Below are 57,671 nucleotides of genomic sequence, written 5' to 3'. Positions count from 1 at the left end.
AAAGGGTGCTCTGTGGCGCCACAAACAAGACAGGGCTCGTTGGGTGCAAGTTGGCTACGTAAGTGCTCTACACTTTCACTTGCGCGAAGTCGTGCTTTATTAAGGGCATCTTCAGTGTGTTTTAATGTTTGCTGTGAATTGAGCAATTGCTGCTTTAGAGCCGCTTCGCTCTGCTCGCTTTCTTTGAGCTTTATTGCGGTATCGCTTTGCTGCTGAGCACTGTGTTTGATTTCAATATTAAATTGCTTGTAGTGCCCACGTTGTTCTCTTAAATAATCAATATTTTTAATTTGCGCGTCACAGTGTGCCTCATTCAATTGGTCTTGCTGCGTATTGAGTTGAGTTAATGTGGAGTGCTCATTTTGCAGTAACTGCTGGCTATCTGCTACTTTGGCCGTTTGTACTGCGAGTTGCTCAGTATAATTTGCCAGTTCTGCAGCTATTTTTTTCTGTTGCTCTTTGCCGGTATTTAATTGCTGGGTAATGCTTATAAAGTGTTTAAAATTGTGTTGGTAATATGTCCAGTCACTGGCTAGTGGTTTTAGCTGGTGATGCTGAGTTAACCAGCTCTGCAGTTCTTTTTTAAGCTTTTCTGCATCATTATAACTGGTTTGACTCTGTTTTAGTTGTTGCTGTGTATCTGTTAATTGGCTTTGTTCTTTGGTTATTTGTTGGCTGGTACTCGTTTTACTTTGGCTAAACATAGCTATTTGATTATCGAGCTCGCGGGCTTTAGCAATGACTGGTTCAGCTGTTTGCTTGTTTTGCTTAGCGTTGTGTAGAGCATCACTATATTTTTGTAGCGCCTGGTTTAGGTCAATTATAATAGCAGTGTGATCGGTACCGTTTAAATCACGGATTTTATTTTCCAAGTCATCATTTTGGCTGATTATATTAGCAACTCGGTTGCGGTTGTCTTTGATCTCTAACGCGCTTTGCGCTTGTTTTGCTTGTTCGCTCTGCTGTGCAATGGCGCTAACTGCATCACTGGCCTGTTTTTGTTGTTGCACTGCTTGCTGTAAGTTTTGCGCTAAGGTATTCGCCTGTTTAAACCAATTAACGCCTTGCTCAGCTAAAGTAAGGTCTTTTTTATTTTGCTCTATTTGTTGATGTATCTCTGCCAATTGCGTGGTTTTATCCGCCAACGCTTCGTCACTGAGCAATGTATAGCTGGCAAGGCTGGCTTTTAATAACTCTAGTTTATCTTTTTGTTCTTTATGGCGCTCAAATACACGCTTACCGATAAGGCTAAATTTATCAGTCCCTGTCAAGCACTCTAGTAGCTGGGCACGTTCATCGCCGGTGGCTTTTAAAAAGGCGGCAAACTCATGTTGAGCTAATAATACGGCACGCGAGAACTGCTCAAAGCTCAGCCCTATTTTTCTTTCTACTTCTTTTATTGCTTGGCTTTTATCTGCAATTAAAGTTTCATCAGGTAATGTGTATAAGCTGTGTTCGGCGGTTTTTAATTTACCGGTTAGTTTTTTATGTGCTCGTTGAATGGCATATCGTGCGCGATAAGCCTGTTTATCTTGGCCAATAAAGTCAACTTCAGCAAAACCTTGCCATTTACCTCTGCGCAATAAATTACGTGGGTCATTTAGTTTTATACTGTCGCCATTAAAATCGATTAAATTTCCTTTGTCGCCTCTCAACCTAGCTGTTTTAGTGTAAAGCGCTAAACAAATTGCATCTAAAATTGTACTCTTGCCGGCGCCTGTGTCGCCCGTTATGGCAAACAAGCCTGCGTCTTTTAAAGGTGCTTTTGTAAAGTCTATTTCAGCATCAACAATTGAGGCTAAGTTATTTATGCGTACTGCGGTTATTTTCATAGTTGTTCTTGCTCCGTCAGCTCGCTTATTACTTCGTTTAATAAACTTTTTAGCTCTTTAGGTACGTTTTGACCCGCCATGTCTTTATCGTTTGCAAATGCTTGCTCTAATAAATTAATAGGGTTGAGCATTTCTACTTGATTTAAATCGTCAAAGACTCTCTCATTTGAGTGAGTAGGACTGTTCTCACGCACCCGCTCAATGCCGCAAAAGCGTATATTTTTACCTTCTAGTGCTTGTTCAATTTGTTCTCTAAAGGTGGTATCAGTGTCACTTGATTTAAGCTTTACCCTTAAATAAGGAGCAACGGTATGAGTTGTGGTGTCTAAATCTTTAATTTGCTCACATAGTTGAGCTAATGGTACGCATTCTCCTTTTGGCAAAACGATGACCTCAGCAGAACGTGGAATGTAAAGGGGCTTTACAGTCGTTGAGATAGGTTGCTTTTGTGTATGCGCAAATTCAATGATATTTACTTGGTGAGTGTAATTACGCTCTGAGAAAGACATTGGCATTGGCGTACCACTGTAGCGTATTGCATCAGATTTAGCGACTATTTGTGCTTTGTGCAAATGACCAAGTGCCACGTAATCAGCCTGTTCGCTAAATACCTTTGCTGTAATGGCTTCTTCACCACCTATCACTAAGTTGCGTTCAGAGTCACTTGAAATATCGCCGCCCTTGGCATGCAAGTGCCCCATTACAATCAGAGGCGTGGTATCAGGTTTATCAATTAAGGCAAGCTCAGTGCTAAGTTTATATGCCTGTGCGACGCCTTGAGCGTAACTAGCGCCATCATTTGTGCCACTTAGCGTGCTAACGTCACTGGTGCGTAAAAATGGCATAGCGACAATATGGGCGCAGGTATCTTGATGGTTAATCTTAATCACCACATTTTCAGGTTGCTGCGCATCGAAGCGCCCTACTACATGGGTATCAAATTGTGCCAGCAGTGGCTGCGCCGCTAAAATACGATTAGCTGAGTCATGATTGCCCGCAATCAGCACGACTTGTAATGTTGGGCAGCGTTTTTTTACATCTTTGATGAACTGATAAAGTTGGTTCTCAGCGCTTGCTGCGGGTGTGGCGGTATGATAAATATCACCAGCAACGAGCAATAAATCGATTTTTTCAGTAACGAGCGTGTCAATCAGCCAAGCAAAAAATGCTTGATGTTCGCTGAACCTAGAATGTTCGTAGAATTGTTGGCCAAGGTGCCAATCTGAAGTATGTAAGACTTTCATGTCACGCTCTTAAAAAAGGTTAAGAGCGCCAATATACCCAAGCTAAAACAAGATGCAAGAGCTGGGCTTAAATCTTTATGAGCTTAAACTGTACCAAGCAAAAATAACAATTGGCAGAGCAAGCAAAGCCATCGTTAAAGGCACTTTTAAAGCACGAGTTTGTTTTGCATGAAGTGCTTTTAATGCGTTAGTTTCATTACACGCAGCTACCTTATCAATATAAAAGTAGCCTGAATCTAGGTACTGCTTACAACTTTGTTCGTTCGCTGGTATAGCAATTAGTTCTTGTTGTTTTTTTAGGATATAAAAATCCATACGCCCACCGTGTTTTTTTGCTTCGATTTAGAACACTTTTGAGAGAAATGCAGCGCGTTTGCTGTCTCTCAAATCAAAAAAGTGGGCGATTTTAAATACAAATGACAGTAAAGATCAACTAAAAAATTCACTATTTATCAATTAAAGAGTAAATACTTAAAATTATCGCTAAAAGTAGTAAACTTGTGCATAAAGCACGCCACTTTTTGCTGTTTTTCTGCTTTGTTGGGTGACGATTTAATGCGTCATTTTCGTCTCGCGCAGCAATCACTTCGACAAATTTGAAACCTTTATTTTTATACTCATTCAGGAGTGATTCTTTTGCTGGGATCGCAGCAATGCATTGATCTTTTTTTACGATGTAAAACTTCATGCTCGACTCCTTTTATAAAGCTAACTTTACTTTAGAATATGTTGATGAATTAAGCCTGAACTAGGTTGTAAACCCCCTTTACATTAAGAGCTGACGAATAACATATTCTTTACCTTATAAAATCGGTGCTTGGTCGCTATTTTATTGAATTTAGTCATCTGTTTTGCCAAAGTATTATCACGTAAATCTAACAGGATTAATTATGAAAAAGGCAGTTGTTACTTTAGGTGCTTTATTAGTGCCTTTGGCAATGTCGAGCGCGGTACTTGCTTCTTCGGTAGAGCAAACAAAAGGGTCATTCGTCGATAAGTTTCGCCAACTTGATGAAGCCTTACCAACACCAAATGTGTATCGAAGCGCGGCTGGTGAGCCCGGTGAAAAATATTGGCAGCAGCAAGTAAATTATGAAATTGATGCCAAACTCGATGAAAAAAACCGTCGTCTTAGCGCTAGTCAAATAATTGAATATAAAAATAATTCACCTCACACGTTGAAGTATTTATGGTTACAACTGGATCAAAATATTTTTAAAAGTGATTCAATAGCTGAGCGTACAGCAACATTTAATGCTGGTAAATTACAAGGTCGCCCTGATGCTAAGCCAACCAAGCTTAGTTTAGGACAATTGCGCCGCCAACAATTTATGAGTGATAACGAACTAGGTTTCACTATTGCTAATGTCAAAGACGACAGTGGCGATGAACTCAAAGTTACAATTGTAGATACCTTAATGCGTATCGACTTAAATGACCCTCTTAAACCTGGTCAAGACGTTGAGTTCAGTATGGACTTTGCCTTTAATATTGTTGAAGAAGATGCTGTAGGCGCTCGCTCTGGTTATGAGCATTTTGAAGAAGATGGAAACGATATCTTTTTGCTTGCACAGTGGTTTCCTCGTTTAGCGGCGTATACTGATTATGAAGCATGGACAAATAAAGCCTTTTTAGGCAGTGGTGAGTTTACACTCGAATTTGGTGATTACGATGTTGAATTAACAGTGCCTGCCGATCATATCGTATCGGCGACCGGCAAGCTTGATAACCCACGCTCTGTTCTAACTAGCACTCAGCGCAGTCGTTTAAAGGACGCTGAAAATGCTAAGCGCCCAGTTTTCATTGTGACTGAAGAAGAAGCGCTCGAGAACGAAAAAGAAGGCACGGATAAAACCAAAACATGGCACTTTAAAGCAGAAAATGTGCGTGATTTTGCATGGGCATCATCGCGTAAGTTTATGTGGGATGCAAAAGGTTATAACCAAGGTGGTGATGAGCAGCCATTAGTAATGGCTATGTCATTCTTCCCTAAAGAAGGTGGCGACTTATGGAAAAAATATTCAACTGAATCTGTGGTTCATACCATGGAAGTGTATTCACGTTTTTCATTTGATTACCCATATCCGGTAGCGCAATCAGTTAATGGCCCTGTCGGTGGCATGGAGTACCCGATGATCACGTTTAACGGCCCACGTACTGAGCTACAAGATGACGGAACTCGCACTTACTCGCAAGCTGAAAAGCGCTTTTTGATCGGTGTAGTAATCCATGAAGTAGGGCATATCTACTTCCCTATGATTGTTAACTCTGATGAACGTCAATGGACGTGGATGGATGAAGGTTTAAATAGCTTTTTAGATGGTGTTGCAGGACGCGAATGGGATCACACAATCCCATGGGGCGTTGAGCCACGTGACATTGTCGCTTATATGAAATCAGAAAACCAAGTGCCAGTAATGACCCAATCAGACAGCGTATTACGCTTAGGTCCTAATGCCTACACTAAGCCTGCAGCTGCACTTAATATTCTACGTGAAGTGATTTTAGGGCGTGATTTATTTGATTTTGCATTTAAAGAGTATGCCCAGCGTTGGAAGTATAAACGCCCTACTCCAGCAGACTTTTTCCGTACTATGGAAGAAGCATCAGGTGTTGATTTAGACTGGTTTTGGCGCGGGTGGTTCTACACGACAGACCATGTAGATATCTCATTAGATAAAGTTTATCAATTACAGCTAGATACTAAAAACCCTGATATCGACTTTAACCGTTTACGTGACATTGAAGCGGATAAACCAATGCCACTATTTGTTGAGCGCAACAGAGCTGAAGGTAAAAAGTTATGGGTTGAAGAAAACCCTGACGTCACAGACTTTTATGATGCGAATGATCGCTTTACAGTAACGAACAAAGAGCGTAACTCCTATAATAAGTTCTTAAAAGGCTTAGAGCCATGGGAACGAAAAGTGTTGGATCGTGCTTTAGAAGAAGATAAAAATTACTACGTGCTTGAGTTTTCAAACGTGGGCGGCTTAGTAATGCCTATTTTACTTGAACTGACTTACGAAGATGGCAGCAAAGAAGAGCAATATATTCCTGCTGAAATTTGGCGTCGTAATCATAAGCATGTGCAAAAGCTGATTATTACCGATAAAAATAAGCCTGTTGTGTCTGTATCTGTGGATCCTCGTTGGGAAACAGCAGACGTAGACGTTGAAAATAACAACTACCCTCGTCGTATTATTCCTTCACGTATTGAAGTTTACAAGCGTGAGAAGAGTAAAGCGAAAGTAAGTCGCGATATCATGCAAGATATTAAAACTGAGCTTAAAACAGACGATGATAAAGACGCTAAGGAGCAAAATTAATGCGCTTTTTGCTCATTTTTTTAGCTCTAATAATTGCTGCGCCTACTATGGCGCATCAATTAAAAGCATCGGTTACAACGGTTTTATTTAATAAGCGCACAAATAATATTGAGCTAATGCATAGGTTTTATTTGCACGACACAGAGCATGCGGTTGAGCATTTATTTCCTGGTGGCGCAGATATTATTAGTAATAAACAAGACCAACAACGGTTTGCGAATTACATAGAATCACATGTGGCATTGCAAACCTTAACTGGCGAGCCGCTTACGCTAAGTGAGGTTGGCGCGCAGGTTGATGGTAAGTTTTTTTGGGTTTACCAAGAAGCCCCTATTCCTAAAGGTATACAAGGAATAAGAATGAGTCATGGTGCACTTCGTGATCTTTGGCCTGCACAAGTCAATATGGTGAACGTTGAAGGTAAAGGCAAAGTTAAAACTTTGCACTTTACTCAAGATGACACCTGGCTAGAAGCACGCTTCGAACCAAAACAAGGGCAGGGCGCTCAGTAAGTATTTCTGTTCCCAACCAACGCGTACTGTAATTTTGTGCGCGTTTTTTTACAAAAAAAACATTCGCTGATCCTTTGCATATTTAGGCACGTAAACTATCTTAAAGTAAAGCGGGTGTAGCTATGAAAAAACAATCATATACAAGGAATGGTATGAACAGTCATCATGATAGCATAAAAGGTGTGATCTTTGATTTAGACGGTACTTTAGTTTCGTCTGAATTAGACTTTACCTTGATTAAAGCCCAGTTAGGTTGTCCTGACGAGCAGGATTTACTAAGCCATATTGCAGGATTACCCTCGCCGTACATGCGCGAGGAAGCAATGAATATAGTGCATCAGCATGAGCTAATAGATGCTCAACATGCAAGCTTACTACCTGGTGTAGCTAACACCGTTGCCCATTTAAAAAAGATAGGCATTCCAATGGCAATAGTGACCCGAAATTATGACCGTGCAGCTGCACTTAAGCTTAAAAATAATCCGTTACCCATTCAAACCGTTTTAACTCGCAGCGATGCACCACCAAAACCCGATCCAAGTGCTTTAAATGCAATTGCCACTTTATGGCAGTTAGAGCAGAGCAATTTGCTGTATGTAGGTGATTATCTTTATGATATTCAAGCGGCCCAAAATGCTAACATGCGTTCTTGTTTATATGCGCCGGATAAAGTTCCTGAATATGCAGAGCAAGCTGACTATATTTTGCATCATTTTAATGAACTTGCATTACTCGTTGACGAACTTGTCGACCAGAATACAGTGATACATAATTAGATATAATTATATTATGTTAAATTGGTTGTTTTTTGTTTTCCACTAATCCTTATCTTATTTACAGTCGTTTTATTATTCTAAGCTAGCTACTAGCTCAACTGTGTTGGAATTGGTAAAATATCACCTATACCGATTTTACAATAGAGGCACAAGATGGGCAGAGCATTTGAAGTCCGCAAAAGTTCTATGGCAAAAACTGCCAATGCGAAAACAAAAGTTAATTCTAAATACGGTAAAGAAATTTACGTTGTTGCTAAAAATGGTGAACCCGACCCAGAGGTTAACCAAGCTCTAAAGCGCATTATTGAGCGCGCTAAACGCGATCAAGTTCCAGCCCACGTTATTGACAACGCGATTAAAAAAGCCGCCGGTGGCGCAGGGGAAGACTATTCACCGGCTCGTTATGAAGGTTATGGCCCTGGTAACTGTATGGTTATTGTTGACTGTTTAACAGATAACCCAAATCGTACTATCAAAGATGTCCGCTTACCGTTTACTAAAACTGATTCAAAAATTGGTACTCCAGGTTGTGTAGCTCATATGTTTGATCACCTAGCTGTTCTTGGTTTTAGTGGTGATGATGACGAAGTGGTACTTGAAGCGCTGATGATGGCTGACGTGGATGTAACCGATGTAGAGGTTGAAGATGGAAAAGTATCTGTTTTTGCACCGCATACAGAGTATTACAAAGCTAAAACGGCACTAGAAGAAGCTTTTGAAGGCATTAATTTTGAAGTTGATGAAATTACCTTTGTACCGCAAGTACATGTAGATATAACTGATGAAGATGATATCGCTAATTTTGATAAGTTTATCAATATGCTAGAAGACTGCGATGATGTACAAAACGTTTATCACAACGCCACGGTTGTGAACGAAGGGTAGCAGCGAGAGTAAAGCTAGCGAGAGTAAAGTTAGCAAGAGTAAAGTTAGCGAGAGTAAAGTTAGCGAGAGCAAAGTTAGCTAGAATAAGTCTTGCGTAAGATTACGCCGTTGTTTTGAAAGCGCATTATTTTTAATGCACTTTTTTGGTTGCTGAATGTTAACCATTCATTGTAGTTATGAATAGGTAATAAAAAAGCCAGCCCTAAGGCTGGCTATGACACAAACAATCTTTATTATCGCTAACTCGCTAACTCGCTAACTCGCTAACTCGCTAACTCGCTAACTCGCTTTTATATTTAATACGAAACGCGTGAAGTAGTGGCTCTGTGTAGCCACTTGGTTGTGTAGTCCCTTCTAATACGAGTGCCAATGCTGCTTGATATGCAACACTATTTGCTAAGCTCTGCGGGGAATCGGCCATGTTTTTATAAGCCGGATCGTGGGCATTTTGACCATCAACCACCTTGGCCATTTTTGCCATTGTATTTTCAATTTGGGCTTGTGTACATACTCCGTGATGTAACCAGTTGGCCATATGTTGGCTCGATATCCGTAGTGTTGCCCGGTCTTCCATCAGACCTATGTGGTTAATATCAGGCACTTTTGAACACCCAATACCTTGGTCTATCCAGCGAACAACGTAGCCTAGAATCCCTTGTGCATTATTATCAAGCTCTGCTTGAATGTCTTCTTTAGTTAGTGTGCTAGGGTTTGCCATTAATGGCGGTGTAAGTAAATCACTTAAACTTGCCTGCATTCTTTCTGCAATAGCTTTTTGGCAGGCAAACACATCAATATCATGATAATGCATAGCATGTAAGGTTGCAGCGGTAGGGGAGGGCACCCAAGCAGTATTTGCACCTGATTGTGGATGTGCGATTTTTTGTTCCATCATTAATGCCATTTTGTCTGGCATCGGCCACATACCTTTACCTATTTGTGCGCGGCCACTTAACCCCGTTTGTAACCCAATATCTACGTTTCTATCTTCATAGGCACTGATCCAAGGCTGTTGTTTGATTGCAGCTTTAGGCAGTACAACGCCAGCTTGCATTGATGTATGTATTTCATCACCAGTACGGTCTAAAAAGCCTGTATTAATAAATACTACGCGCTCTTTAGCTGCTTCAATACATGCTTTTAAGTTTACTGAGGTACGGCGCTCTTCATCCATAATCCCCATTTTTATGGTGTTTTTAGGTAGATTTAATACTTCTTCAACACGTGTAAATAATGTATTTGTAAAAGTAACTTCTTCAGGACCATGCATTTTGGGTTTAACGATATTGATACTCGCCGCAGATGAATTTTTGATTGCACTTTTACCATTTAAATCATGTAATGCTGCCGTTGCGGTGATCATCGCATCCATTATACCTTCATAAACGTCCTGGCCATTGCTATCTTGCATTGCTGGGTTTGTCATCAAATGACCCACGTTACGCACAAACATCATACTACGGCCTTTTAAGGTTAGCTGCTCTCCACTGACAGTTGTAAAGCACCTATCAGGGTTAAGCGCACGCTCAACAAGCTTGCCGTCTTTCTCAAAAGACTCTACTAGATTGCCTTTCATCAGGCCTAACCAATTTTGGTAAACCAGCACTTTATCTTCAGCGTCTACAGCAGCAACGGAATCTTCGCAGTCCATAATGGTGGTCAATGCGGCTTCAAGTACGACGTCTTTTAATCCCGCTTTATCAGCCTTACCAATAGGGTGTTGATGATCTATTTGCAGTTCGATATGTAATCCATTATTTTTTAGTAAAATAGCGGTAGGATTTTGTGCTTCTCCAGTAAAACCAACAAGTTGCTCAGGCTGTTTTAGGCAGGTTTGTGAGCTGTCTCTTAGCGTTATAAGTAATTGACCATTAACTATTGAGTAATTGGTGCTTTCGATATGCGAGCCACTTACAAGCGGCAGCGATTTATCTAAAAACTGCCTTGCGAAAGCCATTACTTTAAAGCCACGAACAGGGTTGTACACTGCTCCTTTCTCTGCGCCATCTTCTTGTGATAATACATCGGTGCCATACAAGGCATCATAAAGCGAGCCCCAGCGTGCGTTTGCTGCATTAAGAGCAAAGCGTGCATTACTTACAGGCACAACGAGTTGCGGGCCTGCAGATTGGGCAATTTCGGGCTCAACGTTTTGGGTTTCAATTGTAAAATCATCTGGCGGCGACACTAAGTAACCAATATCTATGAGAAATTCCTGATATTGCTGAGCATTCCACTGCGTTTGAGTTTGATGATAATCATCAATTTTTTGCTGTAATACATCACGTTTGGCCAACAGCGCTTGGTTAGTTGGCGTTAAATCCTCAACGATTTTTGCAAAGCCTTGCCAGAATTGCTGTTCACTAACACCTGTGTCAGGTAGAAGCTGTTGATTAATAAAGTTGGCTAACTGCGCATCGACAGTTAAGCCAAATAAGCTGTGAGAAGAAGTTGTCATAGTTGCTATCCTTTAAACGGTCACGGTGCATAAAATTCTTATGTGTTAACCATAACGTAAAAAAACAAAGATGGATGCCTTTTACTCATTCATAAAATATATACCCAGCATAACAACTATAAATTTACTAAATCATAAAAATCCGCCTAATGTTGAATTAAGCGCTACGGAGCATAAGCCCCATAGTCTCTCTCACAACAAAATAAATATTTGCTTTAACCGTTCAAAGGATTTTTTATTATGAGTACTTATCAACATCACACAGACACATTAGCAACACTTTGCCAAACTCAAGGTAAAACGTGGCAAGCAATTAATCCTGAATATGCAAGCCGTATGCGTTTGCAAAATCGCTTTCGTACAGGGTTAGATATTGCCCAGTTTACTGCCGACACAATGCGTGAAGACATGGCCGCTTATGATGCAGATACGAGCCAATACACTCAATCACTTGGTTGTTGGCATGGTTTTACTGCACAACAAATGATGATGGCTATTAAGCGTCATCAAAAAACTACAAAGCGCAGTTATGTTTATTTAAGTGGTTGGATGGTGGCAGCACTTCGCTCTGAGTTCGGCCCATTACCTGACCAAAGTATGCACGAAAAAACCTCAGTACCAGCCTTAATTGAAGAAATTTATACTTTCTTAAAACAAGCCGATGCCCGTGAACTTGACCATTTATTTAAAGACTTAGATGCAGCTAAAGCAACTGGCGGTGATGTACAAGCGGTACTTGATAAAATAGATAATTTTGAAAGTCATGTGGTGCCGATCATCGCAGATATAGATGCTGGTTTTGGTAATGAAGAAGCAACATATTTACTGGCTAAAAAGATGATTGAAGCGGGTGCTTGTGCTATTCAAATCGAAAACCAGGTATCTGATGCTAAGCAGTGTGGTCACCAAGCAGGTAAGGTGACTGTGCCGCATGAAGATTTCTTAGCAAAAATAAATGCGGTGCGTTACGCGTTTTTAGAGTTGGGCATTGATAACGGGATTATTGTAGCGCGTACAGACTCCCTAGGCGCGAGCTTGACACAAAAAGTGCCTGTATCACAAACGCCTGGTGATTTGGCAAGTCAGTACAATGCATTTTTAGAAACTACGCCTATCAATGGTGTAGAGGACTTAAATGAAGGCGACACAGCTATGAAGCTGAACGGCCAATTATGTAAACCAACTCGTTTAGAAAATGGTCTTTACCAATTCCGTGAAGGCACTGAGAAAGACCGTGTAGTACTCGATTGTATTACCAGCTTGCAGTCGGGCGCTGACTTGCTATGGATAGAAACTGAAAAACCACATGTTAAACAAATTGCAGAGCTGGTAAATCGTGTTAAAGAGCAAGTACCAGACGCTAAGTTGGTTTATAACAACTCACCTTCATTTAACTGGACACTGAAGTTCCGTGAGCAAGTGTATCAAGAATGGCAAGAAGCAGGACGTGACCTATCAGCGTACCCGAGCCTTGACGATAATAAAGCTCTAATGGCACCTGAAATGGATGGTACTGAACTTGCTAAAGCAGCTGATCTTCTGGTGCAGAATTTCCAACGAGATGGCGCAAGAGAAGCGGGTATTTTCCATCACTTAATTACATTACCAACGTACCATACAGCTGCATTAAGCACGGATATCTTATCTGAGGGTTACTTTGGTGATTTAGGCATGCTGGCTTATGTACGAGACGTTCAACGTCAAGAAATTCGTCGCGAGCAGGCCTCGGTTAAGCACCAAGATCTAGCAGGGTCAAATATTGGTGATACGCACAAAGAATACTTCTCTGGTGAGAACGCTCTTAAAGCCGGTGGTGAAGCAAACACCATGAATCAATTTTAATATGATGTAGCAGCGATTAGATTCCTATCAACAATGTTACCAGGGCCGCAAGGCCCTTTTTTAATATGTCCGGATCAGTATTTAACTAAGTAACCTGAACTCTGGATAATAAATCTATCTCCAGCGGCTACTTTCAACGCTAACTGCGTTGAATTTACTTGCAATAGGCTAGCTATTGACGCGTAAATTCGCCTTGTTATCGCTAAAGGTCTCCGGCTGGAGACTAATAAGTATATTTGTGATTTAATATCAATACATTAGTACATCTCTTAACCAGAGTTCAGGTTAAGTGCAGATCAGTATTTAACTAGCCGCTACTTTTTAGCATTATTATAGATCAGAGTTTTATCAACTAAAGGCAGAAAGCCTATTTACACGTAAAATAGGGTTGTTATTTGATGTTATAGGTACGAAAAGTGATATTTAGTAGCGCTTTTAAGCATTGAGACAAAAATATAAACCGATTTTTTACTAACTCAAAGTTGTTACAAACCATTTTTTTACTAACTGAAACGCCATAAACATTGACTCAAACCGATTTTTTACTAACTCAACTAGCTGAAATTGCTATAAACCGAAATTTTACTAACTCAGCTTACCTACTAAGTCCGATATAAATATTGCTCAATGTGAATAAGCACTCACTTTTTGTAAAGGGGGTTTACAGTATATTGGCTACGAGCTACGAGCTACGAGCTACGAGTATCAGCAGAGTGCCTGTAGCCCGAAACTCGTAGCTTAAGCGTTATTTACTATGCTTATCAAACCACCACTGAATATAAGCAACTTTAGTCATTAAGTTTGAAGGGCGTTTGGTTATGCCATGTGATGCACCAGGGATACGCACCATTGCAGTATCGACACCTTGTAGTTTCAAAGCTTGATAGTATTGTTCAGTCTCTGAAATTGGCGTACGGTAATCGGCTTCACCTGTTAATAGCATGGTCGGGGTTTTTACGTTACCCACATAGCTTATTGGAGAACGTTTCATATAATGCTCAATGTGATCCCATGGTTTGCCAGGGAACCAGTAATCAGCAAAAAATGGGTAGTAATCAGCAGTTAGTACAAAACTGATCCAATTGATAACTGGTTTTGCCACAACCGCAGCAGCAAAGCGGTCAGTATGACCTACAACCCAAGCTGTTAATGTGCCACCGCCAGAGCCACCGGTAACAAATAACTTCGATTCATCAATAAAGCCTTTTGCTATTAATGCATCTACACCAGTCATTAAGTCATCAAAGTCATTGCTTGGGTAATTGTGATGAATTGTTTGTGCAAACTCCTTACCATACGAATCACTCCCACGCGGGTTCATATAAAGCACTACATTGCCCTTGGCGGCAAATAGTTGTACTTCAGGGCTAAAATGAGGGCCGTAATTGGCCACCGGTCCACCATGGATTTCAAGCACTAGTGGGTATTTTTTGGACTTATCAAAACCCGGTGGGTATGCAACCCAACCTTGTACAGCCAAACCATCATGACTTGATTTAACCCAAATCTCTTCAACTTTGGCTAGGCTCTTGTTAGCTAGTGCATCTTCATTTAACTGAGTTAATTGTTGAGTTTTACCGCGCTTTAAAAATGCGACATCGGCAGGGCGCTGAGTATTTGCCTGAGTAAATGCCACTTCGCCATCTTCGCTAACATCAAAATCACCACCCGAATATGGGCGGCCAAAGGCCACACTTCCTATGTTTTTAGTTAGAATCTTACGCTTACCGTTTCGTGGTTGATAGGCAAGCGTGGTTTGCCCCTCACTATCAAAAGCAAAGTAAAGGCCTTTTGAATCATCTGCCCATTTTATTTGTGAAACACTACGGTCTAAGTCGTCTGTCAGACTTTGTGTTTTCCCTGTTTTTAAGTCGCGAATATATAATTGCGCATTTTCATAATTGGTTTTTTTATCATCATACCCGGTATACGCCAAATAACGACCGTTGGGTGACACCATAGGTTGGCCATCTGGGCCTAGTCTATCGGTTATTTGAATGATCTCAGCAGATTGTAAATCCAGCTTGTAGATTTCAGAGTTGGTTTGCTTAAATAAGTAATCAGTATGACGATTGGCAGAAAAATATAAGCTGTCACCGTCTTTGCTAAAGCTGACAGGACCACCATGATCAAAGTCGCCAGAGCTCAGCTGATTAGCATTGCCGCCAGTGGCACTAATTTCAAATAGATGACGAAAACCCTTTTTAGTGTAGCCGCCACCATCAGCGCGGTAATAAACATCATCAATATACTTAGCAGGCTCAGCCCAATTAGCACCTTTTGGCTTGCCAGGTAAAGACACTGGGCTTGCGCTGGCAGCAGGGACAAACTGACTAAATACAAGTTTTTTACTATTCGGTGACCAAGTTAAATTACCAGGGCTTTGGGTTAAATTACTTATCTTAGCAACAGCGCCGGTATTCAACCATTTTACATAAATTTGGCTGCTACCGTCGCGAGTAGATATAAACGCTAAGCGAGTTTCATCGGGTGAAAGCACTGGCGAGTAATCCATGTGCACACCAGAGGTAAGCGGTTGCAGTTGTTTTGAACTACTATTTACCGACCAAATATTACTTACTTTACGGTCGCTTTTAATATCCATGCGGTTACGAACAAAATAAACCACATCACCATCAGCGGTCATTTCAATTTGGTTAGCATATTCAAGATCAAAAACATCTTCTAACTTTAAAGCATTATCAGCTTGAGCCGCGACGCCACAGAAGCTCACCGTAGCCAGCAGCGCAAGAGGAGAGAGTAATTTCATTTTTATTCCTTGTATTAAACAGCATTAATACTGTTATAAAGTAACAAAGATTAAAAATACAGCTGATTGCGATGAAAAGCAGGGCTAAAGCTCCTAGATGCTTTTAGTTAAGTTGATTTTGTGATGGATTATTTGATTAATAAAGGCGCTACCTTGGCTTTAATGCAAATGAAAACTATTATCCATTATAGGTGTTGTGATATAGTTTCAAATAAATATAGCCACACTCAAAGCTCTTTGCAATGAGCGCAGTTAGGATTGATAAGGTTTTCAAATGACTTTGTGCAGTGACATTGAAATAGACAAAACGAATGAACCGCAAAAAATTGCAAGTGCTCATAACTTTGTCCAGTTGTTACCCGGCTTATCAATAAGCTTATCTACTGCAGATGAAATGGGCCCTGCTGATACCAAACATGTGTTTCCTAGTGATGCACAATATATTCATTTAAACAGCATTCTTGCGGGAAAATTCGAAGCTACTGTAGGTAATCAATTTTTGCAATGTGGCTGCGGAGACTTCAATATTGGCTTTTCAGCAGGTGAAAACTTTTGCTCATATCACAGTAATGACTTTAGTAACCTAGCTATCATGATAAATCCAGAACTACTTACTGAACTTGCTGGTGAAGAGCTCTGCGGTACAGAGCTGAGTAAGCGTCTGTCATTCTTTGTAAAACAAAGTGGAGCGAATGGTAAAGTCAATGGGTGTGCAAACCGTATTCACCGGCTGATAAAAGAGCCACAAGCAAGTCCTTTGTTATTACACTCTGCGACGCTAGATTATCTATATTGGCATCTTAGCGCGCTAAAGGCAGTTGATAGTGGCAACCAAGTTTCACTTCGAGAAAAGAAACAACTTATTGCTGCAAGAGAGTTTTTGCTCACAGACCTGAGTAACCCACCGACGATTTCTGATGTGGCTAAAGAGGTTGGCTTAAACCAGTGTAAACTTAAGCAAGGTTTTAAGGCATTGTTTGATAACACTGTGTACGGCTGCTTCCAAGAAGCAAGAATGCACAAAGCGATGAGTCTACTCAAAGACAATAATGTTACCGAAACGGCAATTTCATTGGGTTACAGCAATGTCAGCCATTTTAGTGTGGCCTTTAGAAAACAGTTTGACGTGCTGCCAAAAGAAGCTCGGCTTAATTTAGCGCCCACTTTCGTGAGAAATTAAGTGTGTTTTACTAAATAAAAGTGGCGAGCAATTAATTACGCGCCACTTTAAACTTTATCAGTTTAGAAATTAGTACCGACTGTCAACCCAATGGTTCGTGGATTGCCTGCTTCTCCTGTTACACCAAAACCAAAGTTAAATGCAACTTTTGAGTAGTATTCATCAAGTGCATTTTTTACCCATAAATGGGCATACCAGTTCTCACTTTCAAGACCGATTTTGCCATTCAAAAGGGAGTACCCAGGTTGCTTCATTTGATTCCCCGCATCAAAAAAACGCTCACCCATATAAATGCTCTCTAGTTGGGTAAGTAATATGTAGTCACCACTTAGCTCTGTACGATTACTGATTGATAAGTTAGCGCTGAATTTGGGTGTGTTTGGCAAGCGATTACCTGCGTAGTCTTCTACCACGCCGGTAGCAAAGTTTACACTTTCGTACTCGCTATAGGTGGCGTCTATATAGCTACTTGAGAAGCCAATAGTCCAATCTGAATGAGGTTGGTAGCGTGATTCAAACTCTAGACCACGGCTGGTACTCTCACCTGCATTGTCTGTAATAATTGTGGTGTTTTCTAGCATTTGCTGAACTTGTTGATCGTCCAATGAGACATAAAACGCCGTGATTGAGAAACTCAGTTGGTTATCCAGTGCTAATGCTTTATAGGCAATTTCATAGTTATTGCTGTACTCTGGCTCAAAGCTGGGCTTATTTAAGTTCGGATACAAAGTATCAAAGCCTCCTGCGCGATAACCTTTACTCCATGAGGCATAAATTAGGTCATCACTATGCGTTTGATATGAGAATGCGAGTTTTGGTAGTACTTCACTGAACTCTTTTTCTCCATCATATTGCGTTGTAACACCCGCAGATTGGGAATTTATACTGATGTCTGCTTCTCGTTGTTCTTTTTGATAACGCAATCCGGCGATAACGGTTATGTCTTCAGTGATAGCATAATCAACTTGGCCAAAAGCAGCCCATGCTTGGTCGTCTTTTATAGTAACCGATCTATCAACCATGGGCCCGCTGCCCGGATACATAGCAGAAAAGTTCAAATCATTTCTCGTTGTGTTATGAATACTTGACTGATACCCATAAATGCCTACTAGCCAATGATAGTCGCTGGTATTTTTTGAGCTCCAACGCATTTCCTGTGAAATTTGATCAAACACTTCACGCGAATTACTGTGAAACTGATATTCTGAGTTATTTCCGGTATCTTGGTCTGCGGTATTCACATTGTCCCAATCTCGCCAGCTGGTGATGGAAATAAAATCAACATTACTACCTTCATAATCAAGGGTTAATGAAGCACCCAGAGCATCGCGCTCATCAACGCCTACAAAGTCATGATCTACTTGATCTGGATGTTCTTTGATTTTCTCAATGAGTCCCATTGCATATGAATCTCCCCTAAAGCGTTCATAATCTATTGCAAAGTTGGCTTCGAGATTATCTGTTGCTAGCCACTTTAATTTTGCTCGCGCACTAATATCATCGCGCGCGCCAAAATCTGTATTTAAGTAGGTGTTCTCTAAGTGGCCATCAGTGCTGTGTGCAGAGACAAACATGCCTAAAAATAGATCATCATTATTAATGGGTGTGTTGAGCCCTAATCGCACTCGTTTTGAACCAAAATTATCAGCGGAAGCAGTCCCCGTAACCTCTGGCACTTCATCAGGCTGTTTGGTAATTATGTTAATAACACCTGCCAGAGAGTTACCCCCGTACAATGTACCTTGGGGCCCTCTTAGTACTTCTACACGCTCGATATCAACAAGGTCTAAATCGAAAATACTATTACTGCTGTAATTAACGCCATCGACATAAAAGCCGACGGTTGACTCAGTAAATAAGCCCGGACCTATGCCGCGAATAAATACGTTGCTATCTCTTCGACCACCCCAGCTATACACGTGTAAACTCGGGATCTCGTGGCCAAGCTCTGTGATAGAGTAAACTTCTGAATCAGCTAGCTCTTGACCAAAAATGGCGGTAACGCTGGATGCGACCTCCATTATATTTGCAGAGCGTTTCTCGGCAGTAACTTCAATGCGCTCTAAATTTACCTGAGCAGTTTTCTCGTCAGCATAAAGACTGCAAGACGTGGCGCCTAAACTTAGTGTAAATAATGCACGGAAAATATGACGGCTAATTTTTGACAATGAGTGGTGAGAGTTGGCTGCAGATGTCAGCTTGTAACAAGGCATAGTAATTGAGTTCCTAATAGCAGTGAATAGTAAGTAGTTGGGCACTAAATTATTGCTGAGCAGACACTCGATTTTTGATTTGGTTGCTCTGCAATAGTGGGGCCCTATTTTTATTGTCGTTATTGTGTCTGTAAGGGGTTGTAGCTACTACCCGCAAACGGCGATTATCCCTCTATACGGGTTTTTAAAGATGGTTAAAGTATTAGGCTTTAACCATCTGTAATGGGGGTTTACAGTTCGCTGGTATTATTGCTGTAAGCAATATCAAACAAAGCCCCATTTTCAGTGAATAAACCATCTAGTTGCTTTTTGTATTGAGTGTGCTTTAGGGTTTGGGAGATTTGCTGATATAGCAGTTCTGCCGATAAAAACTGTGCGCCTTGCTGTGCATGATAATTAACCACCATATTGTTAATAATATTACTAAAGTGTTTATCACCAATGAGTTGCGATGCAGTGTAAATGGCAACCTGTGCTTTACTCTTGGCATAAGGCTGAAGTGTCAACCGAAGTGCATTTTTTTCAACACCTGATTCTTTGGTACGTGCAAGTAAATAATCATCGGTGATAGTGGCAAGCAGTTGTTGTCTTGCTTTGCTATTAAGCCCTGATTTGCTTAATGCGAACCAGCTTGGCACCCCTTCAGATAACAGTGGGTAACCCGCTGAGTTAGCAATTGCAATGTTTTGCCACCAAACTTGTGCAACTGCGTGATGCAATGTGTAACCCACTGAGTCAATATTCGACGGCTGAGAGTAATTATGTTGCCAAGCAGACATTTCAGGAATAAGCACTAAATTTGCACTCACTGTTTGCTTCCCCATACCTTGCGGTAGCGCAGCAATTTTTAAGCTGGTATAAGGGTAGCTGCCAAACACCAATTCACCTTGCTCAAGAGCATGTTTTGCGTGTTGTAGTATCGTATCCAGAATGACGTCATCAGCGTTGATGTAAAATAGTTCTATCGATATTTCCTGCGCTGTTTTAGCGCTTACCCACGATGTTTCACGGGTTTGATATTTTGCACTCACAATGGCCGGCTTCCAGTAACTGGCCGTGGTTGTCTCATAGTCATAGAGGTGGCGCTGACCTAATGCTTGATGGCTAATTAGCTCTCCTGGTGCGACAACAACTTGGTCATTTGGCGCTTCGATTTGCAACGTGTAAGTTATTAAGTCCGCATCATTGTGTTGATATACCTCGGATGCAGTAGATTGACTCACAGCATCAATAGATAACGGGTTAAGTTCGTGCTTGTTGCGAAGCGCGCTGTCATTGATTACTTTATTTTTTTCAAACCCAATAGTGGGCCAAAAATCTGTATCAATGTAGCTGGCATCTTTACTGATTTTGCCAAGGTAGTGAGTTGCAATATTGCGGTAGCCTTGATATTGGACAGAGGCTGCAATACTTAGCAGGGTATTTTGTTCAGGCGCAATATTGAGATCCCATAGCGAAACGTGATGCGCTTCATCTGTTTGCTGCGCTGAAAGTGCTTTCCCCTCAGTGCTGATGTTATTAATACGAGTAAAGTCATCGGTGTTCAGTAGTAGCTGCTTTATTGGGGTTTTGTTTGGGTTTATAAGCGTTAAATTAGCCTTGTAGTCAAGTGCTCGCTTATGTGGATGAAGCGTCAAAGCAACCTCAGCATGACTAATTTTAGGCTGCGGCTGAGTATTAAATTGACGATATTGCTGCTCATACTCTACTTGCTTTGCATAGCCATCAGCTTGTGTTTCAAACTGACCATTGATAATCATCGCTTGATAAATAGCATGCGCTTGATAAACAAAGGTTGTTGTCGCCAATAGCATAATAGCCAGTGACCGTGGTGCGATTTTTTGTGGCAGTGCTGCCATTCTTTCTTTAAATGGCGTAATCATACCTCTTGGCCACAGCCAGCTGACAAACACCAGTAAAACACAATAAAAGCTTAACCAGTAGATCATAAGATTAAGGTCTCTGGTAATAAACTGTTCCATTGAAGCAATTTCAGACAATTGCGCTATTGACGGCCATGCCCATAGCAACATAAAGTTTTCTACCGCGTTGGTTTCATTGAATATAGCCGGCGAAATACACAGCATCACCGCGAGCACTTGTGCGGCAATTTTAGACTGCAACAGGCCATAACTGATGATGGCAATAAAGACATAAGCCAGCATTAATGGCAGTAATACAATAAAGCTCAAATGCCATAAGCTTTGCCAGTCAGGATCGACGTAGCCTTGGATAAATTGAGTGCCCAGCAAACCTGATATTGGCACCAGCATTAATACAAAGGCAATAATAATTGCGCTGATAATATGACTCAAAGGGGCTTGCCAGTCAGGTGTAGGGCACACAGCAACAAGCTGTGCGGTATTCAGCTGATGGTCTTTGTGGCATTGATCAACAACGAAAAAGGCAGCGGCTAGCATAGTAAAAATTAAACTCGGGTAAATTAACACAGGGAGCAAGGTGTGGGTTTTTGGTAAAATGACCGCGCTGCCTTCTATGCCCGGTAGACGATAGCTTAACCCTGCGATGATCAGCATCAAAGATAGAGTTAACATTGAAAAATAAAACGCTTTATTGGTAATGATTTGGCGTGCTTGAAGATACCCAGTACGGACACTGAATTTAAGCCAATAAGTAATAGCGTCATTACTTATCATCGTCAGCGCAGTCATGTTTAGCTTACCTGTACTGGGCTGGTGTTGTTGATCAGTTGTAATTGCCTTGGTTGATGATTTTTGCCCGTTACTTGTTCTAAATGCTGCTAAGTCAAAGCGCCACCAGGCAAATGCCAGAAGGGCAACAGCAAGCGTTAAATAGAGTAGGCGATTACAGAGTAAAACGCTATTTAGGCCCAAAAATTGAGTCATTCTTTGCTCAGCCGTCCAGTAAAAAATTTGCCCTTCAACGGTGACTTTACCTAGCGGGTCGACAATTTGTAGCCAAGGAGCTTGGGGAGCTCCATCACCAAATAAGGCGGTGATCAGCACAAAAGAACCTACCGCTATCATCATCGCAGCATAAGCGGGTGTCGCGCGCCCTGTAAGTGCCGTGAGCGCAAAAGGGATTGCAGTATAAACAATACAAGCAGGGAGTACCCAAAGTAGTATCGCGTGGAAAATATGCGGCCACGAGGTCGCTATGAAGTCGCTAGAAGGGTAAAGCCCAAAGAGGTTTGACACCACAGGTAAGGTCACCATGGCGATGACAACAGAACTCATCACCAATAGTACGACCACTAAACACGCTAAGTATTTACCGATAAAATAGTGCTTACTATTAATATCAAAACTATACAAATAATCTGCCGTTTTTGAATTCAAATCTCTAAGTAGTGTGGGTATTACTAGGGCACTGCCGACGGTGGCAGCCCAAAATGTGTAATACATAAATAGATAGTAAATAGCATACGGAGAATTGCGAGCGACTCTGCCACTTTGCATCAAGGTATCCCATTCACCACCTAACATTTCTCGGTACCCCATAACGATCATGGCGAGCAAACAGGCCCATGTCGCTACAGAGCGTAATCGATATTTAAGCTCAAATAAAAAACTGGTAATAAACATGTACAGATCCTTAAACCGCTAGTTCTGGGACGTAGCTGAAGTAAAAGTCTTCAAGGTCCGCGGTGCTTTGCGTAAAGTTATCAGCAGGGACTGTGTCGCTTTGAATCGTGGCTTGTATATCGCCTTTGATGATGCGTGTTGATATCACTTTGTGATTATTGCGAAGCTGTTTTAACTCTTCTCGTGCTACTGTTTTACGCCAAATCTTTCGTTCGATGGATTCGACGAGGGCATCGGGCTTGCCGCGTGCTAATATACTACCCCTGTTGAGGATACCCATATCACCACATAAATCAGTCACATCGCTCACGATATGTGTGGATAGGATCACAATAGCGTTGTCGGTAAGTTGCTGCAAAATACTGTAAAAGCGATTGCGCTCAGCAGGGTCTAGTCCCGCCGTTGGTTCATCAACAATAATGACTTTAGGGTTGGTTAATAAAACTTGTGCGATACCAAAGCGCTGACGCATACCACCTGAATAGGTATCGACTGCCTTATGGCAATGTTCAGTGAGATTAACCAGCTGCAATAATTCGTCAATTCTATTTTTGCGCTCTTTGTTATTTTTAATGCCTTTTAAACGAGCAAAGTAATCCAACATAGTCGTCGCCGATGCATCCGCGTAAACACCAAAATCCTGTGGCAAATAGCCTAACTGGCGACGAAACTCAGTAGGATTAGTAAAAATATTTTGCCCAGCAAAGCGAATTTCGCCGCTGTCAGGTGTTTGCAATGTGGCAATAGTGCGCATAATACTGCTTTTGCCTGCACCATTAGGGCCAAGAAGGCCAAACATGCCTTTTTCAATAGTTAAATTGACGTTCTTAAGTGCATGCACACCATTTGCATATATTTTTGATACATCTCGAATTTCTAATTCCATGTTATTGACTCTGTTGTTTATTTTAAATTGTAGCGATTTTATTAGGCGTTAGATTGATGGCTGATGACTCCCCCAATCGGTTTTCTGATCCCCCAAAACGATATTTTATAAGGGTTGTACCCGTTACTTCCGATTTGGGGGCTACATAACGGATGCGGGGAGAGGAAGCAAGTTAACTGCAGTAGGCTTAGCTCTTTTCTATCGTCGCTATGTAGCGCATTTTAAGGAGCAAGCTTGTGGGGGTTGAGTCATCTGAGGGTGAAGACAGTTATCGTCCCTGGTCTATTATTTTTTCGATCTGCTCACCTTATAAAGGCAAAATGTTGATAGCTTTGAGTTTAATGGCCATTGTCACCTTCGCTGAGCTTGTGCCGCTGTATTTGCTCTTTGTTGCAATACAAACATTATTGAACCCACTTTCGAGCTCGGTTGGGCTATTGCTATGGATTGCAGCGGGTATGTGTGCCGCGATTTTATTAAAAACGGGACTTTCAATCGGTGCTTACTATTTCAGTCATCAAGTTGCTTTTAAAGCGTTGACTGAAGTAAGAATGAAGCTCGTAACTCAACTAGCATATTTGCCATTGACCTGGCTTAATAAACAAAACCCGGGAGTTTTAAAGCAAAATATTTTGCAAGATGTGGAGCATATTGAAAACTTTATAGCCCATCAAAGTGTCGAGCTGTTCAATGCAATGCTTACGCCTATAATAGTATTTACGTTGATAGCTTTTATCGACTGGCGGCTTGCATTAAGCGCTGTAGCTCTAGTGCCGCTGGCATTTTTGACCAGTGGCTTGTTTATGTATAAAACGGCCAGTCAATATCAGCATTTTAGTCAAGTATCTGAGGATTTAACCTCGACATTGAATGACTATGTTAAAAACATGCCGGTGATGAAGCTGTATAACCTAGACAGTAAGCATTTTAACGTTTTAAATCGAAAACTTGATCGATACCATAAACTGGTATTAAGTCTTACTAGCCAAACGGTGCCAGGTTGGACACTTTACACTGCTTTACTTGGTGCTTCTTTTGTTTTCTTACTTCCTACTGCTATTGCGTTACACAGTACACAAACAGTGAATATTGAGCAGATCATTTTAAGTGTGTTATTAGCACTTGGTATGCTTAGCTCCATTATAAAAGTCAGTCGGTTTTTTATGGAAGCTAATGAACTGCTCGCAGGCGTTAGGCGCATCGCACCGCTTTATTTAGCCCATCCGGCCAAACTGAAACACGGCCCTATTGATAAAAAACGTATGCTAATGCAGTTTGAAAATGTCAATTTTAGCTATCAATCTCAGCAAGTTATTAATGGGGTTAACCTTAAATTAGTCCCTAATTCATTAAATGTGGTAGTGGGGGCATCAGGTCACGGTAAATCCACTGTTGCAATGTTGGCTTGTGGTTTGTTATCTCCATCGGCGGGCAAAGTGCTGTTATATGCAAAAGAGGTTTCATTACTCCCCGATAGCACTCGCGCACAGCTAATAAGCGTTGTGACACAAGAGTGTTATTTGTTTGAGGGCACGTTGCGTGACAATATTTTGTTTGGCCGCACAGGTGTTAGCGCCGAAGATTTAGAGCGAGCTGTTGTCGCCGCTCAGCTAGAAACGTGGCTTGCGCAATTGCCAAATGGGCTACAAACGCAAATACAAGTGCGTGGGCAAAATGTATCCGGGGGTGAAAAACAACGTATTGCCATCGCTCGTGCGTTAGTGAGTAACACTCCATTAGTAATGTTGGATGAAGCCACAGCAGCTATGGATAACGTGACTCAGGCGAATTTTTATCATGCATTACAGCTGCATTACCCAAATACTACTTTTTTAGTGATCACGCATAAATATTTAGCCCTTGAAAATACCAGTCAGATCTTTGTCTTGAATGAGGGAAGAATTGCCTCACAAGGGAGTCATGACACTCTATTGGCTAGCTGCGAATATTATCGCCACAGTTGGCAACTTCAACAAAGTGAAGCCGATCAGCAAAGTACGTTGAAAGACCCGCTAGATTTATAACTAATTAGCTACGAGATTTAAATGAACAAACACGCATTATTAACTATTGGCCGTGTGATAAGGCATGCCAGTGCTGGAAAATGGCGCTTTTATACAGGGATTGTTTTTCGTATCTTGGAGCGTTGCATAGCCATTTTACCGCTATTGCTAAGTTTTTACTGGCTACAACAGCAGTTCGAAATGTCAGAGCATTATTGGCTTTGGTTGGCAACGCCGGTGGATTATTTGCTGGCTTTAGCGGGGTGTTTTTTAGCGCAACTGATTTGCGCCTACATTGGTCAATACCAAAGCTTTGTTGGCAGTTATCGTATTGTTCATACGTATCGTATTAAATTGATTAACCATGTTAGACAGTTGCCACTTGGGCATCTGCAACGAGCCCGTAGCGGCGAATTTCTAGAAATTCTCACTGAAGACATTAAGAAAATTGAGAGTATATTCTCCCATACTACGCCTGATTTAATTTCAGCTTTAATGACACCTGTGATTGGCATTAGCGTGCTATTTTTTGTTAACCCCGTCTATGCGATGGCTATATTGCTACTATTGCCTTTGGCATTTTTAGTCATGCAAATCACAAAGCAAAAATTTATCCATGTAGCCAGCGCTAAGCGAAGCTCGTATCGTCAGACTGCAAGCTGTATTACAGATTATATTGAAGCCTTAAAAACCCTCAAATTATATGATCAAACCAAGGCCAGATTGGCCCATATTGCCACTCAATTAGAGCAAACAAAACAGCATAGTTTGCAAGTTGAAATGTGGGGGGCAGGACCCGTACTCACGTACCGAGTGGTGCTTAACATGGCGCTCACTGTGTTTGTAATTCTCTTGGCTGTGACCTTACCTGAGCAACAGTCAGGCATAGATTTTACCAGTATATTATTTGCGTTGCTGATGGTTAAAATACTAGAACCCCTTTTTGAGGTTGCCGAGCACCTTCGCGTTTTACGCATTGCTATACAGTCTGAGCACAAATTAGAGTCTATTCTAAATGAGCCTGTACTAGTGGAGCCTACAACCGTGAAAATACCATTAAACTTTGACATCGAGCTTGAGAATATATCGTTTTATTACAAGGATAACAAAGTGATAGACGGTGTTAACTTTTGTGTCAAGCAAGGATCTACAACGGCAATTGTCGGCGCTTCTGGTAGTGGTAAGTCTACTTTACTAAATTTATGCGCCCGTTTTTTTGAGCCAAACTCAGGTCGAATAAAAATTGGTGGGATAGATCTTAATGAGATTGGCTCTAAAGGCGTACATCAGTTAGTCAGCATGGTGTTTCAAGATATTCAGTTGATAGATGCTAGCATTGCAGAAAACATACGCATCGGTTCCCCAAGCGCGAGCGATGAAGAAGTAATGCAAGCATGCAAGTTGGCAAACTGTTTGGATTTTATAAATCAGCAGCCAGAAGGAATGAATGCGCGAGTGGGTGATAGTGGTTTACTATTATCGGGTGGTCAAAGACAGCGCATTGCAATTGCCAGAGCGCTCTTAAAAGATGCGCCTATAATATTATTAGATGAAGCTACAGCTTCGCTAGATCCCATCACCCAAACAGAAATCGTCCAAGCAATGAGTAACCTTTTACAAAACCGCACCGTGATCACAGTAGCCCATCGACTTTCAAGCATTGTAAACGCTGATAATATTATTGTACTTAAAGATGGCAAAGTAGTGGAGTCGGGCGGTCATCATTGTTTGTTATCACGTGATGGATACTATACACAACTGTGGAATGCATAGGCTATGTAACTGCGTAAAGGGGCTTTACAGTCACCCAAGTAATATTTTTATTATACAGAATGATAAATATCGGCTTTATTGAGAATAGTTTTCATTCGTGGTAGTGTTTTGGGAAACATTGAGCATCATTTGTTTTTATCGTTTTAGTCATAAGTATTTTGTTCAACAACCTTTTATTAAGAATTTAGCATGTATTTATCGGTAAAAAATAAAAAATCCTTGAAGCTTCATGCCGAAAATCTCACTCGCTCAATCGAAGGGTATCGACGAGAAGTTAACCGCTTTTTGACCAAGCGGGTAGGCTGTGCCGACACGGCTGCTGATATATTCCAATCTGTTGCAGAGAACTTGCTGCGCCGGGATCCCGATCCTCCAATTAAAGATGTACGGGCATTCTTATATCGAGCGGTGAAAAATGCTGCGTTTAATTTACAGCGTTCTGAGCGCACTCGAGCTGAATTAAACGTATTAGTAGCACCGATAATGGAGGAGTGGGATGAACGTAGCCCTGAGAGCATTATTGAATCTACAGAAAATGTAAAAAAAGTTGAGCAAATTATTCAGAGCTTACCTGTACTGACTCGTCAAATTTTTATTATGTATCGGCTTCATGGTATTAACCAAAAAGATATTGCCGAGCAAATGGGAGTGAGTCTTTCCACTGTGGAAAAACATGTAAAAAAAGCACTTTCTCTCTGCTTTTCGTGTCTTTATGAGTAAATATTACGGTTTTTTGCACGTGAAGGGTGTTCTATAATAACAGGGCGGTCAAAGCACTCTGTGGTTAAATCGCAACACTTTAACTGAGGAAGAAGCTGTGAATAATCAAGATACCGACAAGCGCCTACAGCGTGAAGCGTATAACCTAGTGGCTGCGGCTTACAATGACCCAAATAGTCAATCTCAACTAAATATTTGGCGTAAACAGTCAGTATTACATGAAGATGCAGCTACGCAGGCTGAAGCTAACTGGGCGTTGCTAGGGCTGGTTGAAAATGCACCTCTTTCGCTATTCGATAAGTTTAAACTGACTACTCAAATTCAATTAGAACGGTTATCTGAAACACCAGCTCGGCTGCTACCTACTGCTGTTGCTGCAATGGTTTGCATTATATTTGTATTTTTGGGTTTAGATTTTAGCAGCCCAAAAGTACCTCAAACTAAGATTGTTCAAACGATAGAAAAACCTAATCCAGTCAATACATCGCAGCGCTATCAAACTGGTTGGGCAGAGCAACGCAAAGTAACGCTAGAAGATGGAACAGAGGTTTGGCTTGATTGGAACACCGAACTTGAGGTTTCAATGACAGACGCAAAGCGACAAGTGGCTTTAGTCAGCGGCAAAGCTTTATTTAGTGTGGTTTCGGATCCTAACAGACCCTTTTCTGTTGTTAGCGAACAGGTCGAGGCAAGGGTATTAGGTACCCAATTTGTTTTTCACAAACTGGATGAGCAGGCTGTAGAAATAGAAGTTCTTAAAGGGGCTGTCGGTGTTAACTCAGAAAAAGCTCAGGTAATGGCACGCTTGGCAAAAAATGATGTGATTCGTATTACATCAGGTGAACTTGGTGACATTAAAACTCGAACACTCGCGGAAATTGGTGCTTGGCGTGATGGGATCATTGTTTTTGAGCAGCGACCGTTGATAGAGGCGCTTGAGGTGCTGCAGTCATATACGTCCTTTGAGCTAGACACCCGTTTTATTTATGAGGCCGATAGACTAGTCTCAGGCACCTTTGTATTAAATAAAGGCGATGAAGCTTTGCGAGCTATCATGCAAGGTTATCGCTTGACTGGAAAAGTTCAAGGACGGAATACGCTAGTATTACGTTCACTTCCCCCAGAGCGGCCATTCTAAAAACGAGTTTGAATTTATTGATTTATTTTTACGGGTATAAGCTGTTTTAGTGTCTCCTTCACTAAGAGCCAATGAAATTTGTCATTGGCGTCTAATATTCAATGGAGACATTAAGCATGGTATGCATGGAATACCGAAATAAAAAACATCGTGTCAATTTATGGTGCATTTTGGCACTGATTTCAGCTTTAACCGCTACACCCACCGCCTTAAGCCAAGACTCTATTGGCGATAACCTTACCTTTCATTTTGAAATTCAGGCTCAACCGCTAATAAAAGCACTCCGTGACTTTACAGTAGTTACTGAGCAACAAGTTATCGTGCAAGTTGACAACATCAGTCAGTACAAAAGCTCAGCCATTTCAGATAAGTTAACCGCCCAACAAGCTTTAATGCAATTAACCGCCAATAATGGGCTGAGAATTACCCAAACAACATCTGGTACGTTTTTGCTAGAGCAAGCTGTGCCTTTTATTAAACCCGAATCTAATGAGTTAGAAAAAATTGTTGTGGTGGGGAGTAAAATGGGAGAAACCCGCCAAGAAATAGCAACAAGCGTTGGCTATTTTGGCGAAGAACAAATAAAAGATCAGGTTATCTACAACGTAGAAGATGTCTTTGACCGTACTGCAAATGTTTCTGCTGGCAGCGCTATCTCGGGTGCATACAGTATTCGTGGTGTTAATACAGATGGCATAGCGGGTTCTTTGAATCGTTCTAATGCGTTGGCATCAATACTTATTAACCAAGTGGCTATGGGGGTATCTGCAGGCAACTATGTAAAACCCTCGCTTTTTGATGCCACCTCTGCAGAGGTTTTACGTGGGCCGCAGTCTTCATTACAAGGGCCTAATGCACTGATTGGTTCTGTATATATAAACTATAATCGGCCTGATTTTTTTGGTTATGAAGGCTCGGTTCGTGCTGAAGTTGGGCAGTACGATACTAAGCGACTGGCATTGATGCAAAACCTTGTTCTGGCTGAAGATACATTAGCTGCGCGTTTGGTACTAGAGACTCGTCAATCAGATGGAGATGTAATCAACATCACGACAGGTCGCGAAGATGTTCAAAATGAGGACGAAGAAACAATTCGTTTAGCGCTGCGTTGGCAGCCACTCGGTGATGAGGAGTTAGTTTTTGATCTGACCTATTTACATAATAATTCAGACACCAACGCCACACCATTTGTTTATGCATTACCTGAGGGCGATATTTTTGATCGTAAACAATCTTACAATATTGAAGGAGACTTTCCTTCAAGCTTTGATCTTTTATCGCTCGAAGCAAATTGGCAAGTAAGTGAAAACTTACGCTTTACCTCTGTTACTGGGTTCAATAAATTTTCTGTTGATCAGCGTTTCGAAGGTGATCACACAGCCTATGATTTGTTAGGTGTAGACGGATTTATGAACGAGAAATTGCTAAGCCAAGAGCTTCGTTTGCATTACGAAGGAAAGCGTATTTCTGGGTTAGTTGGTTTATTTTACTCAGATGGTGAGTATGACAACGGTTTCACAGGTGCAGGTGTTTTTCCTGATGGTCAAGGCGGGGTAGTCCCGTTTAACAATACCGTACAGAGCACAGAAAACATTGAACAGCAGGCCTTATTTGCTCAATTAAATTGGCAGCCTATTGATGATTGGGAAGTCAAACTGGGTGCTCGGCTTAATCGAGAGGAACGTAGCACAAAAGATTTTAAAGACAGCGGTTTTGTCAGCGATCAGTCTGCATCCGAATCCTTCAATCAACTTATTCCTTCATTAACCATCGCTTATGACATAAGTGATGATACTCGGATCGGTGCCAGCTACAGTCGCGGTTTTCAAGCTGGAGGAATTTCTTTTGCGATGTTCTTAGGTGAGGCGACGCCATATGATGAGGAGTTCATCGATAATTATGAGCTATTTTTGCGAAACCAACTACTTGATGGAAAGTTACGGTTAAATGCCAATCTCTTCTACTTTGATTGGTCAGATCAACAAGTCACTATGACTTTACCTGGTGGATTAGCTGGGTTTGATGATGCTGTGGTCAATGCTGGTAAGTCTAAAGTGAGTGGTGCTGAATTTGAAGCTGAATGGCAAGCTACCGCAGATCTAAATCTATTTGCAAATTTGGGCTTCATTCATACTGAATTCGAAGAGTTTGTAACAAAGGGGAGCGACCTTGCGGGTATGTCTTTTCCTCAAGCGCCTGATTTTACTGCAAATCTAGGCGGCCTTTATCAAAATGACAATGGCTTTTTTACATCAATGACTTTTAGCTACACCGGTGATACCTACTCTAGGATTGATGCACCAGAGGTCACTGAAATTGGTAACCGTAAGCTCTTGAGTGGTCGTTTAGGCTATCAGCAAGACAACTGGAGAGCGTATATTTGGGGTAACAATTTACTCGATGATGATTATGAAATTTTTGTCCAAGATGGCAGGGATTTTGGTCTTGCAGGTGCTTATGGCAGTGTTGGGGAACCTCGCACACTGGGTGTTGGTTTTCAGTTTGATTGGTAAGTAGGTCAAAGTGACGCAGCCCAAAGTAAAAGCAGCAAGCAACGTGGCAGAACTTTGTTAATGCGTACTTTCGTAGAGTTGAAAAACGGATGAGTAAACAAAAATGAGTAATCAAGAAATGAGTGAGCGTGGTCTAGTTGTTAAAGGACTTAGAAAAAGCTACAAAGGGGGCGTAAGTGCGCTAAATGGTGTCGACCTTGAAGTTACACCCGGACTATATGGATTACTTGGGCCAAATGGAGCGGGGAAAAGTACGCTGATGCGCACTTTAGCATCACTTCAACAGCCTGATTCAGGTTCAATTACATTAGACGGTATCGACGCTTTAGCTGATCCTGACAGTTTGCGTTTTAAGTTAGGCTATTTACCGCAACAGATTGGTGCTTATCCGAACGTATCTGGGCGTGACTTGCTTGAGCGTTTCGCTTGGCTAAAGGGACGAACTGATAAAAAGATACGTAAACAGGAAGTTGAATACCTCTTGACTCGGGTTAACTTGGAGCGCGACGCACATCGAGCTGTAGCAACATACTCTGGTGGTATGCTACGTCGCTTTGGTATTGCAGTTGCGCTAATCGGTAAGCCTCGTTTATTGATAGTTGATGAGCCAACGGCTGGTTTGGATCCTGCTGAACGAAGTCGATTTCATCGTATTCTTGCTGAGATTGGCAGTGATGCTGTTGTGCTGTTGTCGACTCACATTGTTGAAGATATTGAGAATCTTTGCACGCGCTTATCTATTATGGCGAAAGGTCGAATTGTCGCTGCTGGCACACCGGATAGTCTCAAAGGTAACCTTAAAGGTCAGATTTGGCAAAGAGAAGTTCCACGCGACCAAACAATCCCTGATGATGCATTACATGCAACGGCAACACCGTACGGCACTCGGGTGGTCATTTCTGGTATTGCACAGCAAGGTTACAGCGAGCGGACTCCTCGTCTTGAAGATGTGTATTATCATGCATTGCGCGCTGCGCAAGTTGAGGAGGTGTGATGAGTCATTCGCGCGTCAGCTTCTTCTTCAAAGAAGCCGCCTATGAGGCTAAGCAAGGGTTGACTAGTCTGATCACGCCAATTGTGTTCTTTGGTCTGAGCGCCTATATGCTGATTTTCTTACTCAATGCTGATTACATGCGCAGCATGGGGGCGGTAGACATCTATCGTAACAGCCCCCATGTGATTTACTTAATGGTGTCAGGCCAAAGTTTGTGGTTGTTTTTTGCTTGGGCTTGGATTTTTGCACAGATCGTAGTGAGAGATCGGAGTGCTGAATTACATGAAGTTGTGCTTAGTAGTCCTATTTCTTTGCGCTTGCTACTTGCAGCACGGTTTAGTGGTGCACTTGTGGTTGCTGTTTTTCTAGGCTCTTCAATTTGTGCCGGATTACTGATGGCACCTTTACTGGTTACTATTGGTGCGCTACCACCCGATGCTGTTGGCCCAGTGCCTTGGTCGGCTGCACTATTGTCACTGGTTGTATTCACTGTACCCAGTGCATTTGCGACGGGGGTGTTGTTCTTAGCTGGTGCTGCACTGACGCGCTCTAATACCGGCGCTTTTGCGACAGCAGCAATATTGAGCTTAATTTGGATGATTTCCTTGGTGGTATTACACGAAGGAGGTGTAAGCCCAATGCTTGCATCAATTATTGATCCCTCCGCGTATGTTGAAGCAGAACGGCAGGCACTTACTTGGACCCCAGCTGAAAAAAAAGTCGCTATTATTGGCTTTACAGATAGGTTGTTACTTAATCGCGGACTGTGGCTATTTATTGGTGTCGTAATTGGGGCTATTCTCATGTTGCGCTTACGTCGAGAGCACTTAGCTATGGAGCATGCACCGCGTTTAAAAGCACATAAAACCGCATCTTATGCTGTTCACTCAGCAAAGCCAGCTGGTGCAATTAACAGTCCTAATTGGCTGCGTACACTGGCAGTCGAGTCTGCTTGGCATTTAAAGGTTTCTTTGCAAAGCTTTGGTTTGCGCCTTGCTTTATTATTACTCACCGCGATCGGCGTAGCAGCCGCTTGGGTGAACTCTATTGGTCATATTGATGGCCCGCTCGTTCCCACGCCTCAAGCGCTTATTTATTTTATGGTTGGCTTCTTTTTTGTCTTTATCGTTTTTGTTGTTGTTGGGTTTGTTGGTGCATTAATGCGCCGCGATGATTGTGAAGGCTTTATTGAATGGTTAGATACATCGCCAGTGCCGCTAGGAATAAGACTACTAGCCCGTTTTTTTGCCGCTCTTGGGCTAACAGCTTTATTATGCCTGATACCTGCTATCGCATCATTGATAATGACAGGGATCGCCGCACCGCATGCACTTAACATTAGCTACCCATTTGCATATGTCTTGCTAACCGTGTTTCCTGCATTAGCTGAGTTATGTGCAATTGCAGTACTTGCACATGCTATTTTTCAGCGAGCAGGCACAGCTTATGTGGTCTCTATACTCGCGGCTTTTATCGCCATCGTTAATCATGAAGTTGAGTTAGTGCAATATACACCAGCGGCAATTGGCACACCTATCCATGCCTTCCCCTCTGAGTTGACAGGTTGGTCTCCATGGATTGCAATGATTTTGGCACTTGCTAGCTTAAAATTAGCACTTGCTTTAGTGCTATTTGCAGGAAGTTGGATAATCTGGCGACGTGGCACCGCGTTGACACTGCGAGATCGTATCCATGCTGCTCGAAGACGCATTTGGGGTTATGGTGGTTTAACGCTCGCTATCGCGTTGAGCTTGATAGTTTTATGCGCCAATGTACTCAATACGCAATTTGTTGAGCTAGGGGGATATGAATCATCGTCTAACGTCCTAAAAGATGATGGTAATTGGGAAAAGCACTGGTGGGCTAAAGCGTCGCCTTTTTCCATTAGTGGCGGTGATATTGCTGTACGCCTCAACCCATCTCAGGGAGTGGGAAAAGTAAGCTGGCGTATTGATAACCTTAAGGCTGTTACTCTTCATGGTATTTTACCACATGGCACTTCGCTAGTAAGTGCAAGTAAATCTGGGGCACCAGTAGAGTTTGTAGCAGATGATAGTCACTTTGCAGTAGCAGCAGAGTGCGATACACCTTGTACGTTAACACTTAAGTTGAATATAGGTGCTCAAGGATGGCAAACAGAATCAGCACCGTGGCTTGATGCTGCTAGTATTTGGTTGCGTAGCCAAGATATTTTACCAAAACTTGGTCACGACCCAGATCGCTTAGTGCGCTCTATTGGTGATCGCGCACGTTTAGGGTTATCAGCCCAATTGCCCACTTTACCTAGCGCTGCCGCATTAAGCTCACTGCAAGGAGTTGCTCCTATTGGCAACTGGAGCTGGTCTATTGCTATTGAGCAGAATAATGGTGAATACATCGTAACAGATGACGGTAGTACAGACGGTGTGTTAGCGTTTGCTTCAGTGTGGCACCGTGAGCAGCTATCAGAACAGCAGCTATTTTCGATGAAATTTTTAATTGGCGAAGCGCGCCAGCCTCAACTTGATGATTTTGCTAAAGAATTAATGGCAATGAACCAATGTATTGCAGCCCAGCTAGGCACTGTATTGGAGATTGAGCAGGTAATTCAAGCACCACGCAAGTCAGGAGATATCGCCTTATACGCTGGCGTATTATGGACGCCGGAAGACATTGCTTGGCACAGCGATGGTACAGGGCGAGGCGCATGGCAGCGTCAATACAAAATAGCGACGGCATTAGCGCGAGCAGTTGTTAGCAAACGGGGAGAGCTCAGAAATGAAGCTGGAGCGCGTTGGTTATTAGAAGGAGTTGCGGGATGGACTGCGTTACGTTGCGTTGAGGAATATAGCGGTTTTACAGCCGCGATGGAAATTCGAAAACGCGCAGCAGAGCAGCTGGCAGAAGAGTTTGCGACAATCGATAAGCCTATTACGCAAGTTGTGGACGCAGATAGCCGCTGGTTGGGACTTTATGCCGCATTATCTCTAGATAATTGGGGAGCCCTTGAGCAACGCTCACCAAGCTCTATACTAACCGCACTCGATGTGGGACTCCATTCATCTACACTGTTACAGCGCCTAGCTCTATCGGTTGGCTCTGGATCGCTCGATGAATTACTGGGTGCACCAAGGAGCAGTGACGTGGTTATCAAAACAAATGATAGCGCTACTGAAATAACAATTTTGAGCTGGGTGTGGGCGCAAGGTGGTTGGCAAGCCCAAGAGGCAACTAACGATTTGTTGATACGCGGTTCTGGTATCCGTACGCAAGAATATACCCCTGAAATATTATTTGATGGTGATGTAAATCACGACGGTGCTTATTTATTTCATACTGCAATTGGCTATGAACGTTCAGTTGACGATAACCACCTTAAAACGATGTGCTCTGAAGGCGGGGGGCAGCATAAAAAATGTGGAGTAACCTCAATCATAAGGGCAGAGGATGAGTAATCTAGTTAACAATGAAACTGTAGCAACAACGGATGCTCCATTTAGTCTGAAACCGCTTATGTTCGAAACTTTTGTTTGTACTATGGCGCTAATGGCTTTTGCGGCTTTGGCTGCACCTATTGCACGGGTTATCGGGCTTGAAGCATGGCAGCTTGGCACGGCAATGACTGTGGCTGGTATTGCTTGGGTTGCAATGGCTCGGTTTTGGGGGAAGCTAAGCGACCGTAAAGGCCGTCGACCAGTGATGCTCTTTGGGCTTGCTGGGTTTGTTATTAGCTATGCGTTATTGGCTTTGTTTATTGATTTTGCGATGCAAACGGCAATGGTGCAAATACTCGCATTTATAGGCATTGTGATAGGACGGGGTATAGCAGGGATATTCTATGCTGCGGTGCCCTCGACCAGCGCCGCATTAGTGGCAGATCATATACCGCCCAAACAGCGAGCTGCCGCGATGGCTGGGATCGGGGCCTCAAGTGGCGCAGGTATGGTTATAGGCCCAAGTTTTGCCGGTCTTATTGGTCCTTATAGCTTAAGTATTCCTTTATACATCACGGCTGTTTTACCCGCCATTGCATTGATTGTAATTTGGCGTGTATTGCCAAGGCGAGAACACCACGTAAAGCCGGACGGTAACTCACTAAAATTAAACGATATACGCTTACGCTGGCCAGTAAGAGTGGCCTTTGTTGCAGCATTTAGTGTTGCGGTTGCGCAGATCACGGTTGGTTTTTTTGCTCTCGATCGATTATTGCTTGAGCCTGCAAATACGGCGCGCACTGCAGGGATTGCACTGGCTATTGTTGGTGTAACATTGATAGTTGCACAAATTGTATTACGAAAGCTTGACTGGCAGCCGCAGCGATTAATTAAATGTGGGGGGATCATTGCCGCAGCCGGATTTAGCTGTACGATTTTTTCCTCGACACCACTTGTGCTTTGGTTTAGCTATGGCGTGGCGGGTTTTGGCATGGGATGGGTTTTTCCATCGGTCTCGGCATTGGCTGCCAATTCAGTTGAAAATCATGAGCAAGGAGCCGCTGCTGGAACAATCTCAGCGGCGCAAGGGCTGGGAATTGTTGTAGGCCCTATTGTTGGGACTGGTGTTTATAGCATCGATAATGGCTTACCTTATGGGCTGATTGCAGTGATGTTAATGTCAGTTACATGCTGGCGATCAGCAAAGTAATTCTTTTTCCTAGAAATTTTTCCTAGAAATGTATAGCCCTTACTTGCAGGAAAATTTAATTGTTGAAGTAGAGAAAAAAGTGTTGGATGGCTGAATTTAAAAAGGCGTTTTAAATTCGCATTCAGTGAGTACTTGCTCGTTGCTACATTGATAAAATACGGTGACGCAAGTGTCTTGCGGCACTTGTTCTGAAAGTGTTTGGGTTATTTTAAATTGCAGTTGTTGTTTATTAAAAGCAATAAGCTGGGCGGCTTCAAAACCAAAAAACTGCATTACGCTTGGGTATAAGGCTTTAAAAATACTTTCTTTGGCAGAAAAAATCACGGTTAATGGGTGTGATACCTGTTTGGCTAATTGTTGAAACTGAAAAAGTTCATCAGGGTGCAGAATTTGTTGTTGGAGTTCTTGCTCTTGCTTGGCACTCATTAACAGCTCTATATCGATACCGATCCCCGCAATATCTCTATTGTCAGATGCCATTGCCATTGCTGTATTTTGGCTATGGGTAATGCTGCCTACTATTTTATTAGGCCAGATGGGAGCACGATCTGCTGCGCTTATTAATTCGAAATTATAAATGTTGAACGCCGCGAGTACACGTTTAGCGCACACTCTGCCTGCTAAATATTCGGCTTTACGTTTAGCAACGGCTTTTTCTAACTGTTTTGGGAAGGGGATCTGATAGCGATTATAGTCATCATCTGAAAAGTTCTCAGTCTCAAATTTACAGCAATATGATTTATGAGTAAGTAAAGGTGTTAGCTGTATGCATTGGTGAATAGTCATAAAATAGTTAGTGATGTTCAACTCATTAAAGTATTGATAGTACTATAATTGTGCAATGAGGAATATAATTTTTAATTAACAGACTGACCAGCATACTCTGGCTAAATTTAATCACTTACTTTACACAATGATTGCTATAACTGCTTCAAGCCCGGCCTAAGTAGATGCTTTTTATGCAAAAGTAATTAACTTGGCGCTACAGACTAAGAGGGGATTGGTCCATATACCGGTTATTTCCGCGATTTAGACGGCAATAAACTCAATGTGTTTTGCTTTACTCATTAGGAATATCTCAACTTGCTGTGAGTGTGAAAAATGAATACTTTAGTAATCTTGCCGATAGTGTATGCTAGAGCAAAGTATAATCAAAAATATCACGACTTAGGTTACTTTACCTGAGTAGGCTTGTGTTAATTAGGCGAGCTAAAGCAGTAAGAGTGCAGTAAATGACAAATGTAGAAAGTGAAATAGCTCAAGGGCTTACAAAGTCGAAAATACTGATTGTTGATGATCAGCAGTTAAATATTTCACTTTTAGAGAAAGTACTTTCCTCTCATTACAACACCACGGCTGTTAGTAGTGGTGAACAAGCAATTAAGCATTGCGAAATCGATATCCCAGATTTAATTTTACTTGATATCGCAATGGAGGGAATTAATGGCATTGAAACATGTAAGCGGCTTAAAACCAATCCTGATTTAAAAGACGTTCCGGTTATTTTTATAACTTCGTTCGAACAACATGAAGACGTATGTTGGCAAGTTGGTGGTGTTGATTTTATTAATAAGCCTATTAATGCTAAAACTGTTTTTAATCGTGTTAAAGTCCACCTTACGCTTAAGTTACAACGTGATAAACTACTTGAAATGGTGTTTTTAGATAGTTTAACGCAGGTCTATAACCGCCGATATTTTGATTCTCACCTTATACAAACACAATTGAGTGCTATACGTGAGGTGAGTGATTATGCGCTTATATTTATCGACATTGATTATTTTAAACAATTTAATGATATTTATGGTCATGTAGTCGGCGATAAAGCCCTTCAAAGCGTAGCCAATTGTATTCAAGATACTCTTAAAAGGCCGTGTGATTTTGTATCCCGTTATGGCGGTGAAGAGTTTGCGGTGATTTTACCATTCACTGATTTATCTGGTGCGGTACTGGTTGCACAAAAAATTGTACAAAATGTTGCGGCGCTAAATATTGCACATGAGCATTCAGCATTTGATGTACTAACGGTAAGTGCCGGGGTTGCAACTTTACGTGGCCTTAGCGGGCAAGACGAAATAATAAAAAGCGCTGATGAAAAGCTCTATATTTCTAAGCAAACAGGGCGTAATAAACTCACTTTTTAGCCGTGTTAATTCTGGTTTTGCAGCAGATAATCCCTTTTATTGTTACATACAACTTCGCCCTTATGGCAAGTGATTTTAGTTTTTCACCGCTAAAGACTAAATAGGCTTCTCACATTCCGCCATCTACATTACTATTCTATAACTTCAACCCACCCAAGGAAGAACTATGTATATTAGTGAAATGGCAAAGCGCAGCGGCGCATCAATTAAAGCTGTTAGGCATTATGAAGAGATTGGTCTGTTGACAAACATAGCGCGCCAAGGCCGATACCGAGTTTACACTAAAGCGGATGTTGAGTTTGTAACCTTGATCAAACGAGCTCAGTTATTAGGGCTTAGTCTATCTCAGCTTAAACAGTTAAAAGTTGCACGCCATGAGCTTGATTGGCCTGCTGTATTGGCTCTACTTGAGGACAAACAACAGCAAGTATTGAATGATATTGCTGCACTGAAAAAGCAAAAAGAGTTGCTAGATTTTTATCACATAGATATAAAAAACTGTTTGAATAACCTTGACTCTACCCCTTAGGGGAGAGGGTATGCTATTGCTTTTAAAGGAGTAGAAGTATGAAAAAACGTGTATTGGTTATCGACGCCAACCCTAAGTCTGGCAGTTTTTGTGCAGCATTAGCGACAACCTATCAACAAAGTAGTGAAAGTGAAGTACAAGTTGTATCACTCAGTGCGATGCATTTTGACCCTAATTTAAGCTATGGCTATGACCAGCTACAGCCACTTGAACCAGATTTAGTCTCGTTTCAAGCTCAAGTTGAGTGGGCTGAACATATAGTGTTGTTTATTCCTATTTGGTGGGGTGGGCTACCGGCAAAGTTTAAAGGGTTAATCGATCGCACATTTTTACCTGGTTTTGCCTTTCAATATCACCCAAATAAAACCATTCCAGAGAAATTATTAACAGGCCGCACAGCGCAGCTTATATTGACCTTAGATACGCCACCTTGGTATTACCGGATATTCCAAGGTGCCCCCGCTACCAAGCAACTAAAACACACAATTTTAGGTTTTTGTGGAATTAAGTTAACAGCAACTAAGTATATTGGCCCTATTATTAGTTCCTCGCAAGAGCAACGCACTAGCTGGTTAAATAAGCTTGCTGGGAAATAGTGAACGGGTATAAAGCGCTAACTTAAATTAAATTTAATAAAAAACAAATAGGTACGCACCTTAATCGGATAGAAACTGTAACCAGAAAGTGAGAAGATAGTTACCTCAATATATAAGTGCTAAAAATAATAAGATGAGGGAATATCAGTGCGTACTAATTTTTTAAAATCCATTATAACAACAGGTTTGATGATTAACTTGGCGGGCTGTTTTGGTGATACCGTGTTTGAAGCTGCACCTTTGAGTGAGTTTCGCCACACTAATGAACCTGTATTATCAGCTGCACTTACTGTTGATGGTTCTATGAGTATCGTTGCTGAGCAAGGCAAGGTGTGTTTATGGGATAATAAAACAAATCAGCTAAAATTTAAGTGCCTTGTTGGCGACGATGCTAAACACATTGAATTAGTTGGTTTTAGTAAAGACAAAAGCAAATATTTCATTTCTAATCGTACCTCTGTGCATATGTTTTCAGCCACCACAGGTCAACTAGTGGGTAGTTGGGCGACAGGGAAAAATATTGCTCGTGATATCGCAGTCTCTGCTGATGCAAGCACTATTCTTATTGGCTATCGCTCTGGTGAAGCGCAAGTGATAAACACTCAAACATCAGTCTCTAAATTACTAAAAATTCACCGCTTAGATATTAACTCTGTGGCTTTGTCTGATGATGGAACAACAGCCTTAACGGGTTCAAGTGATAAATTTGCTTACGTTTGGAAAACTAACGACGGTAAAATTACACAGCGTTTTAAATCCACTACACGCATTAATCACGTTGCGATGAATAGCAATGCAAGCATTGGGTTGTCCATCGATTCTGTGGATGATCGGCAATTTTTAGATTTAAAAACAGGTGAAGAACGAGCTGAACTAAACATTATGGCCAATTTTATCGAGTTTAATGATTCGCTATTTATTAATGATGATAAATGGTTTTTAACAGGGTTGCCAAAAAGCACTTTGTATTTATGGCGTGTTGCCGATGGCCAGCAGCTAGGTGAGTACAAGGCGGCAAAGTTACGCTTACGCAGCTCCGTCTTGGCGGTAGCCTATGATAAAAATAGCAAAAGTATTATGACTGAAACCAGTGATGGCGTGCTTGAAGTTTGGCCTTATGAACCAGCCAAGTAGTGTAAGTAGGCCGTGTTGACTTAACAAGCGCGGCCTTCATTATTAGGGCTAAATGTTTCTAGTAATCAAATTTGTGTTTGGTAAATAAACTTTGTACTTGTTGCCATACTTTGCCTGGTTTCCCGTCACCGACAAGTTTACCATTTACTTTTACCACTGCGCCGACTTCTTTGGTTGCGCTCGTGATCCATACTTCATCGGCGTCAAGCAGTTCTGTTTTACTAATAACACGTTGTTGTACTTTAAAATCACTATGACTATGCAGAATATTTAAAATTAACCAACGTGTTATACCCGGTAAAATTTGGTTATCTAGTGGTGGGGTACTAATAACCCCCTCTTTAACTATAAATACATTACTTGAGCTTGCTTCGGTTATTTCATCTAACCGGTTATACAAAATAGTCTCTTTATTGCCTGCGGCTGCACCTTGTTGATAATGAATGACATTGCCAAGTAGCGCAGTTGATTTGATGTGGCAACGCTGCCAACGCTTATCTTGTTCTAACGAAACGGTATAAGTTGTGGCGTGTTCAATATCGCTGACGGGTTGAGGAGGAATTTCAAATACATACGCAAACACTGTTGGTTTTATATCTGTAGGGTAAGCATGAGCGCGTTTAGTATCGGCACCTCGGCTGACGTGCAAGTAAATACCTAAACTATCACCGTGATTTTTTTCACATAACTGTTGGCAAATCTCACGCCATTTATCAGTGCTGTAATCGAGCTTAATTTCAATTTCATTAAGACCGTTATTCATCCGCTCGATATGCGCATTAAAGCCCAGCATTTTACCTTGGTAAGCAGGGATGACTTCATAAATACCATCACCAAATAAAAAACCGCGATCCATTGGTGAAATTTTCGCGTCTGCTGCTGCTAGGTAATCACCATTTAGGTAAACTGTGCTCATGGATAATCCTCATTCTCTATAAAGCCGCCAAGTTGGCGCAGTCGTGTTATTAATTGCTGGCCGTGCATAGCGTGTAAGCCATCTTCGGTTAGCTCGTTCTTGTGGGTAACGCCATCAACGCTACCACGGTCACTTAAATATTGTAAAATTGCTAAGGTATTGATATTGGCAAGTAAGTCTTGGTTAAACCAGCGGCTTAAAAAAGCGATAATGCCATATGCAGCCCAGTTAGACACATCAGCAAGTAATAGCTCATCACAGCACGTTAAGCTTGGCCTAATACTCAGCTCAGTCATGTATTGAGCAACATTACCCATACCTATTTCGTTACCACCATCGCCGATAGCAATAGTTGGGCAAGTCGCTTGTGAGATAAAAAAGTCAAAGCAGCCACAATCAGCCGATATATCAATTCCGCGCATATTATAATATTTATTACCATGGCATAAACCAGGTCGTTCAATAGATAACACACAATTGGGCTTTAACTCTGCTAATGCTTGTTTGCTAAATTCCATCGCCTCTGTAAGGTTATCTAATGGTAATTCAAAGCAATTAAAATCATTTTTAAGTGCACTGTAAAGGGGGTTTCCACAAACTAAAATAGGCTGTTTACCAATCGCTTTAAGTGCATTGTATAAGGAAATTGCGCCAACGGGGCCATCGGTTTCGAAGGTTTGATTTACTGCAAAGCCAGTGCCAATTAACACCGTGTTTTTTGCTTTGTACAGCGCATCTGCCGCGCGTAAATAAGTACCGGTTTGCTGATGAGCGTATAAACTTTGCATTCCTCGCAGGTTTTGCTCAATCATCATCGCTTCGATAGCGTGACTTAATTGCTGATCATTTAGCTTTTTTGGCATAGTGCTTTTATCTCACTAATAAGGGCTATACCGTCAGCGTTATCGCCATGTACGCATAAGCTATCAGCGTTTAATGTTAGTTTGTTACCACTTTGCGTTGTCACGCTGCCATCATTTAGTAACTGTTTTACCTGTGCTATAAGGGCTGTTTTTTCATGCACACTGCCTGGTATTTTACGCGATACAAGATGACCTTGATCTGTGTATTGTCTGTCAGCAAAGGCTTCTAAAATCAGAGTTACCTCGTATTTTTTAGCCAGCTCTTGATGTTTATCTGCATTCGCAGTCGCGAGAATCATTAATTTCAAATTTGTAGAGTAGTTGGCAATTGCCGCTATAACAGACTCTAAAATTTGCTCATCAGCCATCATATCGTTATAAAGTGCACCATGGGGCTTTACATAACTCAGTGATAAACCGTGTACTTTAGCCATGCCGTCAATTGCTGCAATTTGATAATGCAAACAGTTATTGAGTTCATCGGCAGAAAGTGCCATTGAGCGACGCCCAAAACCTTGCTTATCAGGGTAGCTAGGATGCGCACCTATCGTCACTTTATGGCGCGCAGCTAAAGCTAAAGTTTGCGCCATAACATCCGCGTCACCTGCGTGAAAACCACACGCGATATTTGCCATATCAATATGAGGCATAACTTGGTCGTCGAGGCCCATTTGCCAAGCACCAAAACTCTCACCTAAATCACAATTCAGCTTCATTTATTTTCCAACAGTTAAAACGCAGAAATGTGCGTATTTTGAATATCGGTTATTAGCATATGGCCTGGGCTATGAGTAATACAAAAATCAGGAGCCGCGTTTGCAATCGCGATTTGAGGGGTGACACCACAGGCCCAAAATACCGGTACTTCGCCTTCTTTAATACTCACAGATTCACCAAAATTAGGACGATTAATATTACTAATGCCAATCGCAGCTGGATCACCAAAATGAACAGGCGCTCCGTGCACATCCGGAAAGCGACTACAAATTTGGATTGCACGGATGGCATCTGCAGGCTTCATCGGGCGCATACTGACCACCATGTTAGAATGAAAAATCCCTGCGCTCTCACAAGCAATATTGGTCATATACATAGGGACATTTTTATGTTCTGTAATATTACGAATTTCAATTCCCGCGGCTTGTAGTGATTCTTCAAACGAAAAAGAGCAGCCAATTAAAAAGGTGACGAGATCGTCTCGCCAATGCTCTTTGATATTGGTGACCTCTTCAATTAGCTGACCTTTTTTAAAAATGCGATAACGTGGTAAGTCTGTACGTATATCAAGGTCATGAGCCACATTAGGTATATCAATTGCGCCGGGAGTGCGGCTGCTGGCTACAATTGGGCATGCTTTTTTATTTGCTTGGCAAAATTGTAAAAAATCAAATGCATAACGCTCGGGTAAAATCATTAAATTAGCTTGTACAAACCCCGGTACAAAACCCGATGTATGCCCCGTGTAATCTTCATTGCGGATCATATTTCGAATTGCATAGGGTGTCGTAAGCGAAGCGTTATGTTGCATAAAATCCTCTTTAATTATTATTAATGCCATTAACGGTAACGGGTAACGTACCCGTTGCCGCGGCTTTACCAACTAATACTTTAGCAAGAGCTGTAAAAGCAGGCCCTGCTACTTTAACATTATTATCTATATCTATGTTATACGCATAAGTTGCTAAAATTGCATCACCATATTGGCCAAATTTTGCAATATCATAAGGGGCACGTAAGCTAACAAACACGGTTTTTTTATTAGCACGTTGTGCCTGTTGTAATAAGTTTTCAAGAGCTGCGCCTTGCTCAGATTTAGCGATAGCAAATTGTGGGTCATCGGCTAAATCATCCATCCCGCCAATTTCAACGGCACTTTGATTCGGCGATGCGTTACCCGCAATAATAATATCAGCATCGTTTAGTGCTTTTAGAGCCACACTCGGTTCAAACCCTTGCAAACTTGTGCAGCTATATTGGTAGTCATTATCAGCGTATTCTTTAATTGCTTGTTCAAGCGCCATGCATTTACGAGTATCAGGCATAATAATATGAACTTTAGCGTTATTAGATAATTTTAACGGTAGGGTACTTTGTACATTTTTGACTAAAGTGATAGCAGCAAGGGCAAGCTCAGCCTCGACTTTTCGGTGACTTGAATCACCAAGTATAAGTTGTGCTTTTTGTATAGCAAGCGATTCATCAAGGGCTGTAGTGAGTTTAAACTTACTTTTAAGCTTTAGTATACGTTGTGCAGATTGCGCTATTTCTTCGCCATTGAGTTGACCATTTTTAACCTCTTTTACTAAGCGTGCAATAAGTTGATCAAGTACCAGTAGATCTTTAGGGCTACGAATTTCGATTGGCATGAGCGCAATATCAACGCCGGCGGCAAAAGTATTTATTACGGCTTCAATTGGCTCAAAAAAGTGGCTGATACCGGCCATATCAAGGGCATCGGTGATCACCACGCCTTGATAATTCAATTCACCACGTAGCAGGTCGGTAATAATTTTACGTGACATAGTGGCGGGTTTAATCATGGTTTTACCATCTTTACTAACAAAGGTGGTGTCATCAAGCGCGGGGTATTGGATATGCGCGGTCATGATCATGCCTGGGTTTTGCTTTTTTATAATATCTTTAAAAGGAGGTAAATCTTGCTGCCAAATAGTTTCTTTATCATGCATAACTTTAGGTAAGCCGGTATGGCTGTCTACGTTTGTATCACCATGGCCTGGGAAGTGTTTTAGTGAGGTGATTACGCCATTCTCTTCAAACCCTGCAACTTGAGCGCCCCCTAGTTTGCCAACCAAGCTCGGATCTTCACCGTATGAACGTACATTAATTACAGGGTTGTCAGGGTTCATATTGACATCAACAGTAGGAGCGTAGTTGACGTTCACACCTATGGCTTTAAGCTCATCGGCGATGACTTGTGCAGATTGAGTCGCAAACTGAGTGCCGTGCTGCGCATAGGTTGCACCTATTGACATATTACCAGTAAACGACGTTGCAACATCGCGTGGAATACGAGCAACCCGGCCGCCTTCTTGGTCAATAGAGATAAACAGCGGTGCACCTAAGCTTGATTTAGCCGCCGCTTGTTGCATTTGATTATTGAGTTTTACAGTTTGATTTATATTCTGAATATTTTCAGCGAATAAAATAACTCCACCAATATCATGTTTAGTGATTATTTTGGCTAAGTCTGCAGGTAGCTCAGTCATTGCAGTACGGCATTTGTTCTCGCTGTCTTGGTCGCAGTAGTAACGAAAATCAAGCATCAGCTTTTGACCTATTTGCTGTTCAAGGGTTAATTTCGTTGCTGCGAAGGTCGATTTCATTGGTAAAAAACACCCTAATCCAAAAATAATTGATGATATGGCAAACTTATTTAACACAGTAGGCTCCAAAGCTGAATGCTTATTTGTTGTTTGAATATTTTATTCTTCATGTTAATGCTGTTTTTGATTGAAATACAGCATTTTTTTGTAACACTAACTGTTTTTATAACTAACTGCAAAGGATTCAATTAAGTCTTATCTTTCTTGTTTAAGGCTTAATATAAAGCTTGGGCCAGATTTTTGTGCGAAAGTAAGAGGCTTATAACTGTATTTTAGTATTTCAGGTTTGAAATAATATATTCCAAGTTCATGTTGCCAAGAACGACTTACTCATTGGCAACATGAATTGATTTCTCAGCGCAGTGTTAATATATGGGCAAAATCTAAAGTTAGAATTAAATAAGACAACAGCAAGAACCTTTTCCTATTTTGGTTAAATATTGTTATCATTCGGACGAAATATAGCCATGGAATTAAAGGCGCTTTACTTCAAAGTTGAGTACTATTTTGCACCGTTTAAAAAAAACTTTAAATATCAAATTAGATTTAAAAAAATTAGTCCTTTTCTTGGCTTTATCAGCCAGTATTGTCACATTTTTAAATAGCCTCTATTCTAGCTATCAAGTGCAAAAGCAACAACTGCAAGCTGAAACTCTAAAAAGCCAGAGCGCTTACGCCGCCAAGTTAGCCTCTGCAACTGATCTCTTTTTACAGTCAGCGCAACAACAACTGGCCTATTCGGCAAAAATTATCGCTAAGAATTTTGATAATAAGGCTATTTTTAACCAAGAAGCAGAGCGATTGAAACGTCAAACCGATAGCTTTAACTCCACAGTGGTTGTATTAGCTAATGGAGTGGTTAAAGGAATTTCACCAAAAAGCTTACAATTAGCAGGCAAAAAACTGCAAAGTGATGGTGCTTTACAAGCGTTGTCGTCTAAAGAGCCGATGATCAGTGAGCCTTATATTTCTGCCGCAAACAATTTAATTATTTTTATTTCACACCCGTTGTTTGCTACTGATGGGCGATACTTAGGCTACGTGGGCGGTTCTATTTATTTAAAACATGCCAATATCTTACATGATTTGCTGCAAGTGCATTTTCATAAAGATGGCTCGTATTTATATGTTGTAGACAAAAGCCGGCGGTTACTGTATCACCCTGATACATCTCGAATTGGTGAGCAAGTTTATAATAATGCTGTAATTGAAGCGGTATTAAAAGATAAAAGTGGTACAAAGCAACTAATAAACAGCCATAACGTGGTTATGCTTGCTGGCTACGCATCACTTAAATCGGCTCCTTGGGGAATTATTACACAGCGACCATTAGAGGCTACGCTTGAGCCCTTAGACGGTCTGATGATCAATGTATTGTACCGAACGCTTCCCATTGGCTTGGCTACATTACTCTTTATTTGGCTGCTCGCTAGACTGATTGCACACCCGTTACGAGATTTAGCGCAAACAGCAAATGCACTAGATAACCCAAATGCTCCGCAACGACTAAAAATCATAAAATCATGGTATTTTGAAAGTTCCGAGTTACGTAAAGCTATGCTCAAAGGAGTGGGGGTATTTCAAAATCAAATAGGTGTACTGCGCCAAGAAGCACAAACAGATCCACTTACAGGTTTACACAATAGGCGCAGTTTAGATGGTTTTTTAGAGCAGCTAACTACCACAGAAACCTCTTTTGCTGTATTGGCTATCGATATCGATTTCTTTAAACGTGTAAACGACGAATACGGGCATGATATTGGCGATCTTGTTTTACAGTCGTTAGCGAAGATTATTTTAGATGTTACCCGTTCAACTGACTTTGTTACACGTACAGGCGGTGAAGAGTTTAATGTGATATCACCTAATGCGACAGCTAGCAGTGCCTATGTGTTAGCTGAACGCTTACGCATACAGGTATCTGAAACTTACATTGACCCGGTCGGCTATATTAATGTATCGGTCGGTATTGCGGGTTGGCCGCTAAAACAGTTGTCGATTGACGATATCTTTAAGCTTGCCGATCAAGCGCTGTATAAAGCAAAGCGCACTGGGCGTAATAGGTCCATTCTTGATTCTCAATATCAGGATGCTGAAATAAAGAAACCTGACTAAGTTACTTTAATATTGAAAACAGAAACAATGTAGGCTGTGCTACATTGTTTCTGTGTTTAACACGCTTCTTTACTGATCAGAATATGCGGTAGTACATCGCTTAAACCAACCTGCAATTTAGCATTAATTTTATAGACCTCACTCAGCCTCGCTTGGGTTAATACTTCTTTAGGAGAGCCACTGGCAACAACCGATCCTTTGTCCATCATATAGAGACGATCAGCAAAGCTTGCCGCTAATGATAAGTCATGTACCACAGCGACCACACCAGCACCTTGCTTGGCAATGTCTTGTGCTTGAGTCATTACTTCATATTGGTGGTAAAGGTCTAGGCTTGATGTCGGTTCATCAATTAATAAATAGCAGGTACGTTTTTTTGCCAAACTTGGTTGTAGCTGGCAAAGTACGCGGGCAAGCTGCGCACGTTGCTTTTCCCCACCAGATAACTGGGTAAAGCACTGCTGTGCAAGGTGGGTGACACCTAATGCCTGCATCGCACTTTTCGAAAATCGTTTAAGTGCTCCATTACTGAACTGCTCTTGATGTACAACATGCGCCATATCAACTACTTCGTTAACAGTAAACGGAAAGTCCAGTTCATAATTTTGCGTGAGTACCGCTCTTAGTTGTGCCAGTTCAGTAATGCTATAATCGTTTAAATTTTGTTGATTAATACTCACAGCACCATCAGTTAAAGCAATATCACCACAAAGTGCCTTGAGTAAAGACGATTTACCTGCACCATTCGGACCAATGATCACAACGACTTCATGGGGCTTTACCATAAAATCAACGTTATCTAAGAGAGCTTTACTGCCAATCTTAGCGGTTAAGTTAGTACCTAAAAGCATTTTACCCTCGTCGTTGATAAGTTTTTAATAACATGATTAAAAAGAATGGGCCGCCAATTGCACTGGTAATAAGTCCAATAGGAAGTTCAGCTGGTAGCATCACTGTACGGGCGAATAAATCGGCCAGGCTCAGCAATAGTGCACCACCTAACATACTTGTGGGCATTAAATAACGATGATCAGGGCCCAGGACTAAACGTACAATATGCGGCACGATAAACCCGACAAAACCAATGATCCCAGTGATTGCAACTGCAGCACCGGTACATAAAGCCGTGTATATAAATACCTGTTTTTTAAGCTTAGTAACATTAATGCCCAAATGTTTTGCTTGTGCTTCACCTAATAAATATAAATTAAGTGGTTTGCCTAAGCGAAGTAACGCTACGCAGCTAAAAATAATCAGTGAAATTGTTGGCAACATCATAGCAAAATGATTACCCGCCAGTGAGCCCATACTCCAAAAGGTTAAATCCCGTAACTGTTGATCGTTACTGATCAAAGTTAATACCCCAATGAGTGAGCCAACAATCGCATTTACTGCAATTCCCGCTAATAGCAAACTAATAATGGTAAATTGTCCACTATGGGCGCTGAGTCGGTAAATAAATACACATACCCCAATGCAACCTAAAAATGCGCCAACAGGCACAGCATAAATACCTAAACTATCGCTAAAATTAGCAAATAAACTGGTGCCTAACACTATCGTTGCAACGGCGCCCAAAGCCGCACCGCTTGATACACCAATTAAACCAGGGTCGGCTAATGGGTTTCTAAATATAGCCTGCATTGCGGCGCCGCATGCTGCTAATCCCGCACCGACAATCATCGCCAGTACTAAGCGAGGTAAGCGTATTTGCCAAATAATGGCATGCTTAAGCTCATCATCGGCAGTTTGATTTATAATCGAAATAATTTCACTAATGCTAATGGCAACACCGCCTTTACTAAGGGCGATAAAAAAAACAATCACGCATGCTATAAACAAAGCGGGGATCGCCATACGGCGGTGCTGATTTTGTGAAATTATTGTACTACCCAGAGCCAGCATGATCAGTACTCACTTAATTGGGCGGTCACATTGTTGGCACTCGGTGCAAAACGATATTGGTAACCTTGTGGTAATTGAGCGCTTGGGTGAAAGGTATGGGCAAGCTCAACCACAGCTTGTGGTGTACGCGGGCCCATACCGAGTAAATAACTGCCATCAAAGCTATGAACTTGGCCACTTTTAACTGCATTTGAAAACTTAAAGTGGGCTAGCTTTTCTAACTTAACGAGTGGATCATCGCCATGGCGGCCCATTGTGATGATCACATCTGGGTTTATGGCGAGTGCGGCTTCGGTTGAAAGTGGCTTCCAATTATTAATTGAACTTGCTGCAACATTAACGCCTCCAGCCGCGTTGATCAGCTCATCAGCAGAAGTGCCAGCGCCGGCTACAATAGGTTGACTATTGCGTACACTGAGAACAAATAGCACCCGAGGTTTAATCGTCGTTTGCTGTAAAATATAACTAAGTGCATCGCGGTCAATTTGCAGAGATTGGGCTAAAGCATCGCCTTTTTGGTCGACATTTAGCAAGTTAGCAATTTTTTTTATTTTGTTTTCAATCCCGCCTAAATTATCATTTTCATCAAGAATGACTAAGTTAATACCGGTTTGTTTTAATTGCTCGACTACTTTTTTTGGCCCAGTGTCTGCTTCACCAATCACTAAATCAGGATTTAACGATAAAATACCTTCTGCACTGATCCTTCTAACATAGCCTATTTGTGGCTTTTCTTTCGCCTGAGCAGGAAAAATACTCGTGCTATCAACCCCAATGATCCGTTGTTGTTCATCAAGCGCGTATATAATTTCTGTAATTGAGCCACCTGACACCACCACCCTGTGTGGAGTTGTTGACTGCTTTGCAAAAACACATTGGCTTGTTACAGCAAGGGTTATAAAAATTAAATACGAGAGTAGGGGTTTCATAACGATTCCATTGTTGATAGTATTTATTGCAAATAGTAACAGTTTGCATTTGTATTTAAAAGTTATGAAGTTTATTATTTTTCTAATTATTTCTTTAGGGTGCCATTTAGGCTGGCTGTATTCTCAGCCAGCTCAACTAAATTTGGTGCAATTTAGTGATGCCCAACCTGCTGATAAAGTTGCGATTAAAATCATCGTATCAAAGCCTGTTAAGGCAAAAAAAGAACGAGTGGAAAAACCAAAAGTTGTTACTGAACAAGCGCCAAGCACGCTATTTCATTCAAAGGTTAAGCGCCTAGCAAAACACGCAACCGTAAAACAAAGCGCAAAAACAGCTGTATCAAATAAAATAAAACCAGTTATAAAAAAAACTATCGTTGAGCCCGCCACTTCAATTGCAAAGGTGAACCCCGTTACTGAACCTGTTAAAAAGCAGTCAAAACCAAGTCAAGCTGCACCTGCTTCAAGCGCGCCTGTCATAGCAAGACTGCACTCGTTAAAAAATCAAGTTATCGACCTAAACACACTCCCTATTTTTAAAGCGCCTAGACCCACTTTAAATTACCCACTAAAAGCTAAGCGCCGTGGCTATCAGGGGGTAGCGATTTTGCAAATAGAGTTAGCCGAAGATGGCACCATTGCACAGCTTTCTGTATTAAAAAGCAGTGGTTTTAGTGAGCTTGATAAAGCGGCATTAAATAACGTGTCGCAATGGCAGTTTCATCCTGTGATGCGTGATCAACATAAAGTAAAAGCTCGGTTTAGTGTGCCAATAGAGTTTTCCCTACGTTCATAGTGTCCTTAATAAAGAGAAATAATTATGCAAGATGTATTTTCTGCGGTCGGTATTATGGCTTGGCCATTATTTATGGTTTCAATTATTGCCTTAGCTATTGTATTAGAGCGTAGCTTAGCATTTGCACAAAGTTGGCTGAAAATGCAAAAAATTAAACAGCCAAATAGTGAGTTTATACAGCTATTAAAACAAAAGCCTCAGACAGAGCAACGTCAACAATGGTGCCAATTATATTTGCAGGATTGCGTGAGCAGTTGGCGTCAACGATTAAATATATTATCGCTATGCGGCACGTTAACCCCATTAATGGGGCTGCTGGGTACCGTATGGGGGTTAGTATTGATGTTTAAAAAAATAGCGCAAACACATCAAGCCGTGACTCCCGCGTTACTTGCTGATGGCTTATGGGAGGCGATGTATTCAACTATGGCCGGACTTATTATTGCCATACCTTGTTTGTTATTGAGTGGTGTTTTTAATGCATTATTAGAGCGCTTACAAACAGATTTGACCCGTATTATTAACCACTTAAATTATCAACTCAGTTTTGATGAATTGCCCCATGCTTGAGCTTCCAGAAAAACCGAATAGTAGCAATCTAATGCCTGATTTAACTGCATTGATTGATGTGCTCTTTATTTTACTCGTGTTTTTATTACTCACCGCCGCAGTAAAACTCGACATGCTTGATGTCACCTTGCCTGAGGTTGGTAGTGATAATCAAGCGCCACTTGAGCAACAAAAAGCGATTGTATTAAGTGTAAATTACGTTGATAGAAAGCTTATATATGCTTTGGCTAAGCAGCCTTATCAGTCTTTGGGTGACGTTATTGAGGCTTTACAACAGCATAACGAACAACAACGAGGCGTTTATCTTGCAATTGATCAGCAAGTGCCCAGCGGTGAGTTAGTTAAGCTTTTAGCTGCACTGTCGAAAGAGGATCATAAAATTGCCAATATACTTATCAAAAGAGAATGAAAACAATTCTCATTAAAGTGGTGTTCTAGTATAATACTTATGTTTTAAACCAGTATGAGTTTGGTGATTAGGGGGCTAATCAAGCTCATTGCCTAATAACTACAAACTTTATGGAGCGACAACATGCGCCTTTCAAAACTGGCTTTATGTATTGCCAGTGTTTCACTACCAGTGATTGCACAAACAAACCTATCAGAACAACCAAAACTCACAACAACGCTTGATGCTGTTACGGTTACTGCAACCCGAACAGAAAAGACCGCGTTGAGCTCTTCGCAAGCTGTGAATGTTATCAGCGCAGAAAATATTGAAGATGTGCTCGCAACAACCGTATTTGATAGCTTGATTGCTGTACCCAATGTAACGGCCACCGGGGGGCCGAGAGCCGGAGGGCAAAAGTTTAGTGTGCGTGGCTTTAACGATGCTGAAGATGTGCTTGTAAGTGTTGACGGCGCCATTCAAACTTTTGAAAAGTACCGAATGGGCAGTTTTTTTGGTGATGCAGACTTATACCGCACTGTCAGTATTAAACGTGGTCCAAGTACCGTATTACATGGTGGTGGTGCGCTCGGTGGTGTGGTCGAAATGGAGCTCAAAGATGCCAGTGACTTTTTAGAACCCAATCAAACTGCGGGCGCAAAAATTAAACTAGGGCATCACAGCAATAATAACGAAAACAATGGTAGCGTTTATGCGTATGCTCGGCCCACCGATTCTCTGGATATTTTAGCCGCGTATATTCGACGACAAAGTGATGATTTTGAATTGTCTAATGGCGAAGCACTCGACAACTCTGCAATCGAAGCCGAGTCTTTATTGCTTAAAGGTGAGTATTACTTAACGGATGACTCATTAATTGGACTTTCATATAGCCAAAGTGAAGACAGTCAAAGAACAGAATTTAATACCACAGATCCGGGTGCTTGGGGCACAATTTATCGTAAAGTAAAGCAATCCGTTACTAATCTTAGTTATGAGTTAAACCCGGCTAATAACAAGTACCTTGATTTAGCTGTACGCTTTGGTAACAGCCAAAGTCATGTAACTGAAAGTGATGGTCAAGGCATGTTGGAAGATTATATTGGCGTAGAGTCTCATTATGAATACAACATCAATACGCTCGATATTATGAACACCAGTGTAATGGGTATGCATGCACTTACTTACGGTGTACAGTATTCAGACAAAGAACGTGTAGGTGATAAGCAAAGTTATCCATGCTTAGAGTACAATATGCAAACATTCGCCTGCATCAACTACAGCCCAGAATTAACTTATAGTCAAATGACCTCGCAACCAGGTGGCGAACAAAAACGCATTGGCGTGTATATTCAAGATGAATTTACCTGGCAGGCACTTACATTAACGGCTGGCGTAAGATATGAAGAATACCGCACCAAACCAACCGCATTGTTAGCTAACAACTTCGCAAAGCTAGACACCAAAGTCGAGCATTCAAAGGTGGTTCCTGCTGTCACAGTAAATTATCAGTTCACTGATGAGTTTGCTTTGTTTGCCAGCTACCAAGAAGGCTTTAGAGCACCATTAATTGATGAATTATATGATTTATATGATGGCCGTAACCCTAATTTAGAGCTAAATACTGAAAATAGCCAAAACCAAGAAGTAGGCATGAGCTATCAAACGGATAATGTGTTCTCTTATCGAGACTCATTAACTGGGCGCGTTGTTTATTTTGACACCCAAGTTGATGATGAAATACAGTCAAATACCAGCTCTGCAACCAACCCAGCTCCAGCACCTCGCTACAACAACAGCGGTAATAATGACCGTGATGGCTTTGAGCTTGAAGTGAACTACGCTCACTCAATAGGCTATTTAAACCTTGCTTATAGCAAAATATCAGGTGAAGACCAAGACGGTGCGCCACTATGGTATTTACCCGCAGATAAACTGGCACTCACGGCTGGTTTATTTTTCTTCGACGAAGCGCTACGAACAGGTATCAGCGTTCAGGATGTTGCTGCGCGAACTGTTCTAGCCTATGACGGGGTAACCCGATCATATAAAGAAACACAACAAGCCAGTTATACCCTAGTCGGTTTGAATGCTAACTGGGATGTTAATGATTATTGGAGTGTACGTGTCGCGGTAGATAACTTGCTCGATAAAGAATACCAAGTAATGGCCGGTACGGGTGGTGCAATTGGTGATTATGGCGTAGGGCGTAACATTAAAACCCAAGTTAGCTTTAAATTTTAATCTTAATACACCTCAAGGTGGAAATTGCTTTGAGGTGATTTGGAGCTAAAGCTCTGCTTGGGATGCTAAGCAGAGTCTTAGCCAACATGAAGCAGAGAAGATAACTTTATTTGAAGAACCGCAGAAAAGTATTATTAGCAAAGAGAATTCAGTTATGTCAGCACTTACGCCATTTGCAGCGAGCAGCTTAGCGTCTGTAATTCTTAATGTCAGGTAATAAATTATTTGCATAAATGTAAAAATGTGCAATATTATGGTTTTAATATAACAACCTATAAAGTTGCACCATGCTTTTAAATCTCTGTTTTAAATCAATTTCATTATTCACAGCTATTTACTTTATAAGCCCAGCCGTAAATGCTGACGAAGTTGGCACTAAAACCAAGCGTGACGAATTTGTAGATATAGCGACGGTAATACCAACAGCTATATTTGATATTCGTTATTACAGTGCTAACAACTTTGTTGGTCAACCTGTTGATGGTTATAAAGCACCTAAATGTTTATTACATAAAACAGCGGCAAAAGGGTTGCAGCAGGCACATAAACAAGCGCAGCAAGCTGGGTATAATTTAAAAATTTTTGATTGTTATCGACCACAGCGCGCGGTTGATCATTTTGTACGCTGGGTTAATGACGAAAGCGATACCAAAACCAAACCTGAGTATTACCCAAATTTAGGCAAAGATAAGTTATTGGGAGGGTATATAGCTGCCAAGTCTGGCCACAGCCGTGGCTCGACAATTGATTTAACACTTACAAATGCGCAAGGAAAAGAGCTAAATATGGGCTCCTTATTTGATATGTTCGATACCATTTCAAATACCGACGATGAACGTATTAGCGACAGTGAAAAAGCCAATCGTTATTTACTAAAAAATATTATGATGGCCGCAGGGTTTGCTCCATATTCAATGGAGTGGTGGCATTTTACCTATAAGCCACAAGCGTACCCAGATACCTATTTTGATTTTGTAGTGCAGTGACATCGCTGAAAGTTATTATATAAAGAGTAATAAAGTTATTGACATAACACAGTAACTCTATATAGTAGGCCTCAGCTAGAAAGAAAGCATGTAATTTATAAATCTCCATTTCGTTGTTGTATAAGTAATACTTGTAGTACCGTCCTGAAGTTTTTAAGTACCATCTCATTTTTTGCTACACCCGCCCATATGGGCACTATTTTTTATTTTATATCAGGATATTACAATGTCTAACATCGTATCAGGTACAGTTAAGTGGTTCAACGAGTCTAAAGGTTTTGGTTTCATCGAGCAAGAAAACGGTCCAGACGTTTTCGCACATTTCTCAGCAATCAAAAGCGAAGGTTTCAAAACTTTAGCTGAAGGCCAACGTGTAGAGTTCACTCTTTCACAAGGTCAAAAAGGTCCACAAGCGGATAACATTACTCCGTTATAATTTTTACTTTAATTAGTAAAAACAAAAAGCGCTTTTATAGCGCTTTTTTTGTGTCTGAAATTTAGTAAAGAGTAATACCAATACTATTTATTAAGTGATCAAATTTATCCATTTTCTCGAACAGATACGCTTAACGTTATCAATGTCTGAGCGAAATACATTCCACGCCCTACTTACTTGTTCAACAATATCGTCATAACTTGCAAACGTACGATTTGATAGCGCTCTGTTTCTCATCCATGCCCATACTTGTTCAATGGGGTTCAGCTCGGGTGAGTAGGGAGGCAACGGTATCACCGACACATTTTGAATGTCTTGTGCAACATTACCCATATGCCAGCTTGCGCGATCAACGATGACCACTGCGTGCTCTCCACAGGGCGTCGCATCTGAAATGAGTTGTAAGTGTTGCCGCATTATATCCTTACTCAAATAAGGCGCTATAATTGCCTCCGTCTGGCCTGTTGCAGGGCAAACTGCACCAAAAATATGAGTTGATAGAAATTGTTGCTGCTTGAC

Annotated in this window: 44 protein-coding genes (1 of these 44 running past the window's edge); 25 read left to right on the top strand and 19 right to left on the bottom strand. The window is 41.4% G+C overall.

Annotated elements, in window-relative coordinates; genetic code table 11:
* The 4 genes from QMA12_RS14000 to QMA12_RS13985 all read right to left on the bottom strand — a co-directional run.
* On the bottom strand, positions 1 to 1,832 hold the 5' portion of the coding sequence (locus QMA12_RS14000; RefSeq protein ID WP_290210380.1) for an AAA family ATPase. 1,819 nt of this gene lie to the left of the window's left edge; only the first 1,832 of its 3,651 coding nucleotides appear in the window; its start codon is at positions 1,830 to 1,832; its stop codon lies beyond the left edge, outside the window.
* Positions 1,829 to 3,076 carry an exonuclease SbcCD subunit D C-terminal domain-containing protein gene (locus QMA12_RS13995; RefSeq protein WP_290210379.1) on the bottom strand — a complete coding sequence of 416 codons (1,248 nt, stop codon included), beginning with the start codon at positions 3,074 to 3,076 and terminating at the stop codon, positions 1,829 to 1,831. Before QMA12_RS13995 ends, QMA12_RS14000 begins: the two co-directional genes overlap by 4 nt.
* A gap of 75 nt (positions 3,077 to 3,151) precedes the next feature.
* Positions 3,152 to 3,391: a hypothetical protein gene (locus QMA12_RS13990; protein WP_087533587.1), complete on the bottom strand. Its 240-nt coding sequence runs from the start codon at positions 3,389 to 3,391 to the stop codon at positions 3,152 to 3,154.
* A 130-nt stretch (positions 3,392 to 3,521) separates the two neighbouring features.
* Positions 3,522 to 3,764, bottom strand: coding sequence for a hypothetical protein (locus QMA12_RS13985; RefSeq protein ID WP_087533586.1), 243 nt, complete (start codon positions 3,762 to 3,764; stop codon positions 3,522 to 3,524).
* Between the two features lie 202 nt (positions 3,765 to 3,966).
* Here QMA12_RS13985 and QMA12_RS13980 point away from each other — a divergent pair, with 202 nt between their 5' ends.
* The 4 genes from QMA12_RS13980 to QMA12_RS13965 all read left to right on the top strand — a co-directional run bounded on the left by QMA12_RS13980 (position 3,967) and on the right by QMA12_RS13965 (position 8,578).
* Positions 3,967 to 6,405 (top strand): M1 family metallopeptidase, encoded by a 2,439-nt coding sequence (locus QMA12_RS13980; RefSeq protein ID WP_087533585.1) that lies wholly within the window; start codon positions 3,967 to 3,969, stop codon positions 6,403 to 6,405.
* Positions 6,405 to 6,917 carry a DUF6702 family protein gene (locus tag QMA12_RS13975; RefSeq protein WP_087533584.1) on the top strand — a complete coding sequence of 171 codons (513 nt, stop codon included), beginning with the start codon at positions 6,405 to 6,407 and terminating at the stop codon, positions 6,915 to 6,917. The genes QMA12_RS13980 and QMA12_RS13975 overlap by 1 nt, the downstream gene beginning before the upstream one ends.
* 152 nt (positions 6,918 to 7,069) lie before the next feature.
* Positions 7,070 to 7,693: an HAD family hydrolase gene (locus QMA12_RS13970; RefSeq protein WP_087533583.1), complete on the top strand. Its 624-nt coding sequence runs from the start codon at positions 7,070 to 7,072 to the stop codon at positions 7,691 to 7,693.
* A gap of 153 nt (positions 7,694 to 7,846) precedes the next feature.
* A complete protein-coding gene (locus QMA12_RS13965) occupies positions 7,847 to 8,578 on the top strand; it encodes a YebC/PmpR family DNA-binding transcriptional regulator (protein ID WP_290210378.1) in 732 nt (243 codons plus the stop codon).
* Between the two features lie 271 nt (positions 8,579 to 8,849).
* Here the strand turns inward: QMA12_RS13965 and QMA12_RS13960 are convergent, their stop codons facing one another.
* Positions 8,850 to 11,036 (bottom strand): malate synthase G, encoded by a 2,187-nt coding sequence (locus QMA12_RS13960; RefSeq protein ID WP_087533581.1) that lies wholly within the window; start codon positions 11,034 to 11,036, stop codon positions 8,850 to 8,852.
* Positions 11,037 to 11,276: 240 nt separating this feature from the next.
* Here QMA12_RS13960 and QMA12_RS13955 point away from each other — a divergent pair, with 240 nt between their 5' ends.
* Positions 11,277 to 12,878, top strand: coding sequence for an isocitrate lyase (locus QMA12_RS13955; protein ID WP_087533580.1), 1,602 nt, complete (start codon positions 11,277 to 11,279; stop codon positions 12,876 to 12,878).
* A 745-nt stretch (positions 12,879 to 13,623) separates the two neighbouring features.
* Here QMA12_RS13955 and QMA12_RS13950 read toward each other — a convergent pair.
* Positions 13,624 to 15,648, bottom strand: coding sequence for a S9 family peptidase (locus QMA12_RS13950; protein WP_290210377.1), 2,025 nt, complete (start codon positions 15,646 to 15,648; stop codon positions 13,624 to 13,626).
* A 274-nt stretch (positions 15,649 to 15,922) separates the two neighbouring features.
* On the opposite strand from QMA12_RS13950, the gene QMA12_RS13945 reads away from it, so the two are divergent.
* Positions 15,923 to 16,828: an AraC family transcriptional regulator gene (locus QMA12_RS13945; RefSeq protein WP_290210376.1), complete on the top strand. Its 906-nt coding sequence runs from the start codon at positions 15,923 to 15,925 to the stop codon at positions 16,826 to 16,828.
* A 62-nt stretch (positions 16,829 to 16,890) separates the two neighbouring features.
* On the opposite strand, the gene QMA12_RS13940 is transcribed toward QMA12_RS13945, so the two are convergent.
* From QMA12_RS13940 to QMA12_RS13930, 3 genes are all read right to left on the bottom strand, one after another.
* On the bottom strand, positions 16,891 to 19,041 hold the full coding sequence (locus QMA12_RS13940) for a TonB-dependent receptor (protein WP_290210375.1): 2,151 nt from the start codon (positions 19,039 to 19,041) through the stop codon (positions 16,891 to 16,893).
* Positions 19,042 to 19,271: 230 nt separating this feature from the next.
* A complete protein-coding gene (locus QMA12_RS13935; protein WP_290210374.1) occupies positions 19,272 to 22,607 on the bottom strand; it encodes a hypothetical protein in 3,336 nt (1,111 codons plus the stop codon).
* Positions 22,608 to 22,617: 10 nt separating this feature from the next.
* On the bottom strand, positions 22,618 to 23,493 hold the full coding sequence (locus tag QMA12_RS13930) for an ABC transporter ATP-binding protein (protein ID WP_290210373.1): 876 nt from the start codon (positions 23,491 to 23,493) through the stop codon (positions 22,618 to 22,620).
* Positions 23,494 to 23,729: 236 nt separating this feature from the next.
* Between QMA12_RS13930 and QMA12_RS13925 the strand changes: the two genes are divergently transcribed.
* The 8 genes from QMA12_RS13925 (at position 23,730) to QMA12_RS13890 (ending at position 37,257) form a co-directional block, all read left to right on the top strand.
* Positions 23,730 to 25,517, top strand: coding sequence for an ABC transporter ATP-binding protein (locus QMA12_RS13925; protein ID WP_290210372.1), 1,788 nt, complete (start codon positions 23,730 to 23,732; stop codon positions 25,515 to 25,517).
* Between the two features lie 21 nt (positions 25,518 to 25,538).
* Complete coding sequence (locus tag QMA12_RS13920; RefSeq protein WP_290210371.1) at positions 25,539 to 27,269, top strand: ABC transporter ATP-binding protein; 1,731 nt, start codon at positions 25,539 to 25,541, stop codon at positions 27,267 to 27,269.
* A 189-nt stretch (positions 27,270 to 27,458) separates the two neighbouring features.
* Positions 27,459 to 27,989 carry a sigma-70 family RNA polymerase sigma factor gene (locus QMA12_RS13915; protein WP_290210370.1) on the top strand — a complete coding sequence of 177 codons (531 nt, stop codon included), beginning with the start codon at positions 27,459 to 27,461 and terminating at the stop codon, positions 27,987 to 27,989.
* 97 nt (positions 27,990 to 28,086) lie between these two features.
* Entirely contained in the window at positions 28,087 to 29,127 is a 1,041-nt protein-coding gene (locus tag QMA12_RS13910) for a FecR domain-containing protein (RefSeq protein WP_290210369.1), read from the top strand.
* Positions 29,128 to 29,297: 170 nt separating this feature from the next.
* Positions 29,298 to 31,640 carry a TonB-dependent receptor gene (locus QMA12_RS13905; RefSeq protein WP_290210368.1) on the top strand — a complete coding sequence of 781 codons (2,343 nt, stop codon included), beginning with the start codon at positions 29,298 to 29,300 and terminating at the stop codon, positions 31,638 to 31,640.
* A 103-nt stretch (positions 31,641 to 31,743) separates the two neighbouring features.
* Entirely contained in the window at positions 31,744 to 32,634 is an 891-nt protein-coding gene (locus QMA12_RS13900) for an ABC transporter ATP-binding protein (protein ID WP_290210367.1), read from the top strand.
* Positions 32,634 to 36,068, top strand: a complete 3,435-nt coding sequence (locus QMA12_RS13895; RefSeq protein WP_290210366.1) for a hypothetical protein — start codon at positions 32,634 to 32,636, stop codon at positions 36,066 to 36,068. Before QMA12_RS13900 ends, QMA12_RS13895 begins: the two co-directional genes overlap by 1 nt.
* Positions 36,061 to 37,257 (top strand): MFS transporter, encoded by a 1,197-nt coding sequence (locus tag QMA12_RS13890; protein WP_290210365.1) that lies wholly within the window; start codon positions 36,061 to 36,063, stop codon positions 37,255 to 37,257. Before QMA12_RS13895 ends, QMA12_RS13890 begins: the two co-directional genes overlap by 8 nt.
* Before the next feature lie 96 nt (positions 37,258 to 37,353).
* On the opposite strand, the gene QMA12_RS13885 is transcribed toward QMA12_RS13890, so the two are convergent.
* Positions 37,354 to 38,043, bottom strand: a complete 690-nt coding sequence (locus QMA12_RS13885; RefSeq protein WP_290210364.1) for a 4'-phosphopantetheinyl transferase superfamily protein — start codon at positions 38,041 to 38,043, stop codon at positions 37,354 to 37,356.
* A 446-nt stretch (positions 38,044 to 38,489) separates the two neighbouring features.
* Here QMA12_RS13885 and QMA12_RS13880 point away from each other — a divergent pair, with 446 nt between their 5' ends.
* The 4 genes from QMA12_RS13880 to QMA12_RS13865 all read left to right on the top strand — a co-directional run bounded on the left by QMA12_RS13880 (position 38,490) and on the right by QMA12_RS13865 (position 41,660).
* Positions 38,490 to 39,401 carry a diguanylate cyclase gene (locus tag QMA12_RS13880; protein WP_290210363.1) on the top strand — a complete coding sequence of 304 codons (912 nt, stop codon included), beginning with the start codon at positions 38,490 to 38,492 and terminating at the stop codon, positions 39,399 to 39,401.
* Between the two features lie 166 nt (positions 39,402 to 39,567).
* The gene (locus tag QMA12_RS13875) at positions 39,568 to 39,930 is read left to right on the top strand and encodes a MerR family transcriptional regulator (RefSeq protein ID WP_290210362.1); all 363 of its coding nucleotides are present in this window, start codon (positions 39,568 to 39,570) and stop codon (positions 39,928 to 39,930) included.
* Positions 39,931 to 39,968: 38 nt separating this feature from the next.
* On the top strand, positions 39,969 to 40,526 hold the full coding sequence (locus QMA12_RS13870; protein ID WP_290210361.1) for an NAD(P)H-dependent oxidoreductase: 558 nt from the start codon (positions 39,969 to 39,971) through the stop codon (positions 40,524 to 40,526).
* A 147-nt stretch (positions 40,527 to 40,673) separates the two neighbouring features.
* Positions 40,674 to 41,660 carry a hypothetical protein gene (locus QMA12_RS13865; RefSeq protein ID WP_290210360.1) on the top strand — a complete coding sequence of 329 codons (987 nt, stop codon included), beginning with the start codon at positions 40,674 to 40,676 and terminating at the stop codon, positions 41,658 to 41,660.
* Between the two features lie 58 nt (positions 41,661 to 41,718).
* Here the strand turns inward: QMA12_RS13865 and QMA12_RS13860 are convergent, their stop codons facing one another.
* From QMA12_RS13860 to QMA12_RS13840, 5 genes are read right to left on the bottom strand one after another with little or no spacing between them, the layout of a single operon-like run.
* Positions 41,719 to 42,576 (bottom strand): aminotransferase class IV, encoded by an 858-nt coding sequence (locus QMA12_RS13860; protein ID WP_290210359.1) that lies wholly within the window; start codon positions 42,574 to 42,576, stop codon positions 41,719 to 41,721.
* Positions 42,573 to 43,439, bottom strand: coding sequence for a glutamate cyclase domain-containing protein (locus QMA12_RS13855; protein WP_290210358.1), 867 nt, complete (start codon positions 43,437 to 43,439; stop codon positions 42,573 to 42,575). The genes QMA12_RS13860 and QMA12_RS13855 overlap by 4 nt, the downstream gene beginning before the upstream one ends.
* On the bottom strand, positions 43,424 to 44,155 hold the full coding sequence (locus QMA12_RS13850; protein WP_290210357.1) for a 5-oxoprolinase subunit PxpA: 732 nt from the start codon (positions 44,153 to 44,155) through the stop codon (positions 43,424 to 43,426). The genes QMA12_RS13855 and QMA12_RS13850 overlap by 16 nt, the downstream gene beginning before the upstream one ends.
* Before the next feature lie 14 nt (positions 44,156 to 44,169).
* Positions 44,170 to 44,967, bottom strand: coding sequence for a putative hydro-lyase (locus QMA12_RS13845; protein ID WP_290210356.1), 798 nt, complete (start codon positions 44,965 to 44,967; stop codon positions 44,170 to 44,172).
* Positions 44,968 to 44,977: 10 nt separating this feature from the next.
* Positions 44,978 to 46,783, bottom strand: a complete 1,806-nt coding sequence (locus QMA12_RS13840; protein ID WP_290210355.1) for a glycoside hydrolase family 3 protein — start codon at positions 46,781 to 46,783, stop codon at positions 44,978 to 44,980.
* 567 nt (positions 46,784 to 47,350) lie between these two features.
* Between QMA12_RS13840 and QMA12_RS13835 the strand changes: the two genes are divergently transcribed.
* Complete coding sequence (locus QMA12_RS13835) at positions 47,351 to 48,898, top strand: sensor domain-containing diguanylate cyclase (protein WP_290210354.1); 1,548 nt, start codon at positions 47,351 to 47,353, stop codon at positions 48,896 to 48,898.
* Positions 48,899 to 48,954: 56 nt separating this feature from the next.
* On the opposite strand, the gene QMA12_RS13830 is transcribed toward QMA12_RS13835, so the two are convergent.
* Genes QMA12_RS13830 through QMA12_RS13820 form a run of 3 tightly spaced genes read right to left on the bottom strand, consistent with a single transcriptional unit; the run spans position 48,955 to position 51,732 of the window.
* Positions 48,955 to 49,749 carry a heme ABC transporter ATP-binding protein gene (locus QMA12_RS13830; RefSeq protein ID WP_087533572.1) on the bottom strand — a complete coding sequence of 265 codons (795 nt, stop codon included), beginning with the start codon at positions 49,747 to 49,749 and terminating at the stop codon, positions 48,955 to 48,957.
* Position 49,750: 1 nt separating this feature from the next.
* Positions 49,751 to 50,803, bottom strand: a complete 1,053-nt coding sequence (locus tag QMA12_RS13825) for an iron ABC transporter permease (RefSeq protein WP_087533571.1) — start codon at positions 50,801 to 50,803, stop codon at positions 49,751 to 49,753.
* Between the two features lie 2 nt (positions 50,804 to 50,805).
* Entirely contained in the window at positions 50,806 to 51,732 is a 927-nt protein-coding gene (locus QMA12_RS13820) for an ABC transporter substrate-binding protein (protein WP_087533570.1), read from the bottom strand.
* A 64-nt stretch (positions 51,733 to 51,796) separates the two neighbouring features.
* On the opposite strand from QMA12_RS13820, the gene QMA12_RS13815 reads away from it, so the two are divergent.
* From QMA12_RS13815 to QMA12_RS13790, 6 genes are all read left to right on the top strand, one after another.
* On the top strand, positions 51,797 to 52,528 hold the full coding sequence (locus tag QMA12_RS13815) for an energy transducer TonB (RefSeq protein ID WP_290210353.1): 732 nt from the start codon (positions 51,797 to 51,799) through the stop codon (positions 52,526 to 52,528).
* A gap of 24 nt (positions 52,529 to 52,552) precedes the next feature.
* A complete protein-coding gene (locus QMA12_RS13810) occupies positions 52,553 to 53,098 on the top strand; it encodes a MotA/TolQ/ExbB proton channel family protein (protein WP_087533568.1) in 546 nt (181 codons plus the stop codon).
* Positions 53,091 to 53,507, top strand: coding sequence for a biopolymer transporter ExbD (locus tag QMA12_RS13805; protein WP_087533567.1), 417 nt, complete (start codon positions 53,091 to 53,093; stop codon positions 53,505 to 53,507). Before QMA12_RS13810 ends, QMA12_RS13805 begins: the two co-directional genes overlap by 8 nt.
* A 123-nt stretch (positions 53,508 to 53,630) precedes the next feature.
* Positions 53,631 to 55,730 (top strand): TonB-dependent receptor, encoded by a 2,100-nt coding sequence (locus QMA12_RS13800; RefSeq protein WP_290210352.1) that lies wholly within the window; start codon positions 53,631 to 53,633, stop codon positions 55,728 to 55,730.
* A 287-nt stretch (positions 55,731 to 56,017) separates the two neighbouring features.
* Positions 56,018 to 56,716 carry a M15 family metallopeptidase gene (locus QMA12_RS13795; protein WP_087533565.1) on the top strand — a complete coding sequence of 233 codons (699 nt, stop codon included), beginning with the start codon at positions 56,018 to 56,020 and terminating at the stop codon, positions 56,714 to 56,716.
* A gap of 226 nt (positions 56,717 to 56,942) precedes the next feature.
* Positions 56,943 to 57,152, top strand: a complete 210-nt coding sequence (locus QMA12_RS13790) for a cold-shock protein (RefSeq protein WP_004587186.1) — start codon at positions 56,943 to 56,945, stop codon at positions 57,150 to 57,152.
* A gap of 90 nt (positions 57,153 to 57,242) precedes the next feature.
* On the opposite strand, the gene QMA12_RS13785 is transcribed toward QMA12_RS13790, so the two are convergent.
* Positions 57,243 to 57,671 (bottom strand): IS630 family transposase (locus tag QMA12_RS13785; protein ID WP_290210351.1); only part of this gene is annotated, 429 nt, incomplete at its 5' end.

This window comes from Pseudoalteromonas sp. APC 3893 (genome assembly GCF_030408095.1).
Classification (GTDB): Bacteria; Pseudomonadota; Gammaproteobacteria; order Enterobacterales; family Alteromonadaceae; genus Pseudoalteromonas.
The sequence above is the reverse complement of the archived record's forward strand: the minus strand, read 5'-3'. Positions and strand labels throughout refer to the sequence as shown.

Excerpts from the sequence above, each read along its gene's own strand:
- QMA12_RS13890 (WP_290210365.1), top strand. The coding sequence starts at position 36,061 with ATGAGTAATCTAGTTAACAATGAAACTGTAGCAACAACGGATGCTCCA.
- QMA12_RS13955 (WP_087533580.1), top strand. The coding sequence starts at position 11,277 with ATGAGTACTTATCAACATCACACAGACACATTAGCAACACTTTGCCAA.
- QMA12_RS13945 (WP_290210376.1), top strand. The coding sequence starts at position 15,923 with ATGACTTTGTGCAGTGACATTGAAATAGACAAAACGAATGAACCGCAA.
- QMA12_RS13895 (WP_290210366.1), top strand. The coding sequence starts at position 32,634 with ATGAGTCATTCGCGCGTCAGCTTCTTCTTCAAAGAAGCCGCCTATGAG.
- QMA12_RS13880 (WP_290210363.1), top strand. The coding sequence starts at position 38,490 with ATGACAAATGTAGAAAGTGAAATAGCTCAAGGGCTTACAAAGTCGAAA.
- QMA12_RS13935 (WP_290210374.1), bottom strand. The coding sequence starts at position 22,607 with ATGTTTATTACCAGTTTTTTATTTGAGCTTAAATATCGATTACGCTCT.
- QMA12_RS13980 (WP_087533585.1), top strand. The coding sequence starts at position 3,967 with ATGAAAAAGGCAGTTGTTACTTTAGGTGCTTTATTAGTGCCTTTGGCA.
- QMA12_RS13915 (WP_290210370.1), top strand. The coding sequence starts at position 27,459 with ATGTATTTATCGGTAAAAAATAAAAAATCCTTGAAGCTTCATGCCGAA.
- QMA12_RS13855 (WP_290210358.1), bottom strand. The coding sequence starts at position 43,439 with ATGCCAAAAAAGCTAAATGATCAGCAATTAAGTCACGCTATCGAAGCG.
- QMA12_RS13840 (WP_290210355.1), bottom strand. The coding sequence starts at position 46,783 with ATGAAATCGACCTTCGCAGCAACGAAATTAACCCTTGAACAGCAAATA.
- QMA12_RS13850 (WP_290210357.1), bottom strand. The coding sequence starts at position 44,155 with ATGAAGCTGAATTGTGATTTAGGTGAGAGTTTTGGTGCTTGGCAAATG.
- QMA12_RS13870 (WP_290210361.1), top strand. The coding sequence starts at position 39,969 with ATGAAAAAACGTGTATTGGTTATCGACGCCAACCCTAAGTCTGGCAGT.
- QMA12_RS13940 (WP_290210375.1), bottom strand. The coding sequence starts at position 19,041 with ATGCCTTGTTACAAGCTGACATCTGCAGCCAACTCTCACCACTCATTG.
- QMA12_RS13950 (WP_290210377.1), bottom strand. The coding sequence starts at position 15,648 with ATGAAATTACTCTCTCCTCTTGCGCTGCTGGCTACGGTGAGCTTCTGT.
- QMA12_RS13810 (WP_087533568.1), top strand. The coding sequence starts at position 52,553 with ATGCAAGATGTATTTTCTGCGGTCGGTATTATGGCTTGGCCATTATTT.
- QMA12_RS13830 (WP_087533572.1), bottom strand. The coding sequence starts at position 49,749 with ATGCTTTTAGGTACTAACTTAACCGCTAAGATTGGCAGTAAAGCTCTC.
- QMA12_RS13875 (WP_290210362.1), top strand. The coding sequence starts at position 39,568 with ATGTATATTAGTGAAATGGCAAAGCGCAGCGGCGCATCAATTAAAGCT.
- QMA12_RS13825 (WP_087533571.1), bottom strand. The coding sequence starts at position 50,803 with ATGCTGGCTCTGGGTAGTACAATAATTTCACAAAATCAGCACCGCCGT.
- QMA12_RS13985 (WP_087533586.1), bottom strand. The coding sequence starts at position 3,764 with ATGAAGTTTTACATCGTAAAAAAAGATCAATGCATTGCTGCGATCCCA.
- QMA12_RS13995 (WP_290210379.1), bottom strand. The coding sequence starts at position 3,076 with ATGAAAGTCTTACATACTTCAGATTGGCACCTTGGCCAACAATTCTAC.
- QMA12_RS13885 (WP_290210364.1), bottom strand. The coding sequence starts at position 38,043 with ATGACTATTCACCAATGCATACAGCTAACACCTTTACTTACTCATAAA.
- QMA12_RS13965 (WP_290210378.1), top strand. The coding sequence starts at position 7,847 with ATGGGCAGAGCATTTGAAGTCCGCAAAAGTTCTATGGCAAAAACTGCC.
- QMA12_RS13900 (WP_290210367.1), top strand. The coding sequence starts at position 31,744 with ATGAGTAATCAAGAAATGAGTGAGCGTGGTCTAGTTGTTAAAGGACTT.
- QMA12_RS13790 (WP_004587186.1), top strand. The coding sequence starts at position 56,943 with ATGTCTAACATCGTATCAGGTACAGTTAAGTGGTTCAACGAGTCTAAA.
- QMA12_RS13795 (WP_087533565.1), top strand. The coding sequence starts at position 56,018 with ATGCTTTTAAATCTCTGTTTTAAATCAATTTCATTATTCACAGCTATT.
- QMA12_RS13930 (WP_290210373.1), bottom strand. The coding sequence starts at position 23,493 with ATGGAATTAGAAATTCGAGATGTATCAAAAATATATGCAAATGGTGTG.
- QMA12_RS13860 (WP_290210359.1), bottom strand. The coding sequence starts at position 42,576 with ATGAGCACAGTTTACCTAAATGGTGATTACCTAGCAGCAGCAGACGCG.
- QMA12_RS13990 (WP_087533587.1), bottom strand. The coding sequence starts at position 3,391 with ATGGATTTTTATATCCTAAAAAAACAACAAGAACTAATTGCTATACCA.
- QMA12_RS13975 (WP_087533584.1), top strand. The coding sequence starts at position 6,405 with ATGCGCTTTTTGCTCATTTTTTTAGCTCTAATAATTGCTGCGCCTACT.
- QMA12_RS13820 (WP_087533570.1), bottom strand. The coding sequence starts at position 51,732 with ATGAAACCCCTACTCTCGTATTTAATTTTTATAACCCTTGCTGTAACA.
- QMA12_RS13805 (WP_087533567.1), top strand. The coding sequence starts at position 53,091 with ATGCTTGAGCTTCCAGAAAAACCGAATAGTAGCAATCTAATGCCTGAT.
- QMA12_RS13815 (WP_290210353.1), top strand. The coding sequence starts at position 51,797 with ATGAAGTTTATTATTTTTCTAATTATTTCTTTAGGGTGCCATTTAGGC.
- QMA12_RS13960 (WP_087533581.1), bottom strand. The coding sequence starts at position 11,036 with ATGACAACTTCTTCTCACAGCTTATTTGGCTTAACTGTCGATGCGCAG.
- QMA12_RS13920 (WP_290210371.1), top strand. The coding sequence starts at position 25,539 with ATGAACAAACACGCATTATTAACTATTGGCCGTGTGATAAGGCATGCC.
- QMA12_RS13970 (WP_087533583.1), top strand. The coding sequence starts at position 7,070 with ATGAACAGTCATCATGATAGCATAAAAGGTGTGATCTTTGATTTAGAC.
- QMA12_RS13845 (WP_290210356.1), bottom strand. The coding sequence starts at position 44,967 with ATGCAACATAACGCTTCGCTTACGACACCCTATGCAATTCGAAATATG.
- QMA12_RS13800 (WP_290210352.1), top strand. The coding sequence starts at position 53,631 with ATGCGCCTTTCAAAACTGGCTTTATGTATTGCCAGTGTTTCACTACCA.